Raw genomic sequence first — 54,480 nt, 5'->3', positions numbered from 1 at the left:
TCACCACGGCGTAGTTCAGCGAGCCTGCCTGGCTGACGTAAGCGCTGCCGTTGCTGCCGTACTGCGTGATGTCCGCGGTGTTCAGGTGGCCGCTCTGGCGCAGGGTGGCCTGGTTGAAGCTGCCGTCCTGGTCCAGATAGCCGGTGTTGTGCCAGCCGTTGCTGCTGCCATCGAAGCGGTTGGAGGTGCCACGCTGCTCGGCAATCAGCAGGTTGTCGCTGCCGTTCTGATCGAAGTACAGCTCGTTGTAGTTGCCGGTCTGGGTCAGCCGCACGCGGTTGTCGCCGCCGTTGGCAGTCAGGGTCACGCTGTTGCCTTCGCCGCTTTGCTCCAGGGTCTGGTTGTTGCCCACGCCGTGCTGGGTGAGTCGCGCGGTGAGGTGGGTGCCGTCGATCTGCTCGACCTGCAGGCTGTTGCCTTCGCCGGTCTGCAGGGTCTCGATCAGGCTGTGGTCGGCGGCTGCCTGGTGGACGGTGACGTCCTGCAGGCCGCCGAACTGGGTGATCTGCACCTGGCTGCCAGTCTGGCTGCGCTGGGTGATGCTGGCGGAGCTGTTGACGCCGTTCTGCAGGGTGGTCACCCGGTTGCCGGCGGTGTCGAGCTGATACACGCTGATCTGGTGCAGGGTGCCCTGTTGCTCGATGTCGATGCTGCCGCCCAGCGTGAAGCGCTGCTCGGCGGAGGCCTCGTTCAGCGAGCCTTGCTGTTCGATCCGGGCGCGGCTGTGCAGGCTCAGGTCCTGGCGCACCTGGGCACTGTTGTCATCCCCGCGCTGGATGGTGGTGGCACGGCTGTGCGCACTGCCGTACTGGGCGACCGAGGAATCGTTGCCATTGCCCAGCTGGACCTGGTTGGCGCTGCTGCCCCAGCTGCCGAACTGGGTGGCGTGGGCGTCGTTGGCATGGCCTTCCTGCACCTGGCGGATGCTGCTGCCCGGGCCGGCGAGGTGCTGGTCGGCGTTCGCTCGGTTGTGAGTGCCCTGCTGGCGCTGATTGATCGTGCCGACGCTGACGGTCTGCAGCGAGCGAGCGTCGTTGCCGGCGCCATCCTGCAGTTGCACGGCGTGCGCGTTGCCGCCGACCTGCACCACTGCCGCGTCATTGTGCCAGCCCTGTTGGGTTTGTTCGGAAACGCCGTCGGCCAGCACCGGACCGGCGCTGAGCATCAGAATCGCTGCGGCGAGGGGGGATTTGTTGAACATGGTATTGCCTCCTTGTTGGTGTACTACTGCTTTCCTTATTGGTGTTTCTCGGGGCGTCAGCGCTGTCGCACCTGCGCGTGCAGCCCGACGCCCACCTGCGTGATCCGGCCATATAGCCCTGATCCGGATTGCTCGATGCTGGCCGTGTTGTGTGCGCCGGCCTGGATGATCTGGGCTTCATTGCCGTAGCCGAACTGGAGGATGGCGGCCTGGTTGCCATAGCCCTGCTGCCAGATGCTGGCCATCAGGTTGCTGCCTTGCTGCAGCAGATAGGCTTCGTGATGGCTGCCCTGTTGCACGATGCCGCCAAGCAGCGAGTCGCCCTGCTGATCGAGCATGGCCAGGTTGTGCTGACCCTGCTGGCTGATATGCAGTTGCAGTTCGCCGGCTATCACCTGGCGCGCCTCGTACAGATCGGCATTGCCAGCCAGGTCGCCGTTGTCCAGCAGGTCGAAGGCGAATGCCGCACCACTCTGCAGGATCAGGGCCATGATTGCGGCGAAGGGGGCGTGGCGTTTCATTCCCGTGTCCTTGGGTCTTTGTTCCGGTAAGGCGCTCGCGTCCTGCGGGTCGCCGTCGGTGGGTCGACTTGCGCAAGAGCATGGTTCAGGTTGTGAATTCCAGCAAATCGCCGCGCGCATCGGTGGGCCCGGGCTGGCCGACGGATTGGGGCGATGCCCCTCTCTGGACGGGAGAGGGGGCAGGAGGGGAGGTTAGGGGCGGCCCACTGGCGGGCTGTCCAGCGAATCGTTGCCGGTCACGGTGCTGGTGTGCGTGGCCGCTTCGGCGTTGCGCCGTTGCTGCTCATGTTCCTCGATGGAGCAGTACTCGCCCTCGGCGCAGGATCGGCACAGGGCCCGCTTGGCCGCGCATTGGCCGGTCATGCCGCGGGCCAGCGCCATGCCGCCGAGGCCCAGTTCCACCAGGCCGGCAAGACCACCCTTGCGCAGGCCATAGGCCAGCAGGAAGAAGCCGCCGGCGATGGACAGGGTACGTTCCCAGCCGTGCACGTTCTGCGCCCGGTGTTCGGAGGAGGTGTTGTAGCCATGCATAGTGCGTACTCCCGGTTCGAGGCTGTGTTCTGCTGACTGCCGCGCGTGCGGGCTGTTCGCGGCAGGCGACTACCGGCCTTTGTCCGGGTGAAGAAACTTATGCCGCTGCGCCCCGTCCCTGTTCAGGCGAGCTGAAGGGAGAGGAACGCATGTTCGATCTGCGCGGACTGGGCTTCGTCGAGCTGATGAAGCGATCGTTCAGGGAGTTCGGCGAAGACGAGATGGAAACCTATGCCGCCGCCCTGGCTTTTCGCGGGCTGTTCTCGCTGTTCCCCTTCCTGCTGTTTCTGGTGGCGGTGGTCGGCTATCTCGATCTGCAGGCTTTCTACGACTGGCTGCGCAGCCAGGCCGCGTTGCTGCTGCCGCCCCAGGCCATGGAGCAGGTGGATGCGGTGATCGTGCAATTCGAGCGTCAGAAGTCCGGGTTGTTCTCCATCGCCATCCTGTTTGCCCTGTGGACGGCGTCGGCCGGGATCCGTTCGGCCATGGTCGCCATGAACCGTGCCTATGACGTGCGCGAGGGGCGCCCCCTCTGGAAGCGTTATCCGCTGTCGGTGCTCTACACGGTGGGCATGGCTGCCATGCTGCTGACGGCGGCCGCACTGATGGTGGTCGGCCCGACGCTGATGGGCTGGCTCGCCGACCTGTTCGGCCTGCAACAGGTGGTAGTGACGGTCTGGGCGTGGCTGCGCTGGCCGGTGGCGGTGCTTTTGCTGGTGCTGGCAGTGGCCGTGTTCTATTACGTCACGCCGGACGTCGAGCAGGAATTCCGCTTCATTACTCCCGGCTCGCTGATCGCCGTGTTGACCTGGATCGCCGCCTCGCTGGGCTTCGGCTACTACGTGCAGAACTTCGCCGACTACAGCGCCACCTACGGCAGCATCGGCGCGATCATCGTGCTGCTGATGTATTTCTACCTGTCCGCCGCGGTGCTGCTGTTTGGCGCCGAACTCAACGCGGTGATCGAGCATCAGGACCCGAGCGGCAAGGATCCCGGCGAGAAGGTGGCACATCCGGGCGGAGCACAGTAGGACGATTGCCTGCAGGAGCGGACGTGTCCGCGAGCTTTTTTGGCGGCCGGTGAGGTGCGGCCGGCAAGGTGCGGCCGGCGAGGTGGTTGCAACCACAGTCAGAAGCCCGCGAATGAATTCGCTCCTGTGGCCTCAGCCTGCTGCCAGTCCCAGCACCTTGAGCAGGAAGGCGTATTCCAGCGCCACGTCGTGCAAGGCCTGGTAGCGGCCGCTCATGCCGCCGTGGCCGGCGCTCATTTCGGTCTTGAGCAGCAGCAGGTGGTCGTCGGCCTTGGTGGCGCGCAGGCGGGCGACCCACTTGGCGGCCTCCCAGTACTGCACGCGGCTGTCGTGGTAGCCGGCCACCACCAGCAGCGGCGGATAGATCTGGGCGCGCACGTTCTCGTAGGGCGCGTAGCCCTGGATGCGCGCATGCACCTCGGGATCGCGCGGGTCGCCCCATTCGTCGTATTCGGTGACGGTCAGCGGCAGGTCCGGGTTGAGCATGCTGTTCAGCACGTCGACGAAGGGCACTTCGGCGATGGCGGCGCCGAAGAGATCCGGGCGCCGATTGAGCACCGCGCCGATCAGCAGGCCGCCGGCGCTGCCGCCGCTGATGGCCAGCTTCTCCGGCTGGGTGAGGCCGCTGGCGACGAGGCTTTCCGCCACGGCGATGAAATCGCCGAAGGTGTTAGCCTTGTGCTCCAGCTTGCCGGCGCGGTACCAGGCCTCGCCCATCTCGCCGCCGCCGCGCACGTGCGCGATGGCGAAGATGAAGCCGCGCTCCAGCAGCGACAGGCGCGCGTGGGAGAACCAGGGATCGAGGCTTTCGCCATAGGCGCCATAACCGTAGAGATAGAGTGGCGCCGGCTGGCCGGCGGCGAACACCTCGCGGCGCGCCACCAGGCTGACCGGGATGCGCGTGCCGTCCGGCGCGGTGGCCCACAGCCGCCGGCTCTCGTAGGCCTGGGCATCGAACGGGCCTTCCACCGGGGTTTCCTTGAGCACCTGCTGCGTGCCGCTGGCCAGCTCCAGCTGGCGCAGCTGCGCCGGCCGGTTGAGCGATTCGTAGCGCAGGCGGATCACCGGGCTGTCGAATTCCAGGGTGCTGGCCACGTGCAGGCTGTAGACGGCGTCGGGCAGGGCGACCCGATAGGGCGCGGCGCCGGCCGGATGGACTTCCAGCACCGAGAGGCCGCCCTCGCGCAGGCTGAGCACATGGGCCGTGCTGTTCAGGTCGATATCTTCCAGCATCACCGCGGGGTCGTGGGCGCGCAGCAGTTGCCAGTGGGCACGTTCCGGGTTGGCCTGCGGGGCGGTGTACAGGGCGAAATTGATGCCGGCCTGGTTGCTGCGGATGAACCAGCGCCACTCACCGTCGAGCAGGCCGTGATCGAGATCGTACTCGTGGCCTTCCTCGCGCGGCGCGACGCAGACGAAGGCGTCGTGCGGCCGCTCGGCGTCCAGCACCCAGGCCTCGCTGGTGGTCTTGCTGGTACTGGCCAGCACCAGCTGGCGCTCGGAGCTGGTGCGGTAGCAGTGGATGAAGAAGCGCCCGTCCGGCTCGTTGAACACCAGCTGCGCCTCGGCGTCGCCCAACCGGTAGCGGTACAGCTTGTGCGGGCGGTGGGTGTCGTCCAGTTCGGCGAAGAACAGCGTCTGGCTGTCGTTGGCCCAGCACAGGCTGCCGTCGCAGTCCTCGAACGGCAGTTCGCTGATCTCGCCGCTGTGCAGGTCCTTGATGAACAGCCGGTAGATCTCGTCGCCGGTGGTGTCCAGGCTGTAGCCGAGCAGGCGCTGGTCGGGACTCAGGCTGAAGGCGCCCAGCGACAGGAAACCGCCGTCGGCCAGGGTGTTGGGGTCCAGCAGCAATTGTTCGCTGGCGTCGTCGATGGCCAGCGAGCCATCCGCCGGGCGGCGGCAGCGATAGTGGCGCGGATACTCGTCACCCGCAGTGGTGCGCTGGTAGTAGAGAAAGTCCTTCCAGGGTGCCGGCAGGGAAAGGTCGGTCTCGCGGATGCGGCCCTTGATCTCCTCGAACAGCCGCTGGCGCAGCTCGGCCTGGTCCGCCAGGCAGGCGTCGGTGTAGGCGTTTTCCGCCTGCAGGTAATCGAGCACCTCGGCGCTGTCGCGGTTTTCCAGCCACTGGTAGGGATCGGCGCCAGGGATGCTGCGGGCGATGGGGGCTTGGCTCATGGGTGGCCTCGAAAGCGGGAGAGGGTGCACCGGGTAGGTGGCCCGCTGCAAAAGCCGCTATCATATGCGCCCCTTTCACCGCCCGAAACGCCAATGATCGACAACGACTACCTGCTTGCCTGGGCCCTGTACCTCAGCGCCGGCCTTGGCCTGATGCTGGTGTGGATGCGCCTGACCCGCTGGATGTGGCGCTGGTTGCGCGAAATCCTGCGTCTGGCGGCCGCCGTGCTGCTGTTCACGCCGACCCTGGTGGACCCGTCCCGCGACTTGCTGGCGCCAGCCATCGCCATCGGTGCGCTGGATCTCGGCTTCAAGGTTGGCGACAGCGTTTGGCGGGCGCTGGCCGACCTGTCCATGTACGGCCTGGTCGCTCTGGTGCTCTACCTGATCTTCGCCGCCGCGCGCTGGCCGATCGAGCGCTGGCTGCGGGAGCGCGCCGCTGCGCGGGCGGACGGCGGGGACGCCCGCCGCGTCGAGCCGCAGGCCTGACCGCGGAGACGCTGCCATGTGTGAACTGCTCGGCATGAGCGCCAATGTGCCCACCGACATCCTGTTCAGCTTCACCGGACTGATGCAGCGTGGCGGCCGCACCGGCCCGCACAGCGATGGCTGGGGCATCGGCTTCTACGAAGGGCGCGGGCTGCGCCTGTTCCAGGACCCAACCGCCAGTGCCGACTCCGAGGTGGCGCGCCTGGTACAACGCTATCCGATCAAGAGCAAGGTGGTCATCGGGCATATCCGCCAGGCCAATGCCGGGCCGGTCTCGCTGGCCAACACCCACCCCTTTTCCCGCGAGCTGTGGGGGCGCTACTGGTGCTTCGCCCACAACGGCCAGCTGCGGGATTTCCATGCCGAGGCGGGCTTCTATCGGCCGGTGGGCGAAACCGACAGCGAGGCGGCGTTCTGCGAACTGCTCAACCGGGTTCGCCAGGCCTTTCCCGCCCCGGTGGATGTGACGCTGCTGCTGCCGACGCTGGTGGCCGCCTGCGCCGAGTACCGTGGCAAGGGCGTGTTCAACTGCCTGCTCAGCGATGGCGACTGGCTGTTCAGCTTCTGCACCACCAAGCTGGCGCAGATCACCCGCCGCGCGCCCTTCGGGCCAGCGCGTCTGAAGGATGCCGACGTGACCGTCGATTTTCAGGCGGAAACCAGCCCCGACGACGTGGTGACCGTGCTGGCCACCGAGCCGCTGACCGATAACGAACGCTGGATCGCCCACGAGCCGGGCGACTGGACCCTGTGGCGGCGCGGCGAGTGCATCGCCAGCGGCAAGGCCTGAGCGGCACGCCGCTTGCAGTCGGTTCGCACCTTCAGTCAGGAATCTCTCCATGTTGCGTAGTTACCTGCGTCTGCTGCTGTTTGCCTTCGGCCTGCTGGTGGGGGTGCAGATCCCCGCGTTCATGGATGTCTACACCCAGCGTCTGGAAGCCCACCGCCTGGAATCGGCGCACAGCCTGGAAGGCTTTCGCGACACCGCGCGGCGTTTCTTCGCCGGCGACCTGCAGGCGCTGCTGCGGCATTATCGCGCCAGTGACGATCCGGTGATGCGCAGCGATGCCGGCAGCATCGAGCACCTCGTGGGCCGCGCCGAATTGCTCGACCGCGAGTGGCAGGCCATGCAGGGGCCCTGGTACGCGCGCGCCTGGCACCTGTTCAGCGCCGCCGACCCGCGACTGACCCGTGATGCGTTGCGTGGCTACCAGTACCAGGTACCGCTGGACCCGGCGGCCATCGCCTGGGGTCTGTCCTGCGGCCTGCTGCTGGCGGCGCTGGTGGCAAGCCTGCTGGCCATGCTCGGCTCCCTGCTGTTCACCCGCCGCGTGCGTCCCCTCTGATCTTGCGGCGGGCGCCCGTACCGATCGTAGGAGCGACTTCAGTCGCGAGCTCTTGGCTAAGGCCCGCACGAAGGCCACGGCGCTGAAGCCCCTCGGCATCACTCCACGCGCAGCTCGCCAGTGAACTGCAGCGTTGCCCTGCAGCGTCGGCACAGATAGCGCCGACCCTTGGCGACCAGACCGTGGCGCTGGGCGCTGAACGGGAACAGGCCTTCCGGGCATTGGCAGCGATAGACGTAACGGGTCGCCTTGCGCCGTGGCACGTCGTAGTGATGGCAGCGCTCGGGGGGCAACTGGAACACGCCGCGCATGATTTTCTGCCATTCCTCGCCATGCGGGCGGATGCGCAGGCCGAACAGCTGGTGGGCGACCAGATGGGCGACCTCGTGGGCCACGGTCTGGCGCAGGAAGTGTTCGGTGTTTTCCCGATACAGCTGGGCATTGAAGCGCAGCAGGTTCTCCTGCAGATGCGCGACGCCCGCCTTCTGCCCGCGCAACTGCAGGCTGACCCGCGGGCGGGAGAAGCTGCGCTTGAAGAACGCCTCGGCCTGGCGATAGCACTCTTCGACGCGGGCTTCGAGCAACTGGGGCATGGCGGCCTCTCGGTGGGACAGGCGCGCCAGTATAGAGAAGTCGCGGGGCGCAGGCAGCATGCGCCCCGGCTTGGGTCAGAGCGTGTAGATCGGGCCGATGCCCATGCCCCACAGCACCACCGAGACTGCCAGCATCGCCACCAGCACCACCAGGCCCACCGCCAGCACCGAGCTTGAGAACAGGAAGCCCTCGTCCGGGTGGATGTCCATGAAGGTAGGCAGGCCGACGTACAGCAGATAGGCGGTATAGGCCACCGCCGCCGTGCCGATGATCATGCCCAGCCACAGGCTGGGATACAGCGCCGACAGCCCGGCGATGAACAGCGGCGTGGCCGTATAGGCCGCGAACATCACGCACTGACGCAGGGTCGGGTTGGCGTGGTAGGTGCGGGCCATCCAGTGGATGAACCAGCCCATCACCAGCACACCGACCAGCATGGCCAGGTAGGACAGCACCGCCAGGGGCAGGGCGCTGGCTTCGGTCAGCCGCACCGCCGGGGCGTTGCCGTGGGCCCAGCCGACCCGGGTGGTGCCGATGAAGGCGGAAACGGGCGGGATGGCCGCCAGGACGAACAAGGCATACAGCCGTGGATGGCTGGTCTGCTCCTCGCCGCGGATCTCGCGCCATTCGCTGTTGGGATGGGTGAACAGCCCCCAGACATGATTGATCATGGCCTGCACCTCCTCGTTAGCGGGTCGTCTCCCGTGGCAGTCCGCCAGCGTGCGACCTTGTGTCGCAGTATAGGAGTGCTGGCGAAACGGTTACCGGGGCGCCCGCTGATCCGGATCAGTGGTAATGGCGCTCGAGGATTTCCATGGCGGCGTTGATGCTCTGCAGGTGTTCGGTGCTGCCGCCACGGTCAGGGTGGTGGCGACTGACCAGTTGGCGGTAGCGAAAACGGATGCGCGCCAGGTCCAGCTGCGGTTCATCCTCCAGTTCGAACAGGCGCAGTGCGTCGCGGGTCTGGTCGCCGCCGTTGTCCAGGCGCTTCCAGAAGCTGTCCAGCAGCTGTTCCACATCCGCTTCGGTGGTCGCATACAACTGGTTCATGTCCAGGTAGTAGTCGCGCAACGGGTCGCTTTCGCTCAGCCCCTGGCTGCCGGCCTGGTAGGGCAGCAGGCGAATGCGCAGCGGACTGATTTCCAGATGCCCGGCCTCTTCGCGCCAGAGCCGTTCGCGCAGGCGATACAGGGCGTTGAACACCAGGAAATGGGTGCGGAACAGCACCAGCGGGTCCTGCAGTGAGCGCTGCGACAGGTGCGGGTTGCCATCGGCGCGCAGCGTCTGGATCAACTGGTACTCGCTGCTGCCGCCGGGCGCCGCGCGCAACAGCGTGAGCAGCGTATCGCTGAGGTCGGTGGCGGGAAAGGCGTCGACGGTCATGGGCGGTGGGGTTGGGCGGCGTGGGTGCAGGGGAGCCTAGCACAGGGTCTGAATCCGCAACCGTTGATGACCGACTGTCGGGCTGGGGAAATGGCGGCTTTGCGCGTAAAATGCGCGTCCCTTTCAACCGCCGGGATTTGCCACGCATCATGGGTACGCTGTCCGTCAACCAGAACAAACTGCAGAAACGCCTGCGCCGGCTGGTCGGCGAAGCGGTCGCCGACTTCAACATGATCGAGGACGGCGACAAGATCATGGTCTGTCTGTCCGGTGGCAAGGACAGCTACACGTTGCTGGACATCCTGCTGTACCTGCAGAAGGTGGCGCCGATCCGCTTCGAGATCGTCGCGGTGAACCTCGACCAGAAGCAGCCCGGCTTCCCCGAGCACGTGTTGCCGCAGTACCTGGAATCCATCGGCGTGCCGTACCACATCATCGAGAAGGACACCTATTCGGTGGTGAAGGAGAAGATCCCGGAGGGCAAGACCACCTGCTCGCTGTGCTCGCGCCTGCGTCGCGGCACCCTGTACACCTACGCCGACGAAATCGGCGCGACCAAGATGGCGCTGGGGCACCACCGCGACGACATCCTGGAAACCTTCTTCCTCAATCTGTTCTACGGCGGCACCCTGAAGGCCATGCCACCCAAGCTGCGTTCCGACGATGGCCGCAACGTGGTGATCCGCCCGCTGGCCTACTGCAGCGAGAAGGACATCGAGGCCTACGCGAAACTCCAGGAATTCCCGATCATCCCGTGCAACCTGTGCGGTTCGCAGGAGAACCTGCAGCGTCAGGTGGTCAAGGAGATGCTGCTGGACTGGGAGCGCAAGAGCCCGGGGCGTACCGAGGTGATGTTCCGCGCGCTGCAGAATGTGGCGCCCTCGCAGCTGGCCGACCGCAACCTGTACGACTTCAAGAGCCTGAAGATCGACGAGGCCGCTACGCCACGCTTCATCGATGCGATGAGCATCTGAGGCTTGAACCGGGCCGGTGGATTGCAGTAAGGTCCGGTCCATCGTTTCGGAGAATCCGACCCATGCTCGACCACACCGTATCTTCCGCTTCGCTCGGCGCCCCGCGTGCCCTGGCATGCGGCTGCGCGGTCGAAGCGACTGGTTATTTCTTCTACGGGTATTGGTTTAGCCACTCCGGCGTCTGATACCCAGCAGGCGCCCCGGCAAACAGGGTCGCCTACCGCAACGTTTCACAAGAACCCCCGGTCGGCCACCCGACCGGGGGTTTTGTTTTTCCGGGCCCACAAGGCCGTGCCAACCACATCGAGGACTACACCATGTACCGCTATCTCACTGCTTACCGCTACACCCGTGCCTTCTGGCGATTTAGCCGCGTTGCCGCCGCGCTGACACCACTCGAACGATCGACTCGCTAGTGCCGGGCGGCCCCGCCGCCGGCACACACAAGGAATTTGCCAGATGAACGCTTCCGCCCCACTCGCCGCACTCCAGCCTGCCGTCGCCGCGCGACGCATCGCTCAGCCCCTGCCTTCTCCCGCCCTGCTGCGCCAGCGCCTGCCGCTGGAGCCCGCCCTGGCCGCTCGTGTGCATGATCAGCGCCAGGCCGTTCGCGCGATCCTCGATGGCCGCGACCCGCGCCTGCTGGTAGTGGTCGGTCCCTGCTCCATCCACGATCCCGAGGCCGCCCTGGATTACGCCCGTCGCCTGTCTGATCTGGCGCCCGAGGTGGAGGACCAGTTGCTGCTGGTGATGCGCGCCTACATGGAAAAGCCGCGCACCACGGTCGGTTGGAAAGGGCTGGCCTACGATCCGCACCTGGATGGCAGTCACGCCATGGCGGAAGGGCTCACGCTGTCGCGGCGCCTGATGCTCGACATGCTGGCGCTGGGCCTGCCGCTCGCCACCGAGCTGCTGCAGCCGCTGGTGGCGGGCTACTTCGACGACCTGCTGGCCTGGGCGGCCATCGGCGCGCGCACCAGCGAATCGCAGATCCACCGCGAGCTGGTCAGCGGCCTGGACCTGCCGGTGGGCTTCAAGAACGGCACCGATGGCAGCCTGGGCATCGCCTGTGACGCCATGCGCTCGGCGGCCCACCCGCACAGTCACTTCGGCATCGATGCGCTGGGGCACCCGGCGCTGGTGGAAACCGCCGGCAATCCCGACACCCACCTGGTGCTGCGTGGCGGGCATGCCGGCCCCAACTTCGATGCGGCCAGCGTCGCGGCGGCGCGCGCAGCGCTGGAGAAGCAGGGGATCGCCCCGCGCATCATGGTCGATTGCAGTCATGCCAACAGCGGCAAGGACCCGCTGCGCCAGCCGGCGGTGCTGGCGGAGGTGCTGACCCAACGCCTGGCCGGCGACCGCACGCTGCGGGGCGTCATGCTGGAAAGCCACCTGTTCGACGGCTGCCAGCCGCTGTCCGGTGAATTGCGCTATGGCGTGTCGGTCACCGACGGCTGCCTGGGCTGGAGCGGTACCGAGCAACTATTGCGCGAGGCCGCCAGCCGCCTGCGCGGTTGACCACCCTACGGAGCCGCGTTCGCCCCGTGCGGTTGCCGCAACGGAGCGGACGGGGCACTCTGTGCACCGCTTCGCTCCCCAAGAGACACTTGCCCATGCGTGACTACCGCTGGCTTCACGAATACTGCCTCAACCGCTTCGGCTCTGCCGAGGCGCTGGAGGCGCGGCTGCCAGTGCCGGCGAGCGCCGAGACGCTGCGCGCCGTGCCGGACGACCGCTACCTGTCGCAGATCAGCCTGCGGGTCTTCCGCGCGGGCCTCAAGCACAGCCTGGTGGATGCCAAGTGGCCGGCCTTCGAGGAGGCGTTCTTCGGTTTCGTGCCGCAGAAGGTGGTGCTGATGGGCGCCGAGCACCTGGAGCGGTTGATGGGTGACGCCCGGCTGATTCGCCACGCGGGCAAGCTGGCCAGCGTGCCGAGCAATGCGCAGATGATTCTCGAGATCGCGGCCGAGCACGGCAGCTTCGGCGCCTTCCTGGCCGACTGGCCGGGCGAGGACATCGTCGGCCTGTGGCGTTACCTGGCCAAGCACGGCAACCAGCTGGGCGGGCTGTCCGCGCCGCGTCTGCTGCGCATGGTAGGCAAGGATACCTTCATCCCCAGCGAGGACGTGGTGGCCGCACTCAAGGCCCAGGGCATCGTTGACAAGACGCCGAGCAGCCAGCGCGACCTGGCGGCGGTGCAAGCCGCCTTCAACGCCTGGCGAGCGGAGAGTGGTCGGCCGCTGTGCCAGTTGTCGATGATGCTGGCGCTGACCGTCAATCACTGAAACGGGCGCATTGGCGTTGTTGTGCTAACCGCTTCGGTCAAATACCGTTGATCGATAGTTTTTGAAAATCGATCCCTGGGTAGGCATAGTCCGCGCACTGTTTTTTGCCATGACACGATCGAGCCATGCCCAACCGCCTTGCTGCCCTCGTGCCCCTCGCCCTCGCCACGCTCCTCGTGGGCTGCGCCACGACGCCTGCCCAGTCGCTCCCCGAACCCACGGCCCTGCGTGAAGCCCACACCCGTCTGGCGGACCTCGAGTCCGAACTGGAAGACGCACGCCAGTTGGCGCTGGAGCAGCGCCAGCAGGAGCGCCGGGTGGAACGCCTGCTGGATCGCGGCCTTCAACTGGTCGGTACCCGCTATCGCTATGGTGGTACCTCGGTCAAGAGTGGTTTCGACTGCAGTGGCTTCATTGGCTACCTGTTCCACAACGAGGCGGGCATTCGTCTGCCGCGCTCCACGCGTCAGATGATTCGCTACGATGCCCCCAAGGTCGCCCGCGAGGAGCTACAGCCCGGCGACATCGTGTTCTTCAGCACCCGTCGCCACGGGCGCGTGGATCATGCCGGCATCTATATCGGCGACAACCGCTTCGTCCATTCCGCCAGCCGCCGCAGCGGCGTGCGGGTGGACCGACTCGACCAGGGCTACTGGGCGCCGCGCTACCTGCAAGCCAAGCGCGTGCTGGGCAGCGAGCCGCAGCCCCTGAATCTGGCCCGGCTGGAGCGCTGATCGTGGCTGAGGCCACTCCTGCAGCAGCGGCGCCCCGCACGAGCCTGTAGGAGCGACTTCAGTCGCGTGAGGCCTGCACAAACGCCGCGCGGGCCACCCCGGGTTGCTCTCGCCGTCAACACTGGGCAAAGTGATTGCTCTCTCGTCCGAGGAGCCCGCAATGTCCACCGCAGTTCGCCTACTGCTCTGGCCTGTCCTGTTCGGCCTGCTGGCTGCCTGTTCCTCCCATCAGCCGGATTCTGGCGTCGTCTATACCGCGCGCTCGGCCTCTGCACAGCCCAGCGACGTGCTGTTCCGTGCCATCGGCCTGGTGGGCACGCCGTACCGCTGGGGTGGCAACACGCCGGAAAGCGGCTTCGATTGCAGCGGGCTGATCGGCTTCGTCTATCGGGATGCCGCGGGTATCGTGCTGCCGCGTACCACGCGCCAGCTGGGCGAGCTCGGCGTTCCGGCGGTAAAGCGTCAGGCGCTGCAACCGGGCGATCTGGTGCTTTTCGCCACCAGCGGTTGGGGGAAGGTCAGCCACGCGGGCATCTATGTGGGCGAGGGGCGTTTCGTGCATGCGCCCTCCTCGGGGGGGACGGTGCGCCTGGACAGTCTGTCCAATCGGTATTGGGCGAAGGCCTTTATTGGCGGCAAACGGCTAATTGACGACAAAGAGCTGGCACATCGCTGACGTTACGACCAAAGAATGACCATTTCTGTCGCCCTTCCGGGCGGCATTCTTCCCTAGCTCTCCTATAATGCCGCCCGTTTGTGCAGTAGCGTCCAGGCCCGTATCCGGGCCGCGCCAAACGGAAATAAGGGATCAGTTCGCGGCGGGTCCGCGAGTACCACAAGGAGCCGCCTCATGAGCCTGTTTTGGTGGCAGGAACCCTGTCAGTCGCTGGACCATGTCGCCTTGCGCAAGGCCACCGAGCGCCAGCGTCGCCAGCTCAAGCCGGTCCGCGCCCTTGGCCGGCTGGAACCCGTCGTGATCCGTCTTGCTGCCCAGCAGGGGAGGGAGCTGCCCCAGCTGTCCCGCCTGGGATGCTATCTGTTCGTCGCCGACCATGGTGTGGCCGAAGTGGGTGTGTCGGCCGTGCCGCGCCCGGTAACCGGCATGATGCTCGGCAATCTTGCCGAGGGTGTGTCGACGTTGGCCATCCTGGCCAGGCGGCTGGATGCCACGCTGGACATCATCGATCTGGGTACCGTGCGTCCCTCGACAGGGCTGCCGGGGGTGCGCCATCTGCAACTGGCCGCCGGTACGCGCAACTTCCTGGTCGAGGATGCCATGACGCCGGCGCAGTGCCTGGTCGCCCTGCAATCCGGGCGCGAAGCGGCAGAGCGTGCGATGGCCGCCAATCTCGACCTGTTCATCGGCGGTGCCCTGGGGGTGGGGTCCAGCACGGCCGCCAGTGCGCTGGCCTGTGCCTTGCTTGGCTGCCCCGCGGAGCTGATGGTCGGTCCCGGCTGTGGACTGGACGCCGCCGGCGTGGCGCGCAAACGAACCCTCATCGAAGCAGCCCTGGAGCGGCACGAGGCCTCGCTGGCCAATCCGCTGGGTCTGCTGCAGAGCCTCGGCGGCTTCGAGATCGCCGCGTTGACCGGTGCCTACCTGGGCTGCGCCCAGCTGGGCGTGCCAGTGCTGGTGGATGGTTTTGTCAGCACCGTCGCCGCCTTGCTGGCCACTCACTTGAATCCCCGATGCCGCCCCTGGTTGCTGTTCTCCCATTGCACCGCCGAACCGGGCCACCACTGGTTGCTGGATGCGCTCAAGGCCGAGCCGTTGTTGCAGCTGGACCTGCTGCTCGGCGACGGCAGCGGCGCCGCCCTGGCGGTGCCCATGCTGCAGGCGGCGTGTGCGCTGCATGCCGAGTTGGTGACCCTGGATGAAGGCCTGAAGCACATGGCGGCGCCGGAAGAGTCCGCGCCGGCGCGGCAGGTGGGCGGCTGACGTTAGGCCAGTGGCAGGTCGAGGGTGGCGATGAAGCCGCCTTCGGGATGATTGGCCAGCAAGAGTTGCCCACCATGACGTTCGGCCGCCCGGCGAGCAATGGCCAGACCCAGGCCGTAGCCCGCAGCGGCCTGGCCCGGTGCCCGGAAGAACGGTTCGCCGAGTTGGCCCAGATGCTCGTCCGGAACACCGGGGCCATGGTCGCGCACGCTCAATACCAGACGACCCTGGTGCCGCTCGGCGCGCACCTCGACGGGCTGGCCTTGTGGACCGAAGCGCAATGCGTTGCGCAGCAGATTGTCTACCGCCCGCTCCAGCATGTCCGGCCAACCCAGCAGGGTCAGGCCGGGCTCCATCTCGAGGCGGATTTCCTGCTCGGGTGCTGTCAGCCGCGCGTCGTCGCGCAGCCGGCCGAGCAGCTCGGCCACGTCGATGGCATGGCTGGCACCGGGGTTGCTGTCGAGGCGGGCCAGGGCCAGGATTTCGCTGATCAGTGCCTCGAGGCGATCGCACTCCTGATTCAGGCGTGGCCAGAGCCTGGCCCGCTCTGCGTCGTCGGCCCGTTCCGACAGCGCCAGGGCGATGCGCAGGCGCGCCAACGGCGAGCGCAGCTCATGGGAAACGTCGCGCAGCAATTGGCGCTGGCTGTTGATCAGCCCCTGCAGGCGTTCGCCCATGCGGTTGAAGTCGCCGGCCAGCACGCCGAATTCATCCTTGCGCGCCGCCAGCGCCGCCAGGCTGTTCTGCTGATAGGTCGTCTGTCCCAGGTCGTGCACCGCGCTGCGCAGGCGGTTGAGCGGCCGGCTGATGGCCAGGGTCAGCAGCAGGCTGAACAGGGTGAGCACCACCAGCGCGATGCCCAGCGCACTCAGCGGCCAGAGCAGGCTGTCGCGATGCCAGGCGGCCAGTTCCGTATGGGGAATGCGGTACAGAAAGAGGTAGGTATCGCCCGTCTGCGGACTGGTGTAATCGGTTCCCAGGCGCCGCCAGGGTAGGTGCTGCCCGCGGGCCCGGGGGCCTTCCAGAGCGGCGATGCGACGTGGCGTGGTGCCGCGCAGCAACGGCTCGCCACTGTCGTCGAACACCTGCACGTCGATACGGTGTTCGCGGCGCACGGCTTCGAGGAACTGCTGGGCCCTGGCCGCCCCCTGTCTTTCATAGATCTGGGTCCAGCGCTCGGCGAGGTCCTTGACCACCGGATGGCGCGCCAGGATCCACGAATCCTGATTCAGGGTGCGGCCCAGCAGCAGCGACAGGCCGGCCACCAGGGCCAGGGCCAGCCAGAAGCTCGCCAGGATTCGCCAGAAGATCGAGCGCACGGCATTCTCCGGAAGCAAAAATGCCGGTCAGGCTGTGACCTGACCGGCGTTACGGTGGGTGTGGATATTACCGGGCTTTGGCCTTGTCGGCCTTCCACTCCTGGAACTCGCTCCACTCGGCCTGGCGCTCGTCCATGGCCTTGCGCATCTCGTCGAAGCGCTTCTGCTGTTCGGGTGTCAGCAGCTTGCGCACTTCCTGCTGGCGCTTCTCGCGGTTGTCGCGCATTTCCTTCTGCATGGCTTCGCGCTCTTTCTGCGGCAGCTTGTCCAGGTAGCGCTGGTTGATTTCCCAATGAGCCTTGTGCTGTTCGCCCATGATGCGGCGCATCTCGCGGCGCTGCTCGCGGGTCAGGTCGAGGTCGCGCATGCCGCCATCATGCTTGCCGTGGAAGCCCTTGTGTTGCATGCCTTGCATGGCCTCCGGGCCGCAGGGGGCCGACGGGCCGGGCATGGCCAGGGCGGCGGCGGGGAGGGCGGCGGCGATCAGCAGGGCAGCGAGAGTCTTGCGCATGAGTACATCCTCTTCAGTCGTTCCGGCGATTCCGGATGAGCCCAGTCTAAGGATGTGAAGGTCAGGCGCGGTCAGCCGACGGTAAAGCCTGGGTAAAGGAAGCGCCGCGCGATCAGCGGGGCTGGCGGCTGTAGTAGTAGCCGCGGCTGCGCAGCGCGAGGATGCGCGGGCTGCCGTCCGGGTGCGGGCCGAGTTTCTTGCGCAGGTTGCTGACGTGCATGTCCAGGCTGCGGTCGTAGAGCGTCAGCTTGCGGCCGAGGGCCAGCTGGGCGAGCTCCTGCTTGTCCAGCGGCTCGCCCGGCTGCGCGAGCAGGGCTTCGAGCAGCCGGCCTTCGGATACCGTCAGGCTGACCTCGTGCTCGCCGATGCGTGCCACGCCACGCGCGGGGCTGAAGGTCAGGTCGTCCAGCTCCAACTGGCTGGGCGCGCTCGGCGCCACGCTGCGGCGCAGCACGGCGCGCAGGCGGGCGGTCAGTTCGCGGGGATCGCAGGGCTTGGCCAGATAATCGTCGGCGCCCAGCTCCAGGCCAAGAATGCGGTCCAGCGGTTCGCCACGCGCCGAAAGCATCAGCACCGGCAGCTCGGCATGCCGACTGCGCAGCTGCTTGAGCAGCTCCAGGCCGCTGCCGTCGGGCAGCATCACGTCCAACACCACGGCGGCGGGCGCGTTCTGCGCCAGCTCCGCGCGCGCGCTTTGCCCATCGTGGCAGGCGCGCACCTCGAAGCCTTCCTGGCGCAGCCAACTTGCCAGCAGCTCGCAGAGCTCCTGGTCGTCGTCGATCAGCAGCACATGGCTCATGGCGTCAGGGGAAGACCTGCTTGAACGGTTTGACGATGACGTCGGCGTACACGCCGGCATCTCGATAGGGATCGGCGGCCGCCCAGTCACGCGCGGTCTGCAGGGAGTCGAACTCGGCGACCACCAGGCTGCCGGTGAAGCCTTCGCCGTCCTCGGCCGGGTGCGGGCCGGCCAGCACCAGGCGGCCCTCGTCCTTCAGCTGTTGCAGGCGCGCCAGATGGGCCGGACGGGCGGCCAGGCGCTGTTCCAGGGTGCCAGGTACATCGGTGGCGATAATGGCGTACAGCATGTTCAATCCTCGCCCTGCTTGGGGGCGTCGTGTTGCAGATGGCGCGCCAGGAAGATGCCCTGACCGACCAGGAACAGCAGGGTCATGCCCAGGCTGCCGAAGACCTTGAAGTCCACCCAGATGTCATGGAAGGTGAAGGCCACGAACAGGTTGGCGAAGCCGCTGATCAGGAAAAACACCACCCAGGCCAGGTTCAGGCGCACCCACAGGTGCTGCGGCAGGCTGATGGCGTGGCCCATGATGCGCTGCACCAGCGGGCGGTCGCCGATGAAATGCGTGGCGGCGAAGGCCGTGGCGAACAGCCAGTTGACCACGGGGGCTTTCCACTTGAGGAAGGTCTCGCTGTGGAAGGCCAGCGTCATGCCGCCGAACACCAGGCAGGCGAGGAGGGTCAACCACTGGCCCTTCTCCAGTTTTTTCTGTTGCACGAAGAGCAGGCCGTAGACGATCACCGAGCTGGCGATCAGCACGGCGGTGGCGCTGAAGATGCCGCCGAGCTCGATGCTCTGGCCGGCCAGTTCGACGCTGCGCGGGTCCATCTTGTAGACGATGAAGAACAGGATCAGCGGAATGAAATCGATCAGTTGTTTCACAGTGGCAGCCAGGCGCGGGATGACGCGGCATAATAACAAACATGACTGAATGCGAAAGCGGCCTCCTGAAGGTCGACCTGCACTGCCACAGCACTGCTTCCGACGGCGTATTCGCGCCCGCCGATGTGGTGGCGCGCGCCCATGCCTGCGGCGTGGGCCTGCTGGCCCTGACCGATCACGACACCCTGGACGGCCTGGACGAAGCCCGTGCCGCAGCCGAGCGGCTGGGCATGCGCTTCGTCAACGGCGTTGAGCTGTCCTGCCTGTGGGGTGGCGCCACCATTCATGTGCTGGGTTACGGCTTCGACCGCCAGGCGCCAGCACTGTGTGCGGCGCTGGAAGACTTGCGCCTGGCGCGCTGGAGCCGCGCCGAGGAGATCGCCCGACGCCTGGCGGCCAAGGGCATGCCCGGCGCGCTGGAGGGCGCCCGGGCGATCCAGCATGAGCTGGGCGACGGTCAGAATGCCCCGGGGCGACCGCATTTCGCCGAATTCCTGCTGCGCGCCGGGCATGTGCGCGATCGTTCCGAGGCGTTCCGCAAGTGGCTGGGCGCCGGCAAGCTGGGTGACGTGAAACAGCACTGGCCGAGCCTGGAGCAGACAGTGGCGACCCTGCGTGCCGCCGGCGCCTGGGTCAGCCTGGCCCATCCGCGCCAGTACGACTTCACCCGCAGCAAGCGGCGTCGGCTGGTCAGCGAATTCATTGCCGCCGGCGGCCAGGCGCTGGAAGTGGTCAATGGCCTGCAGCCCGCCGAGCAGGTCGGCAGCCTGGCCATCCTGGCCCGCGAGTTCGGTCTGCTGGCCAGTATCGGCAGCGATTTCCATGCGCCGGCCCAGTGGGCCGAGCTGGGACTTTATCGCCCTCTGCCGGAAGATCTGTCGCCATTGTGGCTGCGTTTCAGCGACAGTCCGCCCAGGGCCGTGCATTGAGCAAGGGAGAGGTCATGAGCCAGTTTTTCCAGATCCACCCGGAGAATCCCCAGCCGCGGCTGATCAAGCAGGCCGCGGAAATCCTGCGCGCCGGCGGGGTGATCGTCTACCCGACCGACTCCTCCTACGCGCTGGGCTGCCAGTTGGGCGACAAGGGCGCGCTGGAGCGCATCCGTCGCCTGCGCCGGCTGGACGACAAACACAACTTCACCCTGGTGTGCTGCGACCTCTCGCAGCTGGGCATCTTCGCCAAGGTGGACACCGGCGCGTTCCGGCTGCTGAAGACGCATACCCCGGGCCCCTACACCTTCATCCTCGACGCCACCCGCGAAGTGCCGCGCATGCTGCTGCACCCCAAGCGCCGCACCATCGGCCTGCGCGTGCCGGCCCACCCGATTGCCCAGGCGCTGCTGCGCGAGCTGGATGCGCCGCTGATGTCGGTGAGCCTGATCATGCCCGGCGAGGACCTGCCGCTCAGTGATCCCTACGACATGCGCGGCCTGCTGGAACATCATGTCGATCTGATCATCGACGGCGGCTTCGGTGGCCTGGAGGCGTCGACGGTGGTCAACCTGACCGGCGACAGGCCCGAGGTGGCGCGGGTCGGCTGCGGCGATCCGGCGCCGTTCCAGGAAAGCGCCTGACGCCATGACGTCGATCGAGGCGCAGGCCGCCATCCCCGTTCCGGAACAGTTGCCGCTGGCGCTGGTATACGGCGAGGCCGTCACCGAAATGCCCCAGGACCTGTACATCCCGCCGGATGCCCTGGAGGTGTTCCTCGAAGCGTTCGAGGGGCCGCTGGACCTGCTGCTCTACCTGATCCGCAAGCAGAACATCGACATCCTCGACATCCCGGTGGCGGAGATCACCCGCCAGTACATGGGGTATGTCGAACTGATGAAGGTCGCGCGCCTGGAGCTGGCCGCCGAGTACCTGGTGATGGCCGCCATGCTGGCGGAGATCAAGTCGCGCATGCTGCTGCCGCGCTCTAGCGAAGAAGATGAGGACGAGGAGGACCCGCGTGCCGAACTGATCCGCCGCCTGCAGGAGTACGAGCGCTTCAAGGCCGCCGCCGAGGACCTCGACGAGCTGCCGCGCCTGGGCCGCGATCTGCATGTGCCGCGTCTGGAAGCGCCGCAGGCGCGGGCGCGCATGCTGCTGCCGCAGGTCGAGCTGTCCGAGCTGCTGCTGGCCATGGCCGAGGTGCTGCGTCGCGCCGATATGTTCGAAAGCCACCAGGTGACCCGCGAGGCGCTGTCCACCCGCGAGCGCATGAGTGAAGTGCTGGAGCGCCTGCGCGACGGGCACTTCGTGCCGTTCGTCCAGCTGTTCCGGGTGGAGGAGGGCCGCCTGGGTGTGGTGGTGACCTTCATGGCCATTCTCGAACTCATCAAGGAATCCCTGGTCGAGCTGGTGCAGAACGAACCCTTCGCCCCCATCCACGTCCGCGTCCGCGCAGAGGCCGAGCAAGCATGAACCTGTCCGACCCGAACGATCTGGCCACCCTGCTGGAAGCCCTGCTGCTGGCAGCTGGCAAGCCCTTGTCACTGGAGCGCATGAGCGAGCTGTTCGACGAGGCCGAGCGTCCGGATGCCGCCCAGCTGCGTGCGGCGCTGGAGGTGCTGGGCCAGCGTTGCGAAGGGCGCGCCTTCGAGCTGAAGGAAGTCGCCAGCGGCTACCGCCTGCAGGTGCGCGAGCGCTTCGCCCCATGGGTCGGCCGCCTGTGGGAGGAGCGCCCGCAACGCTATTCCCGCGCGCTGCTGGAAACCCTGGCGTTGATCGCCTACCGCCAGCCGATTACCCGGGGCGAGATCGAGGATATCCGCGGCGTGCAGGTCAGCAGCCAGATCGTCAAGACCCTGCAGGAGCGCGAGTGGATCCGCGTCGTCGGTTATCGCGAGGTGCCCGGCCGGCCGGCGATGCTGGCCACCACCAAGGCCTTTCTGGACCATTTTAACCTGAGCAGCCTGGATGCGCTGCCGCCGCTGGCCGAACTGCGCGCCATGGAGCCGGAGCCGACGCCGGTACAGGATGACGAGCTGCCGGTGCCGGCGGGCCTGCAAGCCCGTGCCGACGTTGCCGGCGCGGACGAGGAGGGGGGCTCGCCGGCGGCGGGCGAGATCAGCTTCCGCACCTTGTTGGCCGAACTGGACGAGATGGAGCAGGGGCTCAAGACCGATTTCGACGACCTGCTCGAAGAGACTGTCGAGTCATCCGAAGGGGCTGATGAAGAGGATCCATCGTTCGAACCTGGGCGCTGATCGCGCTTTTGTGCCGGCCTTTTGACACATTATGATGTCATATTGCAGTCAGTCACCCAGGGCGTTAGGGTGGCGCGAGTTGATAGATCAGGGAATGACAATTGGGCAATGCGCTTCGCTTACGACTTGAGGATGTACCCACCAACCCCTATGCGGAACAGCTGGAACGCGGCTTCCGGTGGCTGAGCTTCACGCCGGAACTGGAGGCGGAGTACCAGCGTTACCAGCTTGACCACACGTTTGCGCTGCGGCGCATTGCCTTGCTGGTCTGTGTCCTGATCCTGCTGGTGCAGGGGCTGCTGGACTTCCGTTTCATTGCCCCGCCGGTGCTCTGGTGGGTGCTGGCCGTGCGCGCCGGGGTGCTGGTGTTGCTGCTGGCCTGTGTTGGCCTGGTGCTGCAGCGCCGCCATATCGTCCTGCTGGGTCCGCTCACCCTGGTCTGTGTGCTGGCCATGGGCCTCGGCACCGCCGTGGTGGTGGTGATGGCGCAATGGGTCTTCCCCGGCTATCCCTCCGAAGGCCTGCTGCTGATCTGTCTGGGCAGCTATTTTCTGGCCGGCCTGCGCCTACCCGAAGCCATCGGGGTCTCCCTCGCCATCCTGCTCGGCTATGCAGCGCTGGAGTTCACCATCGGTACCCAGAGCTCGCTGCTGTCGCAGCTGCTGTATCTGCTGTTCGGTAACCTGATCGGCGCGGTGGGCTGCTACCAGCTCGAATACAAGTCCCGGGAGCAGTTCCTGATCCGCTGCCTGTTGCGCCAGCTGGCCGATCACGACAGCCTCACAGGCCTGCACAACCGGCGCAGCTTCCACCGTCACCTGGATGCCCTGTGGCGCCAGAGCCAGCGCGAGGGACAGCCGCTGGCGATGCTGCTGGGCGACATCGATCACTTCAAGCGCTACAACGACTGCTACGGTCACCAGGCCGGCGACGAGACGCTGCAGCAGGTGGCCCGGCTGTTCGAGCAGGCCGCGCGCCGGCCGCTGGACATGGCGGTGCGTCTGGGCGGTGAGGAGTTCGCCCTGCTGTTGTATGGCAGCACTGCCCACGATGCCCGCGAACGGGCCGAAGCCCTGTGCGCGCGGTTACGCAATCTGGCCATCGAACACGCGGCGTCGCCCTCCGGCGTGGTGACGCTGTCGCTCGGTGGCGTCAGCATTGTCAACGGCGACGTGTTGCGCTCGATCGACGAGCTGTACGTGCGGGCCGACCAGGCGCTGTACCGGGCCAAGGCGTCCGGCCGCAACCGTGTGGTGATGGCCAGCGACCGGCTGGATCTGGAGCCGGAGGTCGATCTGGATCGCGACGACTTCCGCCAGGACCTCTGAGACGTGTACAGACCTGCGGCGTCGAGCGACGACACAACCCCCTCAACAGGAAGGCCAGACGCCATGGACCGCTTGATACAGCCCGACGGCCAGCCAAGGATCGGGATCTTTCCCCGAGGCCCGGCGCTGGTCAATCATCGCGACTTCGATCTGCGCTCACCCATGGGGCGGCGGCTGGGCCGGCTGGCCAAGTGGCGCCGCTTTCACCAGTTTCAGTATTTCGGCCTGATCAGCGACGAGTTGATTGGGGGGTGTGCACTGGCCGATCTGAGTCTGCTCGGGGCCGGGTTCGTCTACCTCTACCACCCGGCCAGCGGCCGGCGCGTTGAGCGGCAGTTCCGCCTGCCGCTGGGCCTGGGGATGCGGTTCTCGCAGGCGCCGGACGACGGTATCTGCGAGTTGAGCTGGCGCGGCAACCGCTTGCGCATGGACAACCGGGGTGGCGTGAAGCGCCTCGATGTCGCCCTCGACGACGGCTTGCACATCGAGGCGTCCTTCGACGAGCAGGCCTTCCAGCCCATGCACATCTGCACGCCCACCGGGCCGACCGGCTGGGTGTACGCCCGCAAGGTGGCCGGCGTGCGCTGCGACGGGCAGGTGCGCAGCCCGCTCGGCGCGTTCGATCTGCAGGCGCTCGACTGTTTCGCCCACCACGACTGGTCGGCGGGCTACATGCGTCCGGAAACCTACTGGAACTGGGCCTGCCTGTCCGGCGTCGCGCAGGGCCAGCGGGTCGGCCTCAACCTGTCCTGCGGCGTCAATGAAACCAGCTTCAGCGAAAACTGCTTCTGGCTGGACGGCGAGCTGGTGCCGGTGGGCGGGGTGCGTTTCGAGTTCCAGCGGGACCGGCCGCTGGCACCCTGGCGTATACGCTCCGGCGATGGCCGGGTCGAGCTGACGTTCGCGGGCTGCGGCTTGCACGCCGAGCGGGTGAATGCCCTGCTGCTGGCCAGCAATTTCAAGCAGGTGTACGGCCGTTTCGACGGCTGGCTGCGGCCGCCCGGTCGCGCCGCCATCCGTCTCGACAACCTCTGGGGCTTCGTCGAGGACCACTATGCGAAATGGTGACGCCTCCCTGGTCGGCGTCCTGGCGTATTATTTAGCCCACTAATGGTTAGCCCAACTACAAGAATATGAGTCAGTTCGAACAGCACACCTTCGCAATGCAGCTCACCCAACTGTCCCGTTCCTGGCGCGCCGAGCTCGACCGCCGACTGGCGGACATCGGCCTGTCCCAGGCGCGCTGGCTGGTGCTGCTGCATCTCTCGCGCTTCGAGGCTGCGCCCACCCAGAGCCAGTTAGCGCAAAGTGTCGGCATCGAGGGGCCGACACTGGCGCGCCTGCTCGACAGCCTGGAAGGCCAGGGACTGGTGCAGCGTCTGGAGGCGCCGGAAGACCGCCGTGCCAAACGGGTGATGCTCTGCGAGCAGGCGCTGCCGCTGATCAAGCGCATCCAGCACATCGCCGATGAGCTGCGCGGCCAGCTGCTGGCCGGCATCGACCCCGCCGACCTGCAGCTGTGCCAGCAGGTGCACCGTCGCATCCTGGCCAATCTGCAGGCGTTGGGGTAAAGGGGCGCAATCCGCGTTGAGCGCTTGGCTCGGGCAGGCGTATAATGCCGCGCTTCCGAAATTTCCCGCCTGGGAGCCCCCGCCATGCTGCGTATCAGCCAAGAAGCCCTGACTTTCGACGACGTCCTCCTGATCCCCGGATATTCCGAGGTGCTGCCCAAGGATGTCAGCCTCAAGACCAACCTGACTCGTGGCATCGAGCTGAACATTCCGCTGGTTTCCGCGGCAATGGACACCGTCACCGAGGCGCGCCTGGCCATTGCCATGGCCCAGGAAGGCGGCATCGGCATCATCCACAAGAACATGAGCATCGAGCAGCAGGCTGCCGAGGTGCGCAAGGTCAAGCGTCACGAGACCGCCATCGTGCGCGATCCGGCGACCGTCACCCCGGAAACCAAGATCAGCGAGCTGCTGGCCAAGGCCCGCGAGTATGGCTTCAGCGGCTTCCCGGTGGTCAAGGGCAACGAGTTGGTGGGTATCGTCACCGGTCGTGACCTGCGCTTCACTCCGAACGCCGGCGACACCGTGGCCGCCATCATGACTCCCAAGGACAAGCTGGTCACCGTGCTGGAAGGCACGCCGCTGGAAGAGATCCGCGCCAAGCTGTACGAGAACCGCATCGAGAAGATGCTGGTGGTTGACGATGGCTTCAACCTGCGTGGCCTGGTGACGTTCCGTGACCTGGAGAAGGCCAAGACCTATCCGCTGGCCTCCAAGGACGATCAGGGCCGCCTGCGCGTTGGGGCCGCCGTCGGCACCGGTGCCGACACCGAAGAACGCATCCGCGCGCTGGCCGCCGCCGGCGTCGACGTGGTGGTGGTGGACACCGCCCACGGCCATTCCCGCGGCGTGATCGAGCGTGTGCGCTGGGTCAAGCAGAACCTGCCCGAGCTGCAGGTGATCGGCGGCAACATTGCCACCGCTGAAGCCGCCCTGGCGCTGGTCGAAGCCGGCGCCGATGGTGTGAAGGTCGGCATCGGCCCGGGCTCCATCTGCACCACCCGCATCGTCGCCGGTGTCGGCGTGCCGCAGATCAGTGCCGTGGCCAATGTCTCCGCGGCCCTCAAGGGCACCGGCGTGCCGATGATCGCCGACGGCGGCATCCGCTTCTCCGGTGACCTGGCCAAGGCTATCGCCGCTGGCGCCAACGCGGTGATGATGGGCTCCATGTTCGCGGGCACCGAAGAAGCCCCGGGCGAAACCGAGCTGTTCCAGGGTCGTACCTACAAGGCCTACCGCGGCATGGGCTCGCTGGGCGCCATGGCCCAGGCCCAGGGTTCCTCCGACCGCTACTTCCAGGACTCCTCCGCCGGCGCCGAGAAGCTGGTGCCGGAAGGCATCGAAGGTCGTGTGCCGTACAAGGGCGCTCTGTCGGCCATCATCCATCAGCTGATGGGCGGCCTGCGCGCCTCAATGGGCTACACCGGCAGCGCCGACATCGAGACGATGCGTACCCGTCCGCAGTTCGTGCGCATCACCGGCGCCGGCATGGCCGAGTCCCACGTGCACGATGTGCAGATCACCAAGGAAGCCCCGAATTATCGAGTGGGCTGATCCACTCGGCTAAACAGGCGCCGGAAGCTGGAAGTTGAAAGTCGCGAGCATGGGCTCCGCTTTCTCTTCCAGCTTCCGGCTTTCCGCTTCAAGCTTTTTCCGAAGGAAAGCCCATGTCTCATCCTGACATCCACGCCCACCGGATCCTGATCCTGGACTTCGGTTCCCAGTACACCCAGCTGATCGCCCGCCGCGTGCGCGAGATCGGCGTGTACTGTGAACTGCACCCGTTCGACATGAGCGACGAGGCGATCCGCGCCTTCAATCCGCGCGGCATCATCCTCGCCGGCGGGCCGGAGTCGGTGCACCAGGCCGAAAGCCCGCGCGCGCCGCAGGCGGTATTCGACCTGGGCGTACCGGTGTTCGGCATCTGCTACGGCATGCAGACCATGGCCGAACAACTGGGCGGCAAGGTGGAAGGTTCCGACCTGCGCGAATTCGGCTATGCCCGTGTCGATGTGGTTGGCAAGAGCCGCCTGCTGGACGGCATCGAGGACCATGTGGACGCCGATGGCGTGCTGGGCCTGGACGTGTGGATGAGCCACGGTGACAAGGTCACCCGCCTGCCGGAAGGTTTCCACATCCTGGCCAGCACCCCGAGCTGCCCGATCGCGGCGATGGCCGACGACACGCGCGCCTACTACGGTGTGCAGTTCCACCCGGAAGTGACCCATACCAAGCAGGGCCTGCGCATCCTGTCGCGCTTCATTCTCGACATCTGCGGCTGCGCGGCGCTGTGGACCCCGGCCAACATCGTCGAGGACGCCATCGCCCAGGTACGCGCCCAGGTCGGCGACGCCAACGTGCTGCTCGGCCTGTCCGGCGGCGTGGACTCCTCCGTGGTTGCCGCGCTGCTGCACAAGGCCATCGGCGACCAGCTGACCTGCGTGTTCGTCGACAACGGCCTGCTGCGCCTGCACGAGGGTGACCAGGTGATGGCCATGTTCGCCGAGAACATGGGCGTCAAGGTCATTCGCGCCAACGCCGAAGAAAAGTTCCTCGGCAACCTGGCCGGCGTTTCCGACCCGGAGCAGAAGCGCAAGATCATCGGCCGCACCTTCATCGAAGTGTTCGACGAGGAGTCCGGCAAGCTGGACAACATCCAGTTCCTCGCCCAGGGCACCATCTACCCGGACGTGATCGAGTCGGCCGGCGCCAAGACCGGCAAGGCCCACGTGATCAAGAGCCACCACAACGTCGGCGGCCTGCCCGAGGACATGAAGCTCAAGCTGGTCGAGCCGCTGCGCGAACTGTTCAAGGACGAGGTGCGCAAGATCGGCCTGGAGCTGGGCCTGCCCTACGACATGGTCTACCGCCACCCGTTCCCGGGTCCGGGCCTGGGCGTGCGCATCCTTGGCGAAGTGAAGAAGGAGTACGCCGACCTGCTGCGTCGCGCCGACCACATCTTCATCGAGGAGCTGCGCAACTTCGACTGGTACCACAAGACCAGCCAGGCCTTCGTGGTGTTCCAGCCGGTGAAATCCGTCGGTGTGGTCGGTGATGGCCGTCGCTACGCCTGGGTCGTCGCTCTGCGCGCCGTGGAAACCATCGACTTCATGACCGCGCGCTGGGCGCACCTGCCCTACGAGCTGCTGGAGAAGGTCTCCAACCGCATCATCAACGAGATCGAAGGCATCTCCCGCGTCACCTACGACGTGTCGAGCAAGCCGCCGGCCACCATCGAGTGGGAATGATCAGGTAGCGTTTTTTACCGTTCAACGTCATTCGTGAAATACACAAAGGCCCCTGTAAATACAGGGGCCTTTGTGTTTCTGTCGTTCGCTAACCATCATCGGTAGACACTGGCTGGCGCCGGTCGATCTGGTGGCCGACCTGTCGGCCACCACAATAAAACCTGGAGAAGCGCGGCGAGTTCCCTCAGCACTTCATGCTGACGCCGCGCTGCGCCGGGTGGTTCGAGGCCGAAGTCGATGCCTGGCTGGATCAGCGCATGGCCAAGCCCAGGAGCTGCCGCAGGGCGCCTATGTGGGCGCTGTCGAGCTGCTCACCGACGGCCCGCGGTGCGCGCCTTGCCTTGAAAAGGCCCGCAGCACCTAGGCTCACGCCTGCGTGGGAGCGACGGAAAATGGTCTTTCCGCGTCTCCCCAAATAGTTGTATAGAATCAACAGCTTGCGTGTTAATTGCTGGATAATAATCTAACCAGTAAGCGTTTATTTATTTCCGGGAAACCTGCAAAGAAAATAAAACTATACCTTTTCAGGAATTAGCGTATATTCGCCTCACTGCTTTGCGATTGCCACTTCGATACACAGTTTGATGCTTCAATGCCTCATCTCCCTGGTTCGTTTTGCTATTGGCTTCTCAGTCTCGGCCTGAATGTTTCAGCGTCGAAGTCTTAATTTACCCTGGAGATACAGCATGTCTACTCGTCAAACTGGCACCGTCAAGTGGTTCAACGATGAAAAAGGTTTCGGCTTCATCACCCCGACTGATGGCAGCGCCGACCTGTTCGTTCACTACCGCTCAATCGAAAGCGCAGGCTTCAAAAGCCTGAGCGAAGGCCAATCCGTCTCTTTCGTGCCGGCCAAAGGCCAGAAAGGGATGCAGGCTGATCAGGTTCAAGTCAACTAAGACGCCTGATGCAAAAAGGCCCCGCAATGCGGGGCTTTTTTTCGTCTGGAATAAACTGGACCCTGCCGGGAAGAGCAGGGTGGGCAGGATTTTCTGGAGCACGGCTGACCCTAGCCTGCGCTTTGCTGGCAGTCAGCGCGGAAATTGAATCTGTCCTTTTTATTGGATCGCTTTCGAAGCGGTGGGCGATCGGCCGCGGATAGAGCAGCAGACTGGGACGATCAATCTGCAGCCGGGTTGAACCATGCACGACCGTTATCGGTCCCCTTCGAATCAGGTGCAGCTGACCGGTGCCGCCCTGGGCCTGCAGCAGGTGGCTGCCCCACAGGGTGCCGGCATGCAAAGGCAATCACGCCACGTCATCAGAGGAACATCCCATGTCCATCGCCAAAGTTCTTTATGAAGCAACAGCTACCGCCACCGGTGGCCGTGACGGCAAGGCCACGTCGTCCGATGGCGTCCTGTCCGTTCAGCTGGCCACACCCAGGGAGCTGGGCGGCGCAGGCGGCAGCGGCACCAATCCGGAACAGCTGTTTGCCGCCGGTTATTCCGCCTGCTTCCTGGGCGCCCTGAAGTTCGTCGCGTCCCGCCAGAAGCAGACCCTGCCGGCCGACACGCAGGTCACCGCCAAGGTGGGCATCGGGCAGATTCCCACCGGGTTCGGCATCGAAGTGACGCTGCGGATCAGTGCCCCCGGCGTGGAGCGGGCCGTACTGGATGATCTGGTCAACCAGGCCCACATCGTGTGCCCCTACTCGAACGCGACCCGCGGGAACATCGATGTTTCACTGGTTGTTGCGGACTGATCTCTCCACCTCTCGAGGTGTCCACATGACCCACTCTGCCAACTACATCGCCACCCCCGATGGCGTGCATCTCTACAAGGACTGGGGGGCACGAAACGTCATTCAGCACTAGGTCGGCTGGCCGAGGTCGGTGTTGGTACAGGGCAGCCTGGGCTGCCCTGTACGTTGCCGTTTCAGAACCTTCTCCTTTTCCCCGAGGTCGTCTTGTAGCGGCGAGATGATCAGGAGATTCGGTTGTGAAGAGAACCGTGAACCCCCCTGTGTTTCTGCTCTCATCGATCCTGTTGCTGGCGCTGGTCCTGTTCGCCATCGGCTTTCCCGAAACGGCACAGGCAGTCTTCGGGCAAGCGCAGGCGTGGATCACCGAGAACGCCAGCTGGTTTTACATCCTGGCCGTGGCGATCCTCCTGCTGGCGGTGGTCTTCATGGGAGTCAGCCGCTACGGGGACATCAAGCTCGGTCCGGACCACAGCGTGCCGGATTTCGCCAACTACAGCTGGTTCGCCATGCTGTTCTCGGCCGGCATGGGCATCGGCCTGATGTTCTTCGGCGTCGCCGAACCCGTCATGCACTACCTGTCGCCCCCGGTCGGCGAGGGGGGATCGGCGTTCGCCGCCAGCGAGGCGATGAAGATCACCTTCTTCCACTGGGGACTTCACGCCTGGGCCATCTACGCGATCGTGGCACTGATCCTCGCCTACTTCGGCTACCGGCACGACTTGCCGCTGACCCTGCGTTCGGCCCTGTACCCCCTGATCGGCGAACGGATCTACGGACCGATCGGCCATGCCGTGGACATCTTTGCCGTGCTGGGCACCGTGCTGGGCGTGGCCACCTCGCTGGGCTTCGGCGTCGCGCAGATCAACAGCGGGCTGAACTACCTGTTCGATGTCCCCGTCGCCATCTGGGTGCAGGTGGTGCTCATCGTCGTGGCCATGGTGCTGGCCACTATTTCGCTGGTCAGCGGACTGGACCGCGGCATCCGCATTCTCTCGGAGACCAATCTGCTGTTCGCCGTGCTGCTGATGATCATCGTCCTGGTGCTCGGGCCGACGGTATTCATCCTCAAGGCCTACGTGGAGAACACGGGGGGCTACCTGGCTGAGCTGGTGGACAAGACCTTCAACCTCTATGCCTATGAGCCCAGCGACTGGATCGGTGGCTGGACGCTGTTCTACTGGGGTTGGTGGATCGCCTGGTCGCCCTTTGTCGGCATGTTCATCGCACGGATCTCCCGGGGCCGGACCATCCGCCAGTTCGTCAGCGGGGTCATGCTGGTACCGGCGGGTTTCACCCTGGCGTGGATGACGGTGTTCGGCGACACCGCGATCTACATGATCCATGTGCAGGACATCGCCAGTCTGGGCGAGGCAGTCGAGGCGGACAGCGCCCAGGCGCTGTTCGCCTTCCTGGAACATTTCCCGCTGGGGTACTTCCTCTCGCTACTGGCCATGCTGATGGTGCTGGTGTTCTTCGTGACCTCGGCGGACTCCGGCGCCCTGGTGGTGGACATGCTGGCGTCCGGCGGGCGCAACAAGACGCCGCTCTGGCAGAAGCTGTTCTGGGCGACGACCATGGCGGCCATTGCTATCGCCCTGCTGTTGGCCGATGGGTTGACCGCGCTGCAAACCGCCACGATTGCCAGTGCCTTGCCCTATACCCTGTTCCTGCTGGCGGCCACCTGGGGGCTGCTCAAGGCGCTGCGACTGGACGCCACCAAGCGACGGGTGCGCTTCCAGTCCCTGAGCCTTTCCCGTGCCCATGGCCATGGCAGCGAGAGCTGGCAGCGGCGCCTGCGCGGCATGGTGATGATGCCGCGGCGCAGCCATGTGGCGCGCTTCATCCAGGACACGGTGACCCCGGCCTGCGAGGCGGTGGCCGAGGAGCTGCGCAAGCAGGGCTTCGAGGTTGAGGTAGATACCGGGCGGCCCGAATCGGTGAGTCTGGTCATTCGCCATCCGGGCGAGCCGGATTTCCTTTACGGGGTACGCCCCAGGGCCTACGTGCAACCGAGTTTCGTCGTCAGCGAGGATGAAGAGGATGAAGCGCGCAAGTACTTCCGGGCCGAGGTGTACCTGAGGGAGGGCGGCCAGGACTACGACATCATGGGTTGGAACCGCGATGGCGTGATCGGCGACATCCTTGACCAGTACGAACGGCACCGGCACTTCGTGCACGTGGTGCGTTGAGCGAGACATTTTGTCGCGAAGCCCGCGCATCGCGGCGCTCGCCCTGACCCCTTAACAAGTGAGAAGATCTCTCATCTTTTGACGGTCAGGAGTAACAGCGATGGGTGTCAGCCGTCGTCAGGTGTTGACTGGGCTTGCGGCGCTGGGGGTGCTGGGTATCGGCGCCGGCGGCGCGCGCTATTGGCTGGGTCGGCCGCGGCACGTCACCACCCATGATTACGAGCTGATCGCCGCCCCGCTGGATGTGGAGCTGGTGCCCGGCTTCACCACGACCGCCTGGGCCTACGGCGGGCAGGTGCCTGGCGTCGAGCTGCGCTGCCGGCAGGGCGAGCGCCTGCGGGTACGCTTCATCAATCGCCTGCCGGAGCCGACCACCATCCACTGGCATGGCCTGCGCATCCCGCTGGAAATGGACGGCGTGCCCTACCTATCGCAGCTGCCGGTGCTGCCTGGTGAGCATTTCGACTACGACTTCCTCTGCCCGGATGCCGGCACCTTCTGGTACCACCCACACACCGCCAGCGGCGAACAGCTGGGGCGCGGCCTGGTGGGGCCGGTCATCGTCGAGGAGCGTGAACCCAGTGGTTTCCGTCATGAGCGCACGCTGAGCATCAAGCACTGGCATGTGGACCCGCAGGGGGCGTTCACCGCCTTCAGCGTGCCGCGCGAAGCGGCGCGCGGCGGCACGCCGGGCATCCTGTCCACGGTGAACGGCAGTCACAACCCGACACTGGAACTGCCGGCTGGCCAGGTGGTGCGCTTGCGCCTGCTCAACCTCGACAATACCCATACCTACCGGCTGGCCCTGCCGGGCGCCGAGGTACGCATCTACGCGCTGGATGGCAACCCGATCCCGCCACGCCCGCTGGGCAAGGATTACTGGCTGGGGCCGGGCATGCGCATCGATCTGGCCATCCGCGTGCCGTCCGCCGGCACCGAGCTGCCGGTGCGCAACGGTCCGCTGCGCCTGGCCACGCTGAAAAGCGTGGCCTCCAGCGAAGCGCCGGGTGACTGGCCGCCGGCGTTGCCGGCCAATCCGCTTGCCGAGCCGGACCTGGCCCGCGCCGAGACGCTGCGCTTCAACTTCGAATGGGCGGGCGCGCTCTCGACGAATGCCGAGCAGGGTGGGCCGTTCACCTTCTGGCAGATCAACGGGCAGGCCTGGAACATCAGCGACAACAGCTGCATGGAGCGGCCAATCGCCACGCTGAAGCGGAACGGGCACTACATCTTTGAGCTGCGCAACGTCAGCCAGTACCAGCACCCGGTTCACCTGCACGGCATGACCTTCAAGGTGCTGTCCTCCGATCGCAAGCGCATCGAGCCCTATTTCACCGATACCTACCTGCTGGGCAAGAACGAAACCGCCCGGGTAGCGCTGGTGGCGGATAACCCGGGTACCTGGATGTTCCACTGCCATGTCATCGACCACATGGAAACCGGCCTGATGGCTGCCATTGAGGTGGTGTAGCGGAAAGTCTGTTCGGGGTGCCGGGAGAAACTCGCGGATAAGTCCGCTCCCAAGGCACCCTTTTATTGCCGCGCGCCGCCCAGGTAGGCGCAGCCGGTCAGGCGCTGGCCGTCCAGGCGCAGCTCGGCGCTCAGGTGGCGTAGCGCGCCGCTCATGTCGTCCTGGCAGCGCTGCGGCGCCAGCCACAGGCTGAGGCTGTGACCATTGGCCTCGCTGGAGAAGTACAGACGGCCTTCCGGCAGCTGTTCCTCCAGGTAGGGCACGGCCAGCGGCTCCTCGCCGGGGCGTTGCAGGATCAGCCCCTTGGCCGAGATGGACACGCTCCAGAAGGGCTCGTTGCCGCTGGCGCGGGCTATCAGCCGCCCGAAGTCTGCGTCCTGGCAGCCCTGGCCTTCCGCCTGCAGGCGGTACAGGCGGGTCGCCTGCAGTTTGTCACCCAGGTCGTTGCCGGCCAGATCGGCAAACAGCCGTCCGGCGCTCCCGCCGAGCATCTGCTCGGCTTCGCGCAGCAATCCCAACGAGCCGGCATCCTGCACATCGAGCTGCCGGCCGCCACCGCAGGGCTGGAGTCGCAGCCGTCCCTGGTCAACACTCAGCTCACCCATCAGTCGTTGCACCGGTACGAAATCCTCGGACTCGCCGGACAGCGACTGGCAACCAAGTAGCAAGGGCAGAAGCCCGTAGCACAGGACGCGAAGGCGGGGCATGGGCATTCTCCGTAAGGTCAGGGGGCGTCACGTTAACCAGCCGCCTCGACGGGAACAAGGGGGCACGCATGATCGCCTGCAAGCGAGTGTATGACACGGCGAGCCCGCAAGACGGGCGCCGGATACTGGTGGACCGGCTGTGGCCGAGGGGTGTGCGCAAGGAGGCGCTGGCGCATGACGACTGGCTGCCGGCGCTGGCGCCCAGCGCGGATCTGCGCAAGGCGTTCGGTCATTCTCCGGAACGCTTTGGTGAATTCCGTGATGCCTATCGACGGGAGCTGGCGGCACATCCGGAACATTGGTGGCCGCTGCTGGAGCCGGCCGGCCGGGGCACGCTGACGCTGCTGTACGCTGCGAAGGACGAACGGCACAACAACGCCGTGGTGCTGGCGGAGTTCCTGGAGGACGAGCTGGAGCGCCAGGCGCCGGGCAGTTCGCCGCCCTGCTATGCGGGGGAGGTCGGACAGACGTAGGGTGGACAGCGCAGTTCCTGTCCACCACCGCGCCGCTACGGCGCGCCTGGCGGCGCGCGTGGTGGATCGGTGAAGCGCGATCCACCCTACGCCACGTCTACCAGCACCACCTCCGTGTCGTCATCCAGCGCCTCGACGCGGATCTGCGCCTCGTCCTTGATGGCCACGCCGTCACCCGCGGCTGCTTCGATGCCGTTGACCTTGAAGCGCCCCTTGGCCGCGACCAGGTAGCCCTTGCGCCCTTCGGCGAAGGCGTAGTCGGTGGCCTGGCCGGCATTCAGCGTCGCGGCGGCCAGGCGGCCGTTGGCGCGGATCGGCAGGGCGTCGGCGTCTCCCAGGCCGCTGGCCAGGGTGACGAAGGCGCCGCTGCGCTCGCCCTTCGGGAACGGGCGGGTGCCCCAGCTCGGCTGGCCGCCACGCTGCTCCGGCATGATCCAGATCTGGAAGATACGCGTGGTGACGCTTTCCAGGTTGTACTCGCTGTGGGTGATGCCGCTGCCGGCGCTCATCACCTGCACATCGCCGGCTTCGGTGCGACCCTTGTTCCCCAGGCTGTCCTGGTGGCTGATCGCGCCTTCACGCACGTAGGTAATGATCTCCATGTCGTGGTGCGGATGCGGCGGGAAACCGCTGTGCGGCGCGATGGTGTCGTCATTCCACACGCGCAGCCGGCCCCAGTGCACCCGCTGCGGGTCGTGGTACTCGGCGAAGGAGAAATGGTGCTTGGCATTCAGCCAGCCGTGGTTGGCGGCGCCGAGACTGGCGAAGGGGCGTACTTCGATCATGGCGATCTCTCCTGAAAGGGGCTTCCGCTGAAGCGATGGTGCCATGATCCTCTCGGCTGGCTCGATTGATAAGCGCAAAAAGTGCCTGATAAGAATCGAATCAATCGATGTTTTGTCGCCTGGTACGGAAGGAGCCGGGGCGTTTCAACCCTAGAACGCCTCCAGCCGGTACACCTCGTAGGCAGGCGTCTCGTAGGGGTGGGCGGCCTTGAGGGCGGCGACGACTGCCTGGATGCGATGCGCCTCGACCACCAGCTCCACCTTCCATTCCTCCAGGCATTCCAGCGCGCCGGTGCTACCAAGATGTGGCTCGCTGCCCGGCAGCGGGCGGAACTGGCCGTGACCGAGCACCTGCCAGCAGCACTGGTCGTAGAGGCCGATACGCCCTGCGCCAGCCTCGAACAGCGCGCTCTTCACGCTTTCCAGGTGGCTGTCGGGGACGAAGAAGCAGAGCTTGAACATGCAGGGTTCCTCCAGATGCAAAAAGGCCATATCCGAGGATATGGCCTTTTCGTGACACGCGCGTGCTGGATCAGCCCACCCACACCCGCGCGTTGCGGAACATGCGCATCCAGCCGGCATCTTCCTGCCAGTCATCCGGACGCCAGCTGTTCTGCACGGCGCGGAACACGCGCTCCGGGTGCGGCATCATGATGGTCACGCGGCCGTCGCGGCTGCACAGACCGGTGATGCCACGCGGAGAGCTGTTCGGGTTGGCCGGATAGGCCTCGGTGACCTTGCCGTGGTTGTCCACATAGCGCAGCGCCACGGTGCCGGACAGGTCGGCCTGCAGCAGGGCCTCCTCGCTTTCGAACTCTGCGTGTCCTTCGCCGTGGGCGATAGCGATCGGCAGGCGCGAACCGGCCATGCCTTGCAGGAAGATCGACGGCGATTCCTGCACCTGCACCATCGCCACGCGCGCTTCGAACTGCTCGGAGCGGTTGCGCACGAAGTGCGGCCAGTTCTCGGTGCCGGGAATCAGCTCGTGCAGGTTGCTCATCATCTGGCAGCCGTTGCACACGCCCAGGGCGAAGCTGTCCTGGCGCTCGAAGAAGGCGCTGAAGTTGTCGCGGGCGCGGGCGTTGAACAGGATCGACTTGGCCCAGCCCTCGCCAGCGCCCAGCACGTCGCCGTAGGAGAAGCCGCCGCAGGCCACCAGGCCCTTGAAGTCTTCCAGGCTGACGCGGCCGGCGATGATGTCGCTCATATGCACGTCGACCACCGCGAAGCCCGCGCGGTGGAAGGCGGCGGCCATTTCGGTCTGGCCGTTGACGCCCTGCTCGCGCAGGATCGCCATGCGCGGGCGCACGCCCTTGGCGATGTAGGGCGCGGCGACATCCTCGTTGACGTCGAAGCTCAGCTTGGCGTGCAGGCCCGGGTTCTGCTCGTCGAGCAGCAGGTCGAACTCCTGATCGGCACACTCGGCGTTGTCGCGCAGGCGCTGGATCTGCCAGCTGGTTTCCGCCCACTGGCGCTGCAGCACGCGGCGCTGTTCGCGGAACACCGGCGCGCCGGCGAAGCTCAGCAGCACGTCGCTGCCCGTCACCGGCTGACCGATCAGATGGACGCAGTCGCCCAGCCCGGCGGCGGCGAAGCGCGCCAGCACCTCGGCGCTGTCGGCCTGGCGAACCTGGATCACCGCACCCAGCTCCTCGTTGAACAGGGCGGCGGCCAGCGCCTCGCGGGAAGTGGCCAGCGCGTCCAGTTGAACATCCAGGCCGCAGTGCCCGGCGAAGGCCATTTCCACCAGGGTTGTCAGCAGGCCGCCGTCGGAACGGTCATGGTAGGCCAGCAGGCGGTCGTCCTGGTTCAGGCTCTGCACGGTATCGAAGAACGCCTTGAGGTCGGCGGCGTTGTCCACGTCCGGCGCCTGGCGGCCGATCTGGCCGTACACCTGGGCGAGGATGGAGGCGCCCATGCGGTTCTGGCCACGACCGAGGTCGATCAGCAACAGCTGGCTGTCGCCCTGGTCCAGGCGCAGCTGCGGGGTCAGGGTCTTGCGGATATCGGCCACCGGGGCGAAGCCGGTGACGATCAGCGACAGCGGCGAGGTGACGCTCTTCTCGGTGTCGCCCTCCTGCCAGCGGGTCTTCATGGACATGGAGTCCTTGCCCACCGGGATGGTGATGCCCAGCGCCGGGCACAGTTCCATGCCGACGGCCTTGACGGTGTCGTACAGGCGCGCGTCCTCGCCCGGGTGGCCGGCGGCGGCCATCCAGTTGGCGGACAGCTTGATGTCGCCCAGCTTGGCGATGCGCGAGGCGGCCAGGTTGGTGAGGGTCTCGCCGATGGCCATGCGGCCGGACGCCGGGGCGTCCAGCAGGGCCAGCGGGGTGCGCTCGCCCATGGCCATGGCTTCGCCGGTGTAGACGTCGAAGCTGGTGGCGGTCACGGCGCAGTCGGCGACCGGCACCTGCCAGGGGCCGACCATCTGGTCGCGGGCCACCAGGCCGGTGATGGAGCGGTCGCCGATGGTGATCAGGAAGCTCTTGCTGGCCACCGCCGGGTGACGCAGCACGCGGGAGATGGCCTCGCCCAGTTCGATCTTCTCGGCGGCGAAGTCATCGCCCAGCGCCGCTTCGCGGCTGGCGCTGCGGTGCATGCGTGGCGGCTTGCCGAGCAGCACGTTGAGCGGCATGTCCACCGGCTTGTTGCCGAAGTGGCTGTCGGCCACGGTCAGCTGGCGCTCCTCGGTGGCCTCGCCGACCACGGCGAACGGGCAGCGCTCGCGCTCGCAGATGGCGGCGAAGCGCTCCAGGTCCTCGGCGTCCACGGACAGCACGTAGCGTTCCTGGGACTCGTTGCACCAGATTTCCAGCGGGCTCATGCCCGGCTCGTCGTTGGGCACGTTGCGCAGCTCGAAGCGGCCGCCGCGCCCGGCGTCGTTGACCAGTTCCGGGAAGGCGTTGGACAGACCGCCGGCGCCGACGTCGTGGATGAACTTGATCGGGTTGCGCTCGCCGAGCTGCCAGCAGCGGTCGATGACCTCCTGGCAGCGGCGCTCCATTTCCGGGTTCTCGCGCTGCACCGAGGCGAAGTCCAGGTCCGCGGCGCTGGCGCCGGTGGCCATGGAGGAGGCCGCGCCGCCGCCCAGGCCGATGAGCATGGCCGGGCCGCCGAGCACGATCAGCTTGCCGCCGACCGAGATGTCCTTCTTCTGGATGTGCTCTTCGCGGATGTTGCCCAGGCCGCCGGCCAGCATGATCGGCTTGTGGTAGCCGCGCACTTCCTCGCCGCGCGGGGTCGCCACGGCCTGTTCGAAGGTGCGGAAATAGCCGGTCAGCGCCGGACGGCCGAACTCGTTGTTGAACGCGGCGCCGCCCAGCGGGCCTTCGATCATGATGTCCAGCGGGGTGACGATGCGCTCGGGCTTGCCGTAGGGCGTTTCCCAGGGCTGCACGAAACCGGGGATGTTCAGGTTGGAGACGGTGAAACCGGTCAGGCCGGCCTTGGGCTTGGAGCCGATGCCGGTGGCGCCTTCGTCGCGGATCTCGCCGCCCGAGCCGGTGGAGGCGCCGGGGAAGGGCGCGATGGCGGTCGGGTGGTTGTGGGTTTCCACCTTCATCAGGATGTGCACCGGCTCGCGGTGCGGCGCGTACTCGCGGCTTTCCGGATCGGGGAAGAAACGCCCGGCCACGTGGCCGACGATCACCGAGGCGTTGTCCTTGTAGGCGGACAGCACGCCCTCACGGTTCATTTCGTAGGTGTTCTTGATCATGCCGAACAGGGACTTTTCCTGGCTTTCGCCGTCGATGTCCCAGCTGGCATTGAAGATCTTGTGGCGGCAGTGCTCGGAGTTCGCCTGGGCGAACATCATCAGCTCGATGTCGTGCGGGTTGCGGCCCAGCTCGGTGAAGCTTTTCACCAGGTAGTCGATCTCGTCCTCGGCCAGGGCCAGGCCCAGGTCGCGGTTGGCCTGCTCCAGGGCGGCGCGACCGCCGCCGAGCACGTCCACGGCGACCAGCGGCTTGGGCTGGGCATGGCTGAACAGCGCGGCGGCGTCCTCGAAGCGTTGCAGCACGGTCTGCGTCATGCGGTCGTGCAGCAGGGCAGTGACCTGCGCGACATCGGCGTCGCTCAGGCTGCCGCTCACGTAATAGGCGATACCACGCTCCAGACGCTGGATCTTGTCCAGGCCGCAGTTGCGAGCGATGTCGCTGGCCTTGCTCGACCAGGGCGACAGGGTGCCGAAGCGCGGCACTGTGAGGAACAGACGTCCGGCGGGTTCCTGCACCGGGACACTCGGACCGTACTTGAGCAGGCGGTCCAGCACGGACTGCTCGTCGCCGGTCAGCTCGCCGGTCACATCGGCGAAGTGGGCAAACTCGGCATACAGGCCGGTGACGGCCGGGACCTTGCTGGTCAGTTGCTCGAGCAGTTTGCCGTGACGGAAGGCGGAAAGGGCGGGAGTGCCGCGCAGGATCAACATCGTCGAAACAGCCTCGGGAGGGGGTGCGTGGAAACGGCGCATTCTACCCTATGAACCGCGCCGTAGGCCAAAGTCACCGCCGGGCGCGGCGGGTAGTTTTCCCGGCGGGTGGATATGCCGATTCCCGGCATTGCGTATAATGCGCCGATGTTTCTGCGAACCGCGTATCTGCGTCGCGCCGGCCGTCTGCTGGCGACCAGCGTCTTCCTGCTGCTTGTGGGGTGTAGCGAGGCCAATCAGCCGTCCACACTCGAGCGAGTCAAGGAGGAGGGCGTACTGCATGTGATCACCCGCAACAGCCCCTCCACCTATTTCCAGGACCGCAACGGCGAGACCGGGTTCGAGTACGAGCTGCTCAAGCGCTTCGCCGACGAGCTGGGTGTCGAGCTGCAGGTCGAGGTGGCCGACAACCTCGCCGACCTGTTTACCCGCCTCAATGAAAGCGACGGTCCGGTACTGGCGGCGCCGGGGCTGACCATTAGCAAGGCGCGCGCCGCCGAGGTGCTGCTGTCGCGTCCGTATCTGCAGGTCGTTCCGCAGGTCATCTATCGGCAGGGGCGCGAACGTCCGAGGCGTACCCGGGAGCTGGCCGGGCGGCAGATCCTGGTGTTGCGTGACAGTCGGCATGCCGAGCTGCTGGCGGAGATGAAAAGCCTGCTGCCGACCCTCAACTATGAGGAGTCGGATGCCGTCGAGGTGGCCGACCTGCTGCGCATGGTGGACGAGGGCGAGACCGACCTGACGGTGGTCGATTCCAACGAGCTGGCCATGAATCAGGTGTACCTGAGCCAGATCCGCGTCGGTTTCGACCTCGGCGAACCGCTCGGCCTGCACTGGGCGGTGGCCGGCGGTGAGGATCGCAGCCTGCTGGAGCTGATCGATCCCTTCCTGGCCAAGGCAGAGGAATCGGGACTGGTGGAGCGTCTGTACGAGCGCTACTACGGCCACCTGGACGTGCTCGGTTTCGTAGGCGCCAACACCTTCGCCAAGCACCTGCAGCAACGCCTGCCGCGCTATGAAGACTACTTCCACAAGGCGGCCGCCGAGTACAAGGTCGACTGGCGCCTGTTGGCGGCCATCGGCTACCAGGAATCCCACTGGCGCCCCAATGCCGTCTCCAAGACCGGCGTGCGCGGCCTGATGATGCTCACCCAGAACACTGCCAAGGCGATGGGCGTGGCCAATCGCCTGGATCCGCGGCAGAGCATCGACGGTGGCGCCAAGTATTTCGCCAAGGTCTATCACGGTCTGCCCGAGAGCATCGTCGAACCGGACCGCACCTGGTTTGCGCTGGCCGCCTACAACGTCGGCGGCGGCCATCTGGAGGACGCCCGCCGGCTGACCCAGGCCGAAGGGCTGAACCCGAACAAGTGGCTGGATGTGAAGAAGATCCTGCCGCGCCTGGCGCAGACGAAGTGGTATACCAAGACCCGCTACGGCTATGCGCGCGGCGGCGAGCCGGTGCATTACGTGGCCAACGTGCGGCGCTACTACGACATCCTCATCTGGTCGACCCAGCCGCAGCTGGAAGATACCCAGATCGCCGAGAGCGGCCTGCACATCCCGGGCATCAACCGCGCCGAGGCGCCGCCCGAGCCGCCGCTCTAAGGGGCACAGCCCGGACCGTGGGAGGCGAACTTGTTCGCGAGCTTCTGGGTGCGCTGTGCTGGAAAAGCTCGCGGACAAGCCTGCTCCCACAGGAATTTTCTTCGCTACGGCCGAATCTCGATCAGCGTGCCGTCGTCCACCAGCTCCCAGACTTCCTGCATGTCGGCGTTGCTCAGGGCGATGCAGCCGTCCGTCCAGTCCAGGCTGTGGAAATACCACTCGGGATAGTGCTCGTCGACGGGTGTGCCGTGCAGCATGATCATGCCGCCGGGCTCGACGCCCTCACGGCGCGCGCGGGCCAGGTCGCGGATGTTGGGGTAGGAGATGTGCATGGAGAGGTTGAACTTGTCGCTGGTCTTGCGCCAGTCGATCCAGTAGAAGCCTTCCGGGGTGCGCTTGTCGCCTTCGCGCAGCTTGTGTCCGGCGGGCCGCTTGCCCAGCGATACGCGGTAACTCTTCAGGGTCTCGCCCCGACTGATCAGGTGCAGCCTGCGCTCGGACTTGAGCACCAGCACCTTGTCCACCTGAGGTTCCTTCAGGAAACCGCTGGCGCTGGCGTGGGCCAGCGATGCGCAGCAGAAAAACAGGGCGGCAAGCATCCAGCGCATCGAACAATATCCCCCGACCGATCACGAAGGACCACCGGCAATTACAGGAAGACAGGCAGCCGCTGGCCGCCACCACGTAACGAAGCCGCATTCTAGGGATCGCCCGATGGTCGGGAAAGGCGCTTCCGACCAAGGAACCCCTGGCGTGCCGCAGAGTCGCACCTGCAGGCCCGGCGACCCGCCAGGGGCAGGCTGGGTTGGGCGGGGCCGGGGTCTTGGGCGGCTGACATTCTTCATGCCATGATGCGACCCTGAATGTAGGACGAGAACGATCATGCAGGACGAACTGCTGCGGCGGATCCGCAATTACGCGCCGCGGCCCCTGGAGCGCGAAGACAGGCGTTATCCCGAGGCGGCCGTGCTGGTACCCATCACCCGGCACGAGGAGCCGGAGCTGGTGCTCACCCTGCGTTCCAGCAACCTGTCCACCCATGGCGGCGAGGTGGCCTTTCCCGGCGGGCGCTGCGATCCGGGCGATCCGAGTCTGGCCGATACGGCGCTGCGCGAAGCGGAAGAGGAGGTAGGCCTGCCGCCTGGCCTGGTCGAGGTGATCGGCCCCCTCAGCCCACTGGTGTCGCTGCATGGCATCAAGGTGACCCCGATCGTCGGGCTGGTCCCCGACTTCGTCGAGTACCGGCCCAATGACGCCGAGATCGCCGCGGTGTTCCAGGTGCCGCTGGAGTTCTTCCTCGATTACCCGCCGGAAACCACTCACCGTATCGACTACCGTGGCGTGCCCTGGTACGTGCCGTGCTACCGCTATGGCGACTTCAAGATCTGGGGGTTGACCGCGATCATGGTGGTCGAGCTGGTCAATCTGCTGTACGACGCCGGGATCGACATGCGAGTGGCGCCGGACTCCTTCGTTACCCTGCGCCGCTAGAACAACAACTAGGAGAAAATGCCGTGAAATACCGTCTGGGAGAGCACCGCGTGCAAGCGGACCCGAAAAGCTGGATTGCGCCGAATGCCACCCTGGTGGGCAAGGTGAAGCTGGAAGCGGGCGCCAGCGTCTGGTTCAACTGCGTGCTGCGCGGCGACAACGAGCTGATCCATATCGGCGAGAACAGCAACGTGCAGGATGGCAGCGTGATGCACACCGACATGGGCTACCCGCTGACCCTCGGACGCGGTGTGACCATCGGCCACAAGGCCATGCTGCACGGCTGCACGGTAGGCGACTACAGCCTGATCGGCATCAACGCGGTGATCCTCAATGGCGCGAAGATCGGCAAGCACTGCCTGATTGGCGCCAATACCCTGATCCCCGAAGGCAAGGAAATTCCCGATGGCTGCCTGGTGATGGGCTCGCCCGGCAAGGTGGTGCGCGAGCTGAGCGAACAGCAGAAGAAGATGCTGGAAGCCAGTGCCGCCCACTATGTGCATAACGCCGAGCGCTATGCCCGCGAGCTGCTGGCCGAGGAAGACTGATGAGCGATGAACGCCCCGTACGCTCGCCCTGCGTGGATATCTGCGCGCTGGACGAGCGCGATGTATGCCTGGGCTGCCAGCGCACCGCCCAGGAAATCAGCCGCTGGGGGCGTATGGACAACGCCGAGCGTCGTGCGGTACTGGCGCGCTGCGTGCAGCGCGCACGCGAAAGCGGCCAGTTGAATTGACAACAAGGGCGCCCGATGGCGCCCGCTCCATATATAGGAAACAGCGTGATGCCTCGTATTGGAACACCCCTCTCGCCCACGGCGACCCGGGTCCTGTTGTGCGGTTCGGGTGAGCTGGGCAAGGAAGTCGTGATCGAACTGCAACGCCTGGGGGTCGAGGTCATTGCGGTGGATCGCTATGCGGATGCGCCGGCCATGCAGGTGGCGCATCGTAGCCACGTGATCAGCATGCTGGACGGCGCTGCGCTGCGTTCGGTGATCGAGCGCGAGCGACCCCATTACATCGTTCCCGAGATCGAGGCCATCGCCACCGCCACCCTGGTCGAGCTTGAGGCCGAGGGCTACACGGTGATCCCCACCGCGCGGGCGGCGCAACTGACCATGAACCGCGAGGGCATTCGCCGCCTGGCGGCCGAGGAGCTGGGCCTGCCCACCTCGCCGTATCACTTTGCCGATACGTTCGAGGCCTACGCGACGGCCGCCGAAGCCCTGGGCTACCCTTGCGTGGTCAAGCCGATCATGAGCTCGTCCGGCAAGGGGCAGAGCGTGCTGAAGAGCGCCGCCGACCTGCAGGCCGCCTGGGACTACGCCCAGGAAGGCGGCCGTGCCGGCAAGGGTCGGGTGATCGTCGAGGGCTTCATCGATTTCGACTACGAGATCACCCTGCTGACCGTGCGGCACGCCGCTGGCACGTCGTTCTGCGAGCCGGTCGGCCATCGCCAGGTGAAGGGTGACTATGTTGAGTCCTGGCAGCCGCAGGTCATGTCGCCAGTGGCGCGCGCCGAGTCGGAGCGCATCGCCCTGCGGGTCACCGAGGCGCTGGGCGGGCGCGGCCTGTTCGGGGTCGAGCTGTTCGTCAAGGGCGACCAGGTGTGGTTCAGCGAGGTGTCGCCGCGTCCCCACGACACCGGGCTGGTGACGCTGATTTCCCAGGATTTGTCGGAGTTTGCCCTGCACGCCCGGGCCATTCTCGGCCTGCCGATTCCGGTTATCCGCCAGTTCGGGCCCTCGGCCTCGGCGGTGCTGCTGGTCGAAGGCCATTCCCGGCAGACCGCCTTCGCCAATCTGGGCGCGGCGCTGGCCGAGCCGGACACCGCGCTGCGGCTGTTTGGCAAGCCGGAAGTTGCCGGGCAGCGGCGCATGGGCGTGGCACTGGCGCGTGACGAATCGATCGACCTGGCGCGCGCCAAGGCGACCCGCGCGGCCCAGGCCATCCGCGTGGAGCTTTAGGGTCGATGCGCGGCCTGCTCTGGTGGATGGTCGCCGTACCGCTCTCGCCGGTGATGCTGCCGCTGGCCCTGCATGCGCTGCGCACTACGGTGCGATTGCCAGTCGCGAGAGGGCCGGAGGAAGGCGTTGCCGGTATCGAACGAACCGGCAGGCCGCTGCGTTTGCTGGTGCTGGGGGAATCCACGGCGGTGGGCGTCGGGGTCGATCAGTTGGAAGACGGTCTGGCCGCCCAGCTGGCCCGCTGCCTGTCGGAGCGGTTTGCACGGACGGTGCGATGGAAGACCTGTGGCGAAAGTGGCATTCGTCTGGCTGGAGCGCTGGAGCGCCTGCTGCCCGACGTGCGCGAGGAAGAGCCGGCGGACATCGTTCTGCTGGTGCTGGGCGTCAACGACACCATGGGCCTGTGCGGCAAGCGCCGCTGGCAGGAGGGTCTGGCACGCCTGATCGACGGTTGTGCGGATGAGGGGGCTCGCGTGGTGCTGGCGGGCGTGCCGCCCATCCAGCATTTTCGTGCCTTGCCCTGGTTGCTGCGTCATGTGTTTGGCTGGCGCGCTTCGCTGCTGGACCGCTGGGCGCGCCAGGTGGCCGAGCGTAAGCAGGCGCTTCATCTTCCCGTCCGCCTGCTTTTCGAACCTCGCTTTCTGGCGCGTGACGGTTATCACCCCTCATCGGCGGGATATCGGCACTGGGCGGAAGGTCTGGCCGATCAATACCTGGCGGCTCTGGACAGCCAGCAAGCCGAGGGTTCGCGCCCGGAAAACGAAAAGGCCGGCATTCAAGCCGGCCCTCGGGTGCGTCTGTAGCCTTTATACGTGCAGGATGAATTCCCGCACCAGCTTGCTGCCGAAATAGGCCAGCATCAGCAGCAGGAATCCGGCCAGGGTCCAGCGCACGGCGGTATGGCCGCGCCAGCCCAGGCGATGGCGGCCCCACAGCAGGATGCCGAACACCACCCAGGCGATGATCGAGAGCAGGGTCTTGTGGGCCAGGTGCTGGGCGAACAAGTCACCCAGGAACAGCCAGCCACTGAGCAGCGACAGGCTGAGCAGTACCCAGCCGGCCCAGATGAAGCCGATCAGCAGGCTTTCCATGGTCTGCAGCGGGGGAAAGCTGCGTACCGCCAGGCTGGACAGGCGCTTCTGCTTGAGTTGATGGTCCTGCAGCAGCAACAGCAGGGACTGGAACATGGCGATGGTCAGCAGTCCATAAGCCAGGATCGACAGCAGGATGTGGCTGAGGATGCCGGCATTCTCGTTGATGGTGGCGGCGGTTCCGCTGGGGGCGAAGGCGGCCAGCAGGACCGTCAGGAAGCCAAGCGGAAAGAGCAGCAGCAGGAGGTTCTGCACCGGCATGCGCTGGCTGGCCAGCAGGATCAGGGCGATCACCGCCGCGGAAATCAGGCTGGCGGCGCGGAAGAAGTCCAGGGTCAGCCCGGCCGGGCTGAACAGCTGGTTGACCAGGGTGTAGACATGGGCGATCAGGGCCAGCACCCCCAGCAGCGTCAACAGGGTGCGCGCGGGGTTGTTCCGCTGGCCGAGGCGCATGCCCTGGTAGGCAGTGGCGCCGGCGTAAAGACAGGCGGCGGCGAGGCTGGGCAGCAGAGGATGCATAGTCGATTCGAGGGTGATTCGCGAAGGCGCTGAGTGTGGCATAGACCATCGGGCGACGAAAGACTGCCAGCCGTGATGACCGTCAGCACTCTTGATATACTCCGCCGCCTGCCGCAACCGCCCTTTGAAGGACCGCGCATGTTCGAAAACCTTACCGACCGCCTCTCGCATACCCTGCGTACCGTCACTGGCAAGGCCAAGCTGACCGAGGACAACATCAAGGACACCCTGCGCGAGGTGCGCATGGCCCTGCTGGAGGCCGATGTTGCCCTGCCGGTGGTCAAGGATTTCGTCAATCGGGTCAAGGAGCGCGCGGTGGGCACCGAGGTGTCCAAGAGCCTGACGCCTGGCCAGGCCTTCGTGAAGATCGTGCGTGCCGAACTGGAAACGCTGATGGGGGCCGCCAACGAGGACCTGGCGCTCAACGCCGCGCCGCCGGCGGTGGTGTTGATGGCCGGTCTGCAGGGTGCGGGCAAGACCACCACGGTCGGCAAGCTGGCGCGCTTCCTCAAGGAGCGCAAGAAGAAATCGGTGATGGTGGTGTCGGCGGACGTCTACCGCCCCGCGGCCATCAAGCAGCTGGAAACCCTGGCCAATGATATTGGCGTGACCTTCTTCCCCTCCGATATCAGTCAGAAGCCGGTGGCCATCGCCGAGGCGGCGATCCGCGAGGCGAAGCTGAAGTTCATCGATGTGGTGCTGGTGGACACCGCCGGCCGCCTGCACGTCGATGCCGACATGATGGCCGAGATCCAGGCGCTGCATGCCGCCATCAAGCCGGTGGAAACCCTGTTCGTGGTCGACGCCATGACCGGTCAGGACGCGGCCAATACCGCCAAGGCCTTCGGTGACGCGCTGCCGCTCACCGGCGTGGTGCTCACCAAGGTGGACGGCGATGCCCGTGGCGGTGCCGCGCTGTCCGTGCGCCACATTACCGGCAAGCCGATCAAGTTCCTCGGCATGGGCGAGAAGAGCGATGCGCTCGAGCCGTTCCACCCGGACCGCGTCGCCTCGCGCATCCTCGGCATGGGTGACGTGCTCAGCCTGATCGAGCAGGCCGAGCAGACCATGGATCGCGAGAAGGCCGAGAAGCTCACCAAGAAGCTCAAGAAGGGCAAGGGCTTCGACCTGGAAGATTTCCGCGACCAGCTGCAGCAGATGAAGAACATGGGCGGCTTGGGCGGCCTGATGGACAAGCTGCCGTCCATGGGCGGCATCAACCTGGCGCAGATGGGTAACGCCCAGGGCGCGGCAGAGAAGCAGTTCAAACAGATGGAGGCGATCATCAACTCCATGACCCCGGCCGAGCGCCGGGATCCGGACATCATCAGCGGCTCGCGCAAGCGTCGCATTGCGATGGGTTCCGGCACCCAGGTGCAGGACATCGGTCGCCTGATCAAGCAGCACAAGCAGATGCAGAAAATGATGAAGAAGTTCACCGCCAAGGGGGGCATGTCCAAGCTGATGCGTGGCATGGGCGGCATGTTCCCCGGCGGCGGAATGCCGAAGTTCTGATGATTCGCTTGGCGGATCATCGACCGGGCGCCAGCGCCCGCAACGGCCACAGGCCCTGGCGAGGCGTATCGCGCTTCGCCGGGGCTGCGGCCATTCCCGCAAAAGCCATTTGCAATCGCCGGGATATTCCTTAAAATACGCGGCCTTTCGGGCCGTGCGCCCGCGTTGCATCTGGTTTTGCAGCACCGACTACAGGAACGAAGTTCACATGGTAACCATCCGTCTCGCCCGTGGCGGCGCCAAGAAGCGCCCCTTCTACCACCTGATCGTGACCAACAGCCGCAATCCTCGCGATGGCCGCTTCGTTGAGCGCATCGGCTTCTTCAACCCGGTTGCCGCCGGCGCTGAAGTCAAGCTGTCCGTCAACCAGGAACGCGCCAACTACTGGCTGTCCCAGGGTGCCCAGCCGTCCGAGCGCGTTGCTCAGCTGCTGAAGGAAGCTGCTCAGGCTGCCGCCTAAGCGCAACCGCTATGAATACGACGCCGGCCCCGGCCGAAGACCTGATCGTCATCGGCAAGATCGTTTCGGTGCATGGTGTGCGAGGTGAGGTGAAGGTCTATTCCTTTACCGATCCGATCGACAACCTGCTGGACTACCGCCACTGGACGCTTCGGCGAGGGGGTGAGGTGCGGCAGGCAGAGCTGGTGACGGGCCGCCTGCATGGCAAGGTCCTGGTGGCCAAGCTGAAAGGGCTGGATGATCGCGAAGAGGCACGCTTGCTCGCCGAATTCGAGATCTGCATCCCGCGCAGCCAGCTGCCACAGCTGACCGACGGCGAGTACTACTGGTACCAGCTCGAAGGTCTGAAGGTGATCAATCAGGACGGGCAACTGCTCGGCAAGATCGACCACCTGCTGGAAACCGGTTCGAATGATGTGATGGTGGTCAAGCCCTGTGCGGGCAGCCTGGATGATCGCGAACGCCTGTTGCCCTACACGGAGCAGTGCGTACTCGAGATCGACATGGCCGCCGGCGAAATGCAGGTGGACTGGGACGCGGACTTCTGACCATGCGGGTCGATGTCATCACGCTGTTCCCGGAAATGTTTGCCGCCATCAGTGAGTACGGCATTACCAGTCGTGCGGTCCGGCAGGGGTTGTTGAACCTCAATTGCTGGAATCCGCGGACCTACACCGAGGATCGTCACCAGACCGTGGATGACCGACCCTTCGGCGGCGGTCCTGGCATGGTGATGAAGATTCAACCCCTGGAACGGGCGCTGTCCGCAGCGCGTGAAGCCGCCGGGGATCGGGCGAAGGTGATCTACCTCTCGCCGCAGGGTCGCCCGCTCAAGCAGGCAGCCGTGCGCGAGCTGGCGAACGAAGAGTCTCTGATTCTCATCGCCGGGCGCTACGAAGGCATCGACGAACGCTTCATTGAGGCGCATGTCGATGAGGAATGGTCGATTGGCGACTATGTACTGTCCGGTGGCGAGCTGCCGGCGATGGTGCTGATCGATGCAGTGACGCGGTTGCTGCCGGGGGCCCTGGGCCACGCAGATTCCGCCGAGGAGGACTCGTTCACCGACGGCCTGCTCGACTGCCCGCATTACACGCGACCGGAGGTATATGCGGACCAACGTGTTCCGGAGGTGCTGCTCAGCGGCAACCACGAACACATCCGGCGCTGGCGCTTGCAGCAAGCCCTCGGGCGAACCTGGGAACGCCGTGCCGATCTTCTGGATTGCCGCTCGCTTTCTGGAGAAGAGAAAAAGCTGCTGGACGAGTACATACGCCAGCGGAACGATAGATAACGTATCGATGGCAAACCGAGACGGTTTGTCTTAGGAGCACAGCATGACCAACAAGATCATTCAGCAGATCGAAGCTGAACAGATGAACAAAGAGATCCCGGCGTTCGCCCCTGGCGACACCGTGATCGTGCAAGTGAAGGTGAAGGAAGGCGACCGTTCCCGCCTGCAGGCCTACGAAGGCGTGGTGATCGGCAAGCGTAACCGCGGCCTGAACAGCGCCTTCACCGTGCGCAAGATCTCCAACGGCGTGGGTGTCGAGCGTACCTTCCAGACCTACTCCCCGATCGTTGACAGCATCACTGTCAAGCGTCGCGGTGACGTGCGCAAGGCCAAGCTGTACTACCTGCGCGACCTGTCCGGCAAGGCAGCGCGCATCAAGGAAAAGCTGGTCTAACCGACTCGCCTTTTCACAAAAAAGCAGCCTACGGGCTGCTTTTTTCATTTGGGCGTCATGCCCACCCTTATGTGCAAGATAGAGCAAGCAGTCATGAGCACCCGCGAAGAAGAAATCCAGCGCCGTATCGAGCTGTCGACCACCTGCATCAGCAAGGCGGTGTTCCCGCCGACCACCAACCACCACGGCACCCTGTTCGGCGGCACGGCGCTGGCCTGGCTGGATGAGGTGTCGTTCATCACCGCCACGCGCTTCTGCCGCAAGCCGCTGGTGACGGTTTCCTCCGATCGCATCGACTTCAAGCATCCGATTCCGGCCGGTTCGATCGTCGAGCTGGTAGGGCGCATCATCAAGGTGGGCAACACCAGCCTGAAGGTGCAGGTGGATATCTACGTGGAAAGCATGTACGCAGATGGGCGCGAACACGCCATCACAGGCGTGTTCAGCTTCGTGGCGGTGGGTGACGACAATCGACCGGTGCCGGTGCTGCCGGTCGAGAGAGCCTGATGGCGTGGGAGCGAATTCATTCGCGTACCTTTCGCCGCCTCGGGTATGAATTCGCTCCCACAGGGCTGATCAGCCTTCCTGTTCGGCCTTGAGGCTCTCGTAGGCCGGCGCGGCGTAGATGCCCACCTCCACAGCCAGGTCCAGGACGCGCCGCAGGTCGCTGGCATACACCAGCACGGCCTGCAGCTCGTCATCCAGCGGCTCGCTGAAGTCGACCAGGACGTAGCCGCCCTTTTCCGGATACAGCGCGCCGAGCTGCACCTGGATGCGCTTGAGTGCTGTCAGGGCGTCGGCCTTGGCCAACTGCTTGGCCTGCAGCACGAACGTCACCTCTGGGCCAAAGGAATCGCGGATCTGCTGGAACAGTTCCTGATAAGTGTCGGCCTGGAACAGCACGGTGTCCGGCAGGCTGCCAGCCACCACCCACTCGCCCAGCGGGATGGGGAAGCTCTCGTCGTAATTGATGTCCGGGTTGGCGGCCAGGAACCCCTCGGGGTCGGCATAGGCCTGCGCGGCCTCGTCGGCAATGCGCAGCACGTCCTCTTCGGCGAGGCAGCCGGAAGCGATCAGGCGGATCAGCTCGGCAAGCGAATCTTTCATGGCGGTTATCGGCATGTGAAAAAAGGGCGGCAAGGATAAACCCAAAGCCGTGTTCAGTCCCGCTTCGTGGCGACGAAGCGCGTCGGCTCGCTGCCGTCCGCGTTGAGCTGCAGCACTTCCCGGGGGCGGCCCCGATCATCAAGCAGTACCTGCCCGATGCCCGCACCGTTCCACAGGCGCTCGCCGCGCTGGCTGCGGCTCGGAATGCGCGGGGTGATCGCCAGGTGGCGCCGCTTGGTGAGCAGGTTGAGCGGTGAGCGAGGCGCGTAGAGCCAGCGGTTCAGGCGGTCGAACCAGTCGAGCAGGCGGCGCGGGAATTCGTTCTTGATGCCGCTACTGGTGATCTGCCAGATCCGTGGTCCGCGTGCACGGCGCACCGCCACGTCGTACATGAACGAGTAGTGCACATCGCCGGAAAGGATCACGTAGTTGCCCGGGGTGCGGGAGTGGCAAAAGATGTTGAGCAGGGTATGCGAGGCGCCGGGGTGGGCCATCCAGTTCTCGGCATCCACCAGCAGTGGGTGGCCGAACCAGGTGAAGATGCGCTGGATCACCTCAATGAGCTTCACGCCGAACACCGGGGTGGCCGAGACGATCACCGCGCTACGGTGATCCAGCAACTGTTGCTGGAAGTCGCTCAGGGCTTCCCAGTCCATCAGGCCCGATGGTCGGCTTGGGTGACGCTCGCTGCGCCAGCGCTGGGTACGGGTATCGAGCACGATCAGCGCCGGCTCGCCCGGCACGACATAGCCCCAGCGATTGAAATGGAACAGCGCGGTCAGGTAGTCATCATGGGCCTTGCCGGGCAGCTTGCCCTGGGGATCCACACTGGCCAGCAGGCGGGCCGCGCCTTCCAATGGTTCGGCGCAGGCGTCCGGGTCGTTGCCCCAGCCCTGCCCGAGCAGGTAGCCGAGCAGGGCGTTGCCGATGATGCGGCGCGAGAAGGGGTGGCCATAGGCGCTGGTTTCCCAGCTGGCCGACAGGTTCCAGTCATCGGAGACGTCATGGTCGTCGAAGATCATCAGGGTCGGCAGGTGCGCCAGGCTGCGCGCGATCTGTGGCAAGCCGTCGATGAAGTGACCCAGTCGTCCGCGCTCCTGCTCGTAACGCGTGGCGTCCGCCGGCGCCAGGGCGGGTGCCTGCAGGTCGATCAGAGACCACGGAGTCGGTGACCAGACCAGCAGGTACATGGCCAGCATCTCGGCGAGGCTGATCAGGTGGTTGTGCGCATTGGCGCTGGTGAAGATGGGCTTCTCCACACCGCCAAAGAACCGCTCGCGCAGCGGTTCGTTGCGGCGAAAGGCCGGCAGCAGCGCTTCGCGCCGGTAGAAGGTATCCGGGTGGCGGTACAACTGGTCGGTATCGCTGACCACCGCGCCGTCCAGGTATTCGCCGAACAGGCCCAGGCGCTCGATCAGCCGATGGATGGCCGCCAGGGTCGGTCCGGCCACGTCATCGGCATAGACCTGGTCGCCGCTCATCAGCAGCAGGCTGGGGCGGGCTTGTGGTTCCGTGGTCCGGGCCAGCAGGGCGTCGACCTGCAGCAGGCCGTCCGGGCAGGCGGAATGCGGTTTGCGGCATGAGCCGTGCAGGAGATTGTCCAGTCGCTCGCGCAGGACGAAATTCGGACGCTCTTCTCCGGGATAGAGCAGATGCGGCGCCCATTGGGCGATGCCCTGGCCGTCGACGGTCAGGTCGTAGCGAATCAGGCGGTCCGGCGGCAGGGGCTCGGGCAGCGCGATGTCCAGCAGGTGCAGCACCGCGTGTTGGCCGAAGCGCAGGCGGCGGCAGCTCTCGCTCAGGGGAAGCGTGCGCACTGTGTCGCCGGCGTCGAGGTGCAGGGTCAGGTTCAGCTCCCTGCTGCCGACCAGCCAGATCAGCAGGCGATCGGGCGTGCAGCGTCGCAGCACGGGGCCGGCGAGGACGGAGGGAAGAGGGGGCGCTAGGGTGTCGGACATCGTTCGATTACAGCGGAGTGCAGCAGGCGCTGCAGGAAACAGGGTGCAGGGCGCCTTGGATAGCCGGCTGCGCATGATGCGCGGGATGAATCGGGCAGGGAAGTCTGGCGGTAAGGTTTGAAATTTTCGGGCACAATATCGTCACATTTATTACATGAACACCAGCCAAGAGGACCGACAGTGCATAACGTCGTGATCAGCGGTACCGGCTTGTATACCCCGTCCCAGAGCATCAGCAATGATGAGCTGGTGGCTGCCTTCAATGCCTACGTCCAGCAGTTCAATGCCGAGAACGCCGACGCCATCGCGCGTGGCGATGTCCAGCCGCTGAGCGAGTCCAGCGCCGCTTTCATCGAGAAGGCCTCGGGCATCAAGAGCCGCTACGTGACCGACAAGGCCGGGATTCTCGATCCGCAGCGCATGACCCCGCGCATCCCGGAGCGCTCCGACGACGAGTGGAGCATTCTCTGCGAGATGTCGGTGGCTGCGGCCCGCGAGGCGCTGGCGCGTGCCGGTCGCACCGCCGCCGACATCGACGCGGTGATCGTCGCCTGTTCCAACCTGCAGCGTCCGTATCCGGCCATTGCCATCGAGGTTCAAGCCGCGCTGGGCATCCAGGGTTTCGGTTATGACATGAACGTGGCCTGTTCCTCCGCCACCTTCGGTCTGCAGGCCGCGGCCAACGCCGTGCAGCTCGGCCAGGCCCGGGCCGTGCTGATGGTCAACCCGGAAATCTGCACCGGTCACCTGAACTTCCGCGACCGCGACAGCCACTTCATCTTCGGCGATGCCGCCACGGCGGTGATTGTCGAGCGCGCCGACCAGGCCGCCTCGCCGCACCAGTGGGAGATCGTCGGGACCAAGTTGGTCACTCAGTTCTCCAACAACATCCGCAACAACTTCGGCTTCCTGAACCGCTGCGCCGAGGAAGGCGTCGGGGCGCGCGACAAGCTGTTCGTCCAGGAAGGGCGCAAGGTGTTCAAGGAAGTCTGCCCGATGGTGGCCGAGCTGATCGCGGCGCACCTGAAAGACGTCGGCGTACCGGTGACCGAGGTGAAGCGCTTCTGGCTGCACCAGGCCAACCTGAACATGAATCAGCTGATTGCCCGTCGACTGCTGGGGCGCGACGCCGAAGCCCATGAGGCGCCGGTGATCCTGGACACCTATGCCAACACCAGTTCGGCAGGTTCGGTGATCGCCTTCCACAAGCACCAGGACGATCTGCCTGCCGGCTCGGTGGGTGTGCTGAGCTCCTTCGGCGCTG

At 65.8% G+C, this 54,480-nt stretch carries 59 protein-coding genes (2 of these 59 cut by a window edge); 38 read left to right on the top strand and 21 right to left on the bottom strand.

Translation table 11 applies throughout. The annotated features are described in order from the left end of the window. From SF06_RS07315 to SF06_RS07305, 3 genes are all read right to left on the bottom strand, one after another. Positions 1-1,201, bottom strand: partial view of a hypothetical protein gene (locus SF06_RS07315; protein WP_039560496.1) — the 5' portion only. Its footprint begins 77 nt before the window's first position; only the first 1,201 of its 1,278 coding nucleotides appear in the window; the start codon lies at positions 1,199-1,201; its stop codon lies off the left edge, out of view. A gap of 56 nt (positions 1,202-1,257) precedes the next feature. Next, the gene (locus tag SF06_RS07310) at positions 1,258-1,722 is read right to left on the bottom strand and encodes a hypothetical protein (RefSeq protein ID WP_027591818.1); all 465 of its coding nucleotides are present in this window, start codon (positions 1,720-1,722) and stop codon (positions 1,258-1,260) included. Positions 1,723-1,914: 192 nt separating this feature from the next. Beyond that, complete coding sequence (locus SF06_RS07305) at positions 1,915-2,253, bottom strand: YgaP family membrane protein (RefSeq protein WP_039560494.1); 339 nt, start codon at positions 2,251-2,253, stop codon at positions 1,915-1,917. A 149-nt stretch (positions 2,254-2,402) separates the two neighbouring features. On the opposite strand from SF06_RS07305, the gene SF06_RS07300 reads away from it, so the two are divergent. Continuing rightward, positions 2,403-3,284, top strand: coding sequence for a YihY/virulence factor BrkB family protein (locus tag SF06_RS07300; RefSeq protein WP_027591820.1), 882 nt, complete (start codon positions 2,403-2,405; stop codon positions 3,282-3,284). A 132-nt stretch (positions 3,285-3,416) separates the two neighbouring features. On the opposite strand, the gene SF06_RS07295 is transcribed toward SF06_RS07300, so the two are convergent. Continuing rightward, on the bottom strand, positions 3,417-5,459 hold the full coding sequence (locus tag SF06_RS07295) for a S9 family peptidase (protein ID WP_039560491.1): 2,043 nt from the start codon (positions 5,457-5,459) through the stop codon (positions 3,417-3,419). Positions 5,460-5,552: 93 nt separating this feature from the next. On the opposite strand from SF06_RS07295, the gene SF06_RS07290 reads away from it, so the two are divergent. The 3 genes from SF06_RS07290 to SF06_RS07280 are packed head-to-tail and all read left to right on the top strand — an operon-like array spanning position 5,553 to position 7,294. Next, positions 5,553-5,948: a hypothetical protein gene (locus tag SF06_RS07290; protein ID WP_052199747.1), complete on the top strand. Its 396-nt coding sequence runs from the start codon at positions 5,553-5,555 to the stop codon at positions 5,946-5,948. Between the two features lie 16 nt (positions 5,949-5,964). Continuing rightward, positions 5,965-6,738, top strand: coding sequence for a class II glutamine amidotransferase (locus SF06_RS07285; protein WP_027590660.1), 774 nt, complete (start codon positions 5,965-5,967; stop codon positions 6,736-6,738). Positions 6,739-6,787: 49 nt separating this feature from the next. Continuing rightward, positions 6,788-7,294, top strand: coding sequence for a DUF2937 family protein (locus SF06_RS07280; protein ID WP_039560489.1), 507 nt, complete (start codon positions 6,788-6,790; stop codon positions 7,292-7,294). A 98-nt stretch (positions 7,295-7,392) separates the two neighbouring features. On the opposite strand, the gene SF06_RS07275 is transcribed toward SF06_RS07280, so the two are convergent. The 3 genes from SF06_RS07275 to SF06_RS07265 all read right to left on the bottom strand — a co-directional run bounded on the left by SF06_RS07275 (position 7,393) and on the right by SF06_RS07265 (position 9,271). Then, complete coding sequence (locus tag SF06_RS07275; protein WP_039560486.1) at positions 7,393-7,887, bottom strand: SprT family zinc-dependent metalloprotease; 495 nt, start codon at positions 7,885-7,887, stop codon at positions 7,393-7,395. A gap of 75 nt (positions 7,888-7,962) precedes the next feature. Further along, positions 7,963-8,559, bottom strand: a complete 597-nt coding sequence (locus tag SF06_RS07270) for a Yip1 family protein (RefSeq protein ID WP_039560485.1) — start codon at positions 8,557-8,559, stop codon at positions 7,963-7,965. A 115-nt stretch (positions 8,560-8,674) separates the two neighbouring features. Next, positions 8,675-9,271, bottom strand: a complete 597-nt coding sequence (locus SF06_RS07265; protein WP_039560484.1) for a DNA-J related domain-containing protein — start codon at positions 9,269-9,271, stop codon at positions 8,675-8,677. A gap of 149 nt (positions 9,272-9,420) precedes the next feature. On the opposite strand from SF06_RS07265, the gene ttcA reads away from it, so the two are divergent. The 6 genes from ttcA to cobT all read left to right on the top strand — a co-directional run bounded on the left by ttcA (position 9,421) and on the right by cobT (position 15,206). Continuing rightward, complete coding sequence (gene ttcA / locus SF06_RS07260; protein WP_027590665.1) at positions 9,421-10,245, top strand: tRNA 2-thiocytidine(32) synthetase TtcA; 825 nt, start codon at positions 9,421-9,423, stop codon at positions 10,243-10,245. A gap of 459 nt (positions 10,246-10,704) precedes the next feature. Next, complete coding sequence (locus SF06_RS07255) at positions 10,705-11,766, top strand: 3-deoxy-7-phosphoheptulonate synthase (protein ID WP_039560483.1); 1,062 nt, start codon at positions 10,705-10,707, stop codon at positions 11,764-11,766. A gap of 95 nt (positions 11,767-11,861) precedes the next feature. After that, on the top strand, positions 11,862-12,533 hold the full coding sequence (locus SF06_RS07250) for a DNA-3-methyladenine glycosylase I (protein ID WP_039560481.1): 672 nt from the start codon (positions 11,862-11,864) through the stop codon (positions 12,531-12,533). Between the two features lie 125 nt (positions 12,534-12,658). Further along, positions 12,659-13,267, top strand: coding sequence for a C40 family peptidase (locus SF06_RS07245; RefSeq protein WP_039560480.1), 609 nt, complete (start codon positions 12,659-12,661; stop codon positions 13,265-13,267). Between the two features lie 160 nt (positions 13,268-13,427). After that, complete coding sequence (locus SF06_RS07240; protein WP_039560479.1) at positions 13,428-13,943, top strand: C40 family peptidase; 516 nt, start codon at positions 13,428-13,430, stop codon at positions 13,941-13,943. 174 nt (positions 13,944-14,117) lie between these two features. After that, on the top strand, positions 14,118-15,206 hold the full coding sequence (cobT, locus tag SF06_RS07235; protein WP_065365675.1) for a nicotinate-nucleotide--dimethylbenzimidazole phosphoribosyltransferase: 1,089 nt from the start codon (positions 14,118-14,120) through the stop codon (positions 15,204-15,206). Between the two features lie 2 nt (positions 15,207-15,208). Here cobT and SF06_RS07230 read toward each other — a convergent pair whose 3' ends face one another. The 5 genes from SF06_RS07230 to SF06_RS07210 all read right to left on the bottom strand — a co-directional run bounded on the left by SF06_RS07230 (position 15,209) and on the right by SF06_RS07210 (position 18,717). Beyond that, positions 15,209-16,525, bottom strand: a complete 1,317-nt coding sequence (locus SF06_RS07230; RefSeq protein ID WP_027590670.1) for a sensor histidine kinase — start codon at positions 16,523-16,525, stop codon at positions 15,209-15,211. Positions 16,526-16,592: 67 nt separating this feature from the next. Beyond that, positions 16,593-17,036: a Spy/CpxP family protein refolding chaperone gene (locus tag SF06_RS07225; protein WP_039560478.1), complete on the bottom strand. Its 444-nt coding sequence runs from the start codon at positions 17,034-17,036 to the stop codon at positions 16,593-16,595. Between the two features lie 112 nt (positions 17,037-17,148). Then, positions 17,149-17,835, bottom strand: coding sequence for a response regulator transcription factor (locus SF06_RS07220; protein ID WP_039560477.1), 687 nt, complete (start codon positions 17,833-17,835; stop codon positions 17,149-17,151). Positions 17,836-17,839: 4 nt separating this feature from the next. Continuing rightward, positions 17,840-18,124 carry a YciI family protein gene (locus SF06_RS07215; RefSeq protein WP_039560475.1) on the bottom strand — a complete coding sequence of 95 codons (285 nt, stop codon included), beginning with the start codon at positions 18,122-18,124 and terminating at the stop codon, positions 17,840-17,842. A 2-nt stretch (positions 18,125-18,126) separates the two neighbouring features. Next, positions 18,127-18,717 carry a septation protein A gene (locus tag SF06_RS07210; protein WP_027590674.1) on the bottom strand — a complete coding sequence of 197 codons (591 nt, stop codon included), beginning with the start codon at positions 18,715-18,717 and terminating at the stop codon, positions 18,127-18,129. A gap of 65 nt (positions 18,718-18,782) precedes the next feature. Between SF06_RS07210 and SF06_RS07205 the strand changes: the two genes are divergently transcribed. From SF06_RS07205 to SF06_RS07160, 11 genes are all read left to right on the top strand, one after another. Continuing rightward, a complete protein-coding gene (locus tag SF06_RS07205) occupies positions 18,783-19,646 on the top strand; it encodes a PHP domain-containing protein (protein ID WP_039560532.1) in 864 nt (287 codons plus the stop codon). A 14-nt stretch (positions 19,647-19,660) separates the two neighbouring features. Next, entirely contained in the window at positions 19,661-20,290 is a 630-nt protein-coding gene (locus SF06_RS07200) for an L-threonylcarbamoyladenylate synthase (RefSeq protein ID WP_027590676.1), read from the top strand. Positions 20,291-20,294: 4 nt separating this feature from the next. Next, positions 20,295-21,122 (top strand): segregation and condensation protein A, encoded by an 828-nt coding sequence (locus tag SF06_RS07195; protein WP_051587446.1) that lies wholly within the window; start codon positions 20,295-20,297, stop codon positions 21,120-21,122. Next, positions 21,119-21,907, top strand: a complete 789-nt coding sequence (gene scpB, locus SF06_RS07190; protein ID WP_037009009.1) for an SMC-Scp complex subunit ScpB — start codon at positions 21,119-21,121, stop codon at positions 21,905-21,907. Before SF06_RS07195 ends, scpB begins: the two co-directional genes overlap by 4 nt. A gap of 101 nt (positions 21,908-22,008) precedes the next feature. After that, positions 22,009-23,235 (top strand): GGDEF domain-containing protein, encoded by a 1,227-nt coding sequence (locus SF06_RS07185; RefSeq protein WP_065365674.1) that lies wholly within the window; start codon positions 22,009-22,011, stop codon positions 23,233-23,235. 63 nt (positions 23,236-23,298) lie between these two features. After that, a complete protein-coding gene (locus SF06_RS07180) occupies positions 23,299-24,303 on the top strand; it encodes a DUF2804 domain-containing protein (protein ID WP_039560472.1) in 1,005 nt (334 codons plus the stop codon). A gap of 65 nt (positions 24,304-24,368) precedes the next feature. Next, positions 24,369-24,806, top strand: a complete 438-nt coding sequence (locus SF06_RS07175) for a MarR family transcriptional regulator (protein ID WP_027590679.1) — start codon at positions 24,369-24,371, stop codon at positions 24,804-24,806. 84 nt (positions 24,807-24,890) lie between these two features. Then, positions 24,891-26,360 carry an IMP dehydrogenase gene (gene guaB / locus SF06_RS07170; protein WP_027590680.1) on the top strand — a complete coding sequence of 490 codons (1,470 nt, stop codon included), beginning with the start codon at positions 24,891-24,893 and terminating at the stop codon, positions 26,358-26,360. Between the two features lie 113 nt (positions 26,361-26,473). After that, on the top strand, positions 26,474-28,054 hold the full coding sequence (guaA, locus tag SF06_RS07165) for a glutamine-hydrolyzing GMP synthase (RefSeq protein WP_039560471.1): 1,581 nt from the start codon (positions 26,474-26,476) through the stop codon (positions 28,052-28,054). A gap of 161 nt (positions 28,055-28,215) precedes the next feature. Further along, on the top strand, positions 28,216-28,473 hold the full coding sequence (locus SF06_RS18910; protein WP_139326709.1) for a helix-turn-helix transcriptional regulator: 258 nt from the start codon (positions 28,216-28,218) through the stop codon (positions 28,471-28,473). A gap of 267 nt (positions 28,474-28,740) precedes the next feature. Continuing rightward, positions 28,741-28,953 carry a cold-shock protein gene (locus SF06_RS07160; RefSeq protein ID WP_027590682.1) on the top strand — a complete coding sequence of 71 codons (213 nt, stop codon included), beginning with the start codon at positions 28,741-28,743 and terminating at the stop codon, positions 28,951-28,953. On the opposite strand, the gene SF06_RS18890 is transcribed toward SF06_RS07160, so the two are convergent. Then, positions 28,946-29,296 (bottom strand): cupin domain-containing protein, encoded by a 351-nt coding sequence (locus tag SF06_RS18890; protein WP_076380853.1) that lies wholly within the window; start codon positions 29,294-29,296, stop codon positions 28,946-28,948. The genes SF06_RS07160 and SF06_RS18890 overlap by 8 nt on opposite strands. A 34-nt stretch (positions 29,297-29,330) precedes the next feature. Here SF06_RS18890 and SF06_RS07155 point away from each other — a divergent pair, with 34 nt between their 5' ends. The 3 genes from SF06_RS07155 (at position 29,331) to SF06_RS07145 (ending at position 33,419) form a co-directional block, all read left to right on the top strand. Continuing rightward, entirely contained in the window at positions 29,331-29,759 is a 429-nt protein-coding gene (locus SF06_RS07155; protein ID WP_027590683.1) for an organic hydroperoxide resistance protein, read from the top strand. A 236-nt stretch (positions 29,760-29,995) separates the two neighbouring features. After that, entirely contained in the window at positions 29,996-31,948 is a 1,953-nt protein-coding gene (gene betT / locus SF06_RS07150; protein WP_039560469.1) for a choline BCCT transporter BetT, read from the top strand. Positions 31,949-32,048: 100 nt separating this feature from the next. Continuing rightward, a complete protein-coding gene (locus tag SF06_RS07145) occupies positions 32,049-33,419 on the top strand; it encodes a multicopper oxidase family protein (RefSeq protein ID WP_039560468.1) in 1,371 nt (456 codons plus the stop codon). Positions 33,420-33,481: 62 nt separating this feature from the next. Here SF06_RS07145 and SF06_RS07140 read toward each other — a convergent pair whose 3' ends face one another. After that, positions 33,482-34,126, bottom strand: coding sequence for a COG3650 family protein (locus tag SF06_RS07140; RefSeq protein WP_407681073.1), 645 nt, complete (start codon positions 34,124-34,126; stop codon positions 33,482-33,484). A gap of 68 nt (positions 34,127-34,194) precedes the next feature. On the opposite strand from SF06_RS07140, the gene SF06_RS07135 reads away from it, so the two are divergent. Then, on the top strand, positions 34,195-34,599 hold the full coding sequence (locus SF06_RS07135; RefSeq protein WP_027590687.1) for a DUF488 domain-containing protein: 405 nt from the start codon (positions 34,195-34,197) through the stop codon (positions 34,597-34,599). An 86-nt stretch (positions 34,600-34,685) separates the two neighbouring features. Here the strand turns inward: SF06_RS07135 and SF06_RS07130 are convergent, their stop codons facing one another. From SF06_RS07130 to purL, 3 genes are all read right to left on the bottom strand, one after another. After that, positions 34,686-35,384: a pirin family protein gene (locus tag SF06_RS07130; RefSeq protein WP_027590688.1), complete on the bottom strand. Its 699-nt coding sequence runs from the start codon at positions 35,382-35,384 to the stop codon at positions 34,686-34,688. A 150-nt stretch (positions 35,385-35,534) separates the two neighbouring features. Further along, on the bottom strand, positions 35,535-35,846 hold the full coding sequence (locus tag SF06_RS07125) for a YqfO family protein (RefSeq protein ID WP_027590689.1): 312 nt from the start codon (positions 35,844-35,846) through the stop codon (positions 35,535-35,537). A gap of 70 nt (positions 35,847-35,916) precedes the next feature. After that, positions 35,917-39,813, bottom strand: coding sequence for a phosphoribosylformylglycinamidine synthase (gene purL, locus SF06_RS07120; protein ID WP_039560467.1), 3,897 nt, complete (start codon positions 39,811-39,813; stop codon positions 35,917-35,919). A gap of 147 nt (positions 39,814-39,960) precedes the next feature. Between purL and mltF the strand changes: the two genes are divergently transcribed. Further along, positions 39,961-41,421: a membrane-bound lytic murein transglycosylase MltF gene (mltF, locus tag SF06_RS07115; RefSeq protein ID WP_039560465.1), complete on the top strand. Its 1,461-nt coding sequence runs from the start codon at positions 39,961-39,963 to the stop codon at positions 41,419-41,421. A 104-nt stretch (positions 41,422-41,525) separates the two neighbouring features. Here the strand turns inward: mltF and SF06_RS07110 are convergent, their stop codons facing one another. Further along, on the bottom strand, positions 41,526-42,029 hold the full coding sequence (locus SF06_RS07110) for a L,D-transpeptidase family protein (RefSeq protein WP_027590692.1): 504 nt from the start codon (positions 42,027-42,029) through the stop codon (positions 41,526-41,528). 274 nt (positions 42,030-42,303) lie between these two features. On the opposite strand from SF06_RS07110, the gene SF06_RS07105 reads away from it, so the two are divergent. The 5 genes from SF06_RS07105 to SF06_RS07085 are packed head-to-tail and all read left to right on the top strand — an operon-like array spanning position 42,304 to position 45,681. Continuing rightward, positions 42,304-42,912 (top strand): CoA pyrophosphatase, encoded by a 609-nt coding sequence (locus SF06_RS07105; RefSeq protein ID WP_027590693.1) that lies wholly within the window; start codon positions 42,304-42,306, stop codon positions 42,910-42,912. 23 nt (positions 42,913-42,935) lie between these two features. After that, positions 42,936-43,460: a gamma carbonic anhydrase family protein gene (locus SF06_RS07100; protein ID WP_027590694.1), complete on the top strand. Its 525-nt coding sequence runs from the start codon at positions 42,936-42,938 to the stop codon at positions 43,458-43,460. After that, a complete protein-coding gene (locus SF06_RS07095) occupies positions 43,460-43,648 on the top strand; it encodes a DUF1289 domain-containing protein (RefSeq protein ID WP_039560464.1) in 189 nt (62 codons plus the stop codon). The genes SF06_RS07100 and SF06_RS07095 overlap by 1 nt, the downstream gene beginning before the upstream one ends. A gap of 48 nt (positions 43,649-43,696) precedes the next feature. Next, positions 43,697-44,878: a formate-dependent phosphoribosylglycinamide formyltransferase gene (gene purT / locus SF06_RS07090; RefSeq protein WP_039560463.1), complete on the top strand. Its 1,182-nt coding sequence runs from the start codon at positions 43,697-43,699 to the stop codon at positions 44,876-44,878. 5 nt (positions 44,879-44,883) lie between these two features. Further along, positions 44,884-45,681 carry an SGNH/GDSL hydrolase family protein gene (locus tag SF06_RS07085; RefSeq protein ID WP_052199746.1) on the top strand — a complete coding sequence of 266 codons (798 nt, stop codon included), beginning with the start codon at positions 44,884-44,886 and terminating at the stop codon, positions 45,679-45,681. 3 nt (positions 45,682-45,684) lie between these two features. On the opposite strand, the gene SF06_RS07080 is transcribed toward SF06_RS07085, so the two are convergent. Continuing rightward, positions 45,685-46,488: a cytochrome C assembly family protein gene (locus tag SF06_RS07080; protein WP_027590697.1), complete on the bottom strand. Its 804-nt coding sequence runs from the start codon at positions 46,486-46,488 to the stop codon at positions 45,685-45,687. 138 nt (positions 46,489-46,626) lie between these two features. On the opposite strand from SF06_RS07080, the gene ffh reads away from it, so the two are divergent. From ffh to SF06_RS07050, 6 genes are all read left to right on the top strand, one after another. Further along, the gene (ffh, locus tag SF06_RS07075) at positions 46,627-48,003 is read left to right on the top strand and encodes a signal recognition particle protein (RefSeq protein WP_039560462.1); all 1,377 of its coding nucleotides are present in this window, start codon (positions 46,627-46,629) and stop codon (positions 48,001-48,003) included. Between the two features lie 208 nt (positions 48,004-48,211). Further along, complete coding sequence (rpsP, locus tag SF06_RS07070) at positions 48,212-48,463, top strand: 30S ribosomal protein S16 (protein ID WP_027590699.1); 252 nt, start codon at positions 48,212-48,214, stop codon at positions 48,461-48,463. Positions 48,464-48,474: 11 nt separating this feature from the next. Beyond that, positions 48,475-49,011 (top strand): ribosome maturation factor RimM, encoded by a 537-nt coding sequence (rimM, locus tag SF06_RS07065; protein ID WP_027590700.1) that lies wholly within the window; start codon positions 48,475-48,477, stop codon positions 49,009-49,011. 2 nt (positions 49,012-49,013) lie between these two features. Continuing rightward, positions 49,014-49,757 (top strand): tRNA (guanosine(37)-N1)-methyltransferase TrmD, encoded by a 744-nt coding sequence (gene trmD / locus SF06_RS07060; protein WP_027590701.1) that lies wholly within the window; start codon positions 49,014-49,016, stop codon positions 49,755-49,757. Between the two features lie 43 nt (positions 49,758-49,800). After that, positions 49,801-50,151, top strand: a complete 351-nt coding sequence (rplS, locus tag SF06_RS07055) for a 50S ribosomal protein L19 (protein ID WP_027590702.1) — start codon at positions 49,801-49,803, stop codon at positions 50,149-50,151. Between the two features lie 93 nt (positions 50,152-50,244). Beyond that, positions 50,245-50,658, top strand: a complete 414-nt coding sequence (locus tag SF06_RS07050; protein ID WP_027590703.1) for an acyl-CoA thioesterase — start codon at positions 50,245-50,247, stop codon at positions 50,656-50,658. 69 nt (positions 50,659-50,727) lie between these two features. Here SF06_RS07050 and SF06_RS07045 read toward each other — a convergent pair whose 3' ends face one another. Together SF06_RS07045 and SF06_RS07040 are read right to left on the bottom strand one after the other, a co-directional pair. After that, positions 50,728-51,258: a hypothetical protein gene (locus tag SF06_RS07045; RefSeq protein ID WP_027590704.1), complete on the bottom strand. Its 531-nt coding sequence runs from the start codon at positions 51,256-51,258 to the stop codon at positions 50,728-50,730. Between the two features lie 53 nt (positions 51,259-51,311). Further along, positions 51,312-53,216, bottom strand: coding sequence for a metallophosphoesterase family protein (locus SF06_RS07040; RefSeq protein WP_039560461.1), 1,905 nt, complete (start codon positions 53,214-53,216; stop codon positions 51,312-51,314). A 180-nt stretch (positions 53,217-53,396) separates the two neighbouring features. On the opposite strand from SF06_RS07040, the gene SF06_RS07035 reads away from it, so the two are divergent. Beyond that, a protein-coding gene (locus SF06_RS07035; protein WP_039560460.1) for a beta-ketoacyl-ACP synthase III crosses the window boundary here: on the top strand, positions 53,397-54,480 show its 5' portion. It continues 38 nt past the right edge of the window; the window shows 1,084 of its 1,122 coding nt (coding positions 1-1,084); the start codon lies at positions 53,397-53,399; the stop codon falls past the right edge of the window.

It is taken from the genome of Pseudomonas flexibilis, assembly GCF_000802425.1.
Taxonomy (GTDB): Bacteria; Pseudomonadota; Gammaproteobacteria; order Pseudomonadales; family Pseudomonadaceae; genus Serpens; species Serpens flexibilis.
Note: the sequence above shows the minus strand (reverse complement) of the source record. Positions and strands in the feature narration are given on the sequence as shown.

Coding starts and splice junctions, on each gene's coding strand:
- SF06_RS07045 (WP_027590704.1), bottom strand. CDS start 51,258: ATGAAAGATTCGCTTGCCGAGCTGATCCGCCTGATCGCTTCCGGCTGC.
- SF06_RS07215 (WP_039560475.1), bottom strand. CDS start 18,124: ATGCTGTACGCCATTATCGCCACCGATGTACCTGGCACCCTGGAACAG.
- guaA (WP_039560471.1), top strand. CDS start 26,474: ATGTCTCATCCTGACATCCACGCCCACCGGATCCTGATCCTGGACTTC.
- purL (WP_039560467.1), bottom strand. CDS start 39,813: ATGTTGATCCTGCGCGGCACTCCCGCCCTTTCCGCCTTCCGTCACGGC.
- SF06_RS07125 (WP_027590689.1), bottom strand. CDS start 35,846: ATGTTCAAGCTCTGCTTCTTCGTCCCCGACAGCCACCTGGAAAGCGTG.
- SF06_RS07135 (WP_027590687.1), top strand. CDS start 34,195: ATGATCGCCTGCAAGCGAGTGTATGACACGGCGAGCCCGCAAGACGGG.
- cobT (WP_065365675.1), top strand. CDS start 14,118: ATGAGCCTGTTTTGGTGGCAGGAACCCTGTCAGTCGCTGGACCATGTC.
- SF06_RS07180 (WP_039560472.1), top strand. CDS start 23,299: ATGGACCGCTTGATACAGCCCGACGGCCAGCCAAGGATCGGGATCTTT.
- SF06_RS07130 (WP_027590688.1), bottom strand. CDS start 35,384: ATGATCGAAGTACGCCCCTTCGCCAGTCTCGGCGCCGCCAACCACGGC.
- SF06_RS07040 (WP_039560461.1), bottom strand. CDS start 53,216: ATGTCCGACACCCTAGCGCCCCCTCTTCCCTCCGTCCTCGCCGGCCCC.
- SF06_RS07050 (WP_027590703.1), top strand. CDS start 50,245: ATGAGCACCCGCGAAGAAGAAATCCAGCGCCGTATCGAGCTGTCGACC.
- SF06_RS07105 (WP_027590693.1), top strand. CDS start 42,304: ATGCAGGACGAACTGCTGCGGCGGATCCGCAATTACGCGCCGCGGCCC.
- guaB (WP_027590680.1), top strand. CDS start 24,891: ATGCTGCGTATCAGCCAAGAAGCCCTGACTTTCGACGACGTCCTCCTG.
- SF06_RS07085 (WP_052199746.1), top strand. CDS start 44,884: ATGCGCGGCCTGCTCTGGTGGATGGTCGCCGTACCGCTCTCGCCGGTG.
- trmD (WP_027590701.1), top strand. CDS start 49,014: ATGCGGGTCGATGTCATCACGCTGTTCCCGGAAATGTTTGCCGCCATC.
- scpB (WP_037009009.1), top strand. CDS start 21,119: ATGAACCTGTCCGACCCGAACGATCTGGCCACCCTGCTGGAAGCCCTG.
- rpsP (WP_027590699.1), top strand. CDS start 48,212: ATGGTAACCATCCGTCTCGCCCGTGGCGGCGCCAAGAAGCGCCCCTTC.
- SF06_RS07280 (WP_039560489.1), top strand. CDS start 6,788: ATGTTGCGTAGTTACCTGCGTCTGCTGCTGTTTGCCTTCGGCCTGCTG.
- SF06_RS07250 (WP_039560481.1), top strand. CDS start 11,862: ATGCGTGACTACCGCTGGCTTCACGAATACTGCCTCAACCGCTTCGGC.
- ttcA (WP_027590665.1), top strand. CDS start 9,421: ATGGGTACGCTGTCCGTCAACCAGAACAAACTGCAGAAACGCCTGCGC.
- SF06_RS07295 (WP_039560491.1), bottom strand. CDS start 5,459: ATGAGCCAAGCCCCCATCGCCCGCAGCATCCCTGGCGCCGATCCCTAC.
- ffh (WP_039560462.1), top strand. CDS start 46,627: ATGTTCGAAAACCTTACCGACCGCCTCTCGCATACCCTGCGTACCGTC.
- SF06_RS07095 (WP_039560464.1), top strand. CDS start 43,460: ATGAGCGATGAACGCCCCGTACGCTCGCCCTGCGTGGATATCTGCGCG.
- SF06_RS07300 (WP_027591820.1), top strand. CDS start 2,403: ATGTTCGATCTGCGCGGACTGGGCTTCGTCGAGCTGATGAAGCGATCG.
- SF06_RS07310 (WP_027591818.1), bottom strand. CDS start 1,722: ATGAAACGCCACGCCCCCTTCGCCGCAATCATGGCCCTGATCCTGCAG.
- SF06_RS07200 (WP_027590676.1), top strand. CDS start 19,661: ATGAGCCAGTTTTTCCAGATCCACCCGGAGAATCCCCAGCCGCGGCTG.
- SF06_RS07220 (WP_039560477.1), bottom strand. CDS start 17,835: ATGAGCCATGTGCTGCTGATCGACGACGACCAGGAGCTCTGCGAGCTG.
- SF06_RS07245 (WP_039560480.1), top strand. CDS start 12,659: ATGCCCAACCGCCTTGCTGCCCTCGTGCCCCTCGCCCTCGCCACGCTC.
- SF06_RS07305 (WP_039560494.1), bottom strand. CDS start 2,253: ATGCATGGCTACAACACCTCCTCCGAACACCGGGCGCAGAACGTGCAC.
- SF06_RS07175 (WP_027590679.1), top strand. CDS start 24,369: ATGAGTCAGTTCGAACAGCACACCTTCGCAATGCAGCTCACCCAACTG.
- SF06_RS07265 (WP_039560484.1), bottom strand. CDS start 9,271: ATGACCGTCGACGCCTTTCCCGCCACCGACCTCAGCGATACGCTGCTC.
- rplS (WP_027590702.1), top strand. CDS start 49,801: ATGACCAACAAGATCATTCAGCAGATCGAAGCTGAACAGATGAACAAA.
- SF06_RS07145 (WP_039560468.1), top strand. CDS start 32,049: ATGGGTGTCAGCCGTCGTCAGGTGTTGACTGGGCTTGCGGCGCTGGGG.
- SF06_RS07275 (WP_039560486.1), bottom strand. CDS start 7,887: ATGCCCCAGTTGCTCGAAGCCCGCGTCGAAGAGTGCTATCGCCAGGCC.
- SF06_RS07110 (WP_027590692.1), bottom strand. CDS start 42,029: ATGCGCTGGATGCTTGCCGCCCTGTTTTTCTGCTGCGCATCGCTGGCC.
- SF06_RS07225 (WP_039560478.1), bottom strand. CDS start 17,036: ATGCGCAAGACTCTCGCTGCCCTGCTGATCGCCGCCGCCCTCCCCGCC.
- SF06_RS07255 (WP_039560483.1), top strand. CDS start 10,705: ATGAACGCTTCCGCCCCACTCGCCGCACTCCAGCCTGCCGTCGCCGCG.
- mltF (WP_039560465.1), top strand. CDS start 39,961: ATGTTTCTGCGAACCGCGTATCTGCGTCGCGCCGGCCGTCTGCTGGCG.
- SF06_RS07160 (WP_027590682.1), top strand. CDS start 28,741: ATGTCTACTCGTCAAACTGGCACCGTCAAGTGGTTCAACGATGAAAAA.
- SF06_RS07080 (WP_027590697.1), bottom strand. CDS start 46,488: ATGCATCCTCTGCTGCCCAGCCTCGCCGCCGCCTGTCTTTACGCCGGC.
- SF06_RS07240 (WP_039560479.1), top strand. CDS start 13,428: ATGTCCACCGCAGTTCGCCTACTGCTCTGGCCTGTCCTGTTCGGCCTG.
- SF06_RS07195 (WP_051587446.1), top strand. CDS start 20,295: ATGACGTCGATCGAGGCGCAGGCCGCCATCCCCGTTCCGGAACAGTTG.
- SF06_RS07140 (WP_407681073.1), bottom strand. CDS start 34,126: ATGCCCCGCCTTCGCGTCCTGTGCTACGGGCTTCTGCCCTTGCTACTT.
- purT (WP_039560463.1), top strand. CDS start 43,697: ATGCCTCGTATTGGAACACCCCTCTCGCCCACGGCGACCCGGGTCCTG.
- SF06_RS07290 (WP_052199747.1), top strand. CDS start 5,553: ATGATCGACAACGACTACCTGCTTGCCTGGGCCCTGTACCTCAGCGCC.
- SF06_RS07155 (WP_027590683.1), top strand. CDS start 29,331: ATGTCCATCGCCAAAGTTCTTTATGAAGCAACAGCTACCGCCACCGGT.
- SF06_RS07270 (WP_039560485.1), bottom strand. CDS start 8,559: ATGATCAATCATGTCTGGGGGCTGTTCACCCATCCCAACAGCGAATGG.
- rimM (WP_027590700.1), top strand. CDS start 48,475: ATGAATACGACGCCGGCCCCGGCCGAAGACCTGATCGTCATCGGCAAG.
- SF06_RS07285 (WP_027590660.1), top strand. CDS start 5,965: ATGTGTGAACTGCTCGGCATGAGCGCCAATGTGCCCACCGACATCCTG.